The sequence below is a fragment of the Saccharopolyspora elongata genome (assembly GCF_004348985.1).
Lineage (GTDB): Bacteria > Actinomycetota > Actinomycetes > Mycobacteriales > Pseudonocardiaceae > Saccharopolyspora > Saccharopolyspora elongata.
Genome location: NZ_SMKW01000013.1, coordinates 56,531 through 113,925 on the forward strand (window position 1 = coordinate 56,531; position 57,395 = coordinate 113,925).

50 protein-coding genes and 1 pseudogene (2 of these 51 running past the window's edge) are annotated in these 57,395 nt (G+C 71.0%); 35 read left to right on the forward strand and 16 right to left on the reverse strand.

Features of this window, described 5'->3' with window-relative positions:
- Window positions 1-271: the 3' end of a 2-isopropylmalate synthase gene (locus E1288_RS12460; RefSeq protein ID WP_132484472.1), read on the forward strand. 1,445 nt of this gene lie to the left of the window's left edge; the window shows 271 of its 1,716 coding nt (coding positions 1,446-1,716); the start codon falls outside the window, past its left edge; it ends in the stop codon at window positions 269-271.
- A 308-nt stretch (window positions 272-579) separates the two neighbouring features.
- Here the strand turns inward: E1288_RS12460 and E1288_RS12465 are convergent, their stop codons facing one another.
- Window positions 580-1,506 (reverse strand): zinc-binding dehydrogenase, encoded by a 927-nt coding sequence (locus tag E1288_RS12465; RefSeq protein WP_132484474.1) that lies wholly within the window; start codon window positions 1,504-1,506, stop codon window positions 580-582.
- A gap of 89 nt (window positions 1,507-1,595) precedes the next feature.
- On the opposite strand from E1288_RS12465, the gene E1288_RS12470 reads away from it, so the two are divergent.
- Window positions 1,596-2,240 carry a TetR family transcriptional regulator gene (locus tag E1288_RS12470; RefSeq protein WP_132484476.1) on the forward strand — a complete coding sequence of 215 codons (645 nt, stop codon included), beginning with the start codon at window positions 1,596-1,598 and terminating at the stop codon, window positions 2,238-2,240.
- Window positions 2,241-2,249: 9 nt separating this feature from the next.
- Here the strand turns inward: E1288_RS12470 and E1288_RS12475 are convergent, their stop codons facing one another.
- Window positions 2,250-3,104, reverse strand: a complete 855-nt coding sequence (locus E1288_RS12475; protein WP_132484478.1) for a helix-turn-helix transcriptional regulator — start codon at window positions 3,102-3,104, stop codon at window positions 2,250-2,252.
- Between the two features lie 100 nt (window positions 3,105-3,204).
- Between E1288_RS12475 and E1288_RS12480 the strand changes: the two genes are divergently transcribed.
- From E1288_RS12480 to E1288_RS47935, 4 genes are all read left to right on the forward strand, one after another.
- The gene (locus E1288_RS12480; RefSeq protein ID WP_132484480.1) at window positions 3,205-3,747 is read left to right on the forward strand and encodes a YceI family protein; all 543 of its coding nucleotides are present in this window, start codon (window positions 3,205-3,207) and stop codon (window positions 3,745-3,747) included.
- Window positions 3,748-4,225: 478 nt separating this feature from the next.
- Window positions 4,226-4,813 (forward strand): M23 family metallopeptidase, encoded by a 588-nt coding sequence (locus tag E1288_RS12485; RefSeq protein ID WP_132484482.1) that lies wholly within the window; start codon window positions 4,226-4,228, stop codon window positions 4,811-4,813.
- 261 nt (window positions 4,814-5,074) lie between these two features.
- Window positions 5,075-5,887, forward strand: coding sequence for an SLATT domain-containing protein (locus E1288_RS12490; protein WP_132484484.1), 813 nt, complete (start codon window positions 5,075-5,077; stop codon window positions 5,885-5,887).
- A 162-nt stretch (window positions 5,888-6,049) separates the two neighbouring features.
- The gene (locus E1288_RS47935) at window positions 6,050-6,760 is read left to right on the forward strand and encodes a hypothetical protein (RefSeq protein ID WP_207954317.1); all 711 of its coding nucleotides are present in this window, start codon (window positions 6,050-6,052) and stop codon (window positions 6,758-6,760) included.
- A 134-nt stretch (window positions 6,761-6,894) separates the two neighbouring features.
- Here the strand turns inward: E1288_RS47935 and E1288_RS12500 are convergent, their stop codons facing one another.
- On the reverse strand, window positions 6,895-9,510 hold the full coding sequence (locus E1288_RS12500) for a PEP/pyruvate-binding domain-containing protein (RefSeq protein WP_132484486.1): 2,616 nt from the start codon (window positions 9,508-9,510) through the stop codon (window positions 6,895-6,897).
- A 169-nt stretch (window positions 9,511-9,679) separates the two neighbouring features.
- Here E1288_RS12500 and E1288_RS12505 point away from each other — a divergent pair, with 169 nt between their 5' ends.
- Window positions 9,680-9,919 carry a hypothetical protein gene (locus E1288_RS12505; RefSeq protein WP_132484488.1) on the forward strand — a complete coding sequence of 80 codons (240 nt, stop codon included), beginning with the start codon at window positions 9,680-9,682 and terminating at the stop codon, window positions 9,917-9,919.
- Between the two features lie 173 nt (window positions 9,920-10,092).
- Window positions 10,093-11,712, forward strand: coding sequence for an MDR family MFS transporter (locus E1288_RS12510; RefSeq protein WP_132484490.1), 1,620 nt, complete (start codon window positions 10,093-10,095; stop codon window positions 11,710-11,712).
- A gap of 273 nt (window positions 11,713-11,985) precedes the next feature.
- On the opposite strand, the gene E1288_RS12515 is transcribed toward E1288_RS12510, so the two are convergent.
- The gene (locus tag E1288_RS12515) at window positions 11,986-12,474 is read right to left on the reverse strand and encodes an inorganic diphosphatase (RefSeq protein WP_010308085.1); all 489 of its coding nucleotides are present in this window, start codon (window positions 12,472-12,474) and stop codon (window positions 11,986-11,988) included.
- A 146-nt stretch (window positions 12,475-12,620) separates the two neighbouring features.
- Between E1288_RS12515 and dacB the strand changes: the two genes are divergently transcribed.
- The 9 genes from dacB to folK all read left to right on the forward strand — a co-directional run bounded on the left by dacB (window position 12,621) and on the right by folK (window position 24,566).
- A complete protein-coding gene (gene dacB / locus E1288_RS12520; RefSeq protein ID WP_132484492.1) occupies window positions 12,621-16,373 on the forward strand; it encodes a D-alanyl-D-alanine carboxypeptidase/D-alanyl-D-alanine endopeptidase in 3,753 nt (1,250 codons plus the stop codon).
- Between the two features lie 210 nt (window positions 16,374-16,583).
- Window positions 16,584-17,711 carry a zinc-dependent metalloprotease gene (locus E1288_RS12525; protein ID WP_132484494.1) on the forward strand — a complete coding sequence of 376 codons (1,128 nt, stop codon included), beginning with the start codon at window positions 16,584-16,586 and terminating at the stop codon, window positions 17,709-17,711.
- An 81-nt stretch (window positions 17,712-17,792) separates the two neighbouring features.
- On the forward strand, window positions 17,793-18,782 hold the full coding sequence (gene tilS, locus E1288_RS12530) for a tRNA lysidine(34) synthetase TilS (RefSeq protein WP_132484496.1): 990 nt from the start codon (window positions 17,793-17,795) through the stop codon (window positions 18,780-18,782).
- 90 nt (window positions 18,783-18,872) lie between these two features.
- Window positions 18,873-19,427: a hypoxanthine phosphoribosyltransferase gene (gene hpt, locus E1288_RS12535; RefSeq protein ID WP_132484498.1), complete on the forward strand. Its 555-nt coding sequence runs from the start codon at window positions 18,873-18,875 to the stop codon at window positions 19,425-19,427.
- A gap of 230 nt (window positions 19,428-19,657) precedes the next feature.
- Window positions 19,658-22,021: an ATP-dependent zinc metalloprotease FtsH gene (gene ftsH, locus E1288_RS12540; protein WP_132484500.1), complete on the forward strand. Its 2,364-nt coding sequence runs from the start codon at window positions 19,658-19,660 to the stop codon at window positions 22,019-22,021.
- 78 nt (window positions 22,022-22,099) lie between these two features.
- Window positions 22,100-22,714, forward strand: coding sequence for a GTP cyclohydrolase I FolE (folE, locus tag E1288_RS12545; RefSeq protein ID WP_235883523.1), 615 nt, complete (start codon window positions 22,100-22,102; stop codon window positions 22,712-22,714).
- The gene (gene folP / locus E1288_RS12550) at window positions 22,714-23,562 is read left to right on the forward strand and encodes a dihydropteroate synthase (RefSeq protein WP_132484504.1); all 849 of its coding nucleotides are present in this window, start codon (window positions 22,714-22,716) and stop codon (window positions 23,560-23,562) included. The genes folE and folP overlap by 1 nt, the downstream gene beginning before the upstream one ends.
- Window positions 23,555-23,944 (forward strand): dihydroneopterin aldolase, encoded by a 390-nt coding sequence (gene folB / locus E1288_RS12555; protein ID WP_132484506.1) that lies wholly within the window; start codon window positions 23,555-23,557, stop codon window positions 23,942-23,944. The genes folP and folB overlap by 8 nt, the downstream gene beginning before the upstream one ends.
- Window positions 23,945-24,071: 127 nt before the next feature.
- Window positions 24,072-24,566 (forward strand): 2-amino-4-hydroxy-6-hydroxymethyldihydropteridine diphosphokinase, encoded by a 495-nt coding sequence (gene folK, locus E1288_RS12560; protein WP_132484508.1) that lies wholly within the window; start codon window positions 24,072-24,074, stop codon window positions 24,564-24,566.
- Between the two features lie 136 nt (window positions 24,567-24,702).
- Here the strand turns inward: folK and E1288_RS12565 are convergent, their stop codons facing one another.
- Window positions 24,703-25,650 (reverse strand): MerR family transcriptional regulator, encoded by a 948-nt coding sequence (locus tag E1288_RS12565; RefSeq protein WP_132484510.1) that lies wholly within the window; start codon window positions 25,648-25,650, stop codon window positions 24,703-24,705.
- A 115-nt stretch (window positions 25,651-25,765) separates the two neighbouring features.
- On the opposite strand from E1288_RS12565, the gene E1288_RS12570 reads away from it, so the two are divergent.
- From E1288_RS12570 to E1288_RS12640, 15 genes are all read left to right on the forward strand, one after another.
- Window positions 25,766-26,227 (forward strand): DUF3180 domain-containing protein, encoded by a 462-nt coding sequence (locus tag E1288_RS12570; protein WP_132484648.1) that lies wholly within the window; start codon window positions 25,766-25,768, stop codon window positions 26,225-26,227.
- Window positions 26,228-26,336: 109 nt separating this feature from the next.
- Window positions 26,337-27,206, forward strand: coding sequence for a DUF6779 domain-containing protein (locus E1288_RS12575; protein ID WP_235883516.1), 870 nt, complete (start codon window positions 26,337-26,339; stop codon window positions 27,204-27,206).
- A 50-nt stretch (window positions 27,207-27,256) separates the two neighbouring features.
- Window positions 27,257-28,540 carry a PrsW family intramembrane metalloprotease gene (locus tag E1288_RS12580; protein ID WP_132484514.1) on the forward strand — a complete coding sequence of 428 codons (1,284 nt, stop codon included), beginning with the start codon at window positions 27,257-27,259 and terminating at the stop codon, window positions 28,538-28,540.
- A 394-nt stretch (window positions 28,541-28,934) separates the two neighbouring features.
- Complete coding sequence (locus E1288_RS12585; RefSeq protein WP_132484650.1) at window positions 28,935-29,834, forward strand: Rossmann-like and DUF2520 domain-containing protein; 900 nt, start codon at window positions 28,935-28,937, stop codon at window positions 29,832-29,834.
- Window positions 29,831-30,742, forward strand: a complete 912-nt coding sequence (gene panC / locus E1288_RS12590) for a pantoate--beta-alanine ligase (RefSeq protein WP_235883517.1) — start codon at window positions 29,831-29,833, stop codon at window positions 30,740-30,742. Before E1288_RS12585 ends, panC begins: the two co-directional genes overlap by 4 nt.
- An 84-nt stretch (window positions 30,743-30,826) precedes the next feature.
- Window positions 30,827-31,303 (forward strand): aspartate 1-decarboxylase, encoded by a 477-nt coding sequence (gene panD, locus E1288_RS12595; protein ID WP_093267982.1) that lies wholly within the window; start codon window positions 30,827-30,829, stop codon window positions 31,301-31,303.
- Window positions 31,304-31,349: 46 nt separating this feature from the next.
- Window positions 31,350-32,144: a type III pantothenate kinase gene (locus E1288_RS12600; RefSeq protein ID WP_132484516.1), complete on the forward strand. Its 795-nt coding sequence runs from the start codon at window positions 31,350-31,352 to the stop codon at window positions 32,142-32,144.
- A 318-nt stretch (window positions 32,145-32,462) separates the two neighbouring features.
- Window positions 32,463-33,917 (forward strand): lysine--tRNA ligase, encoded by a 1,455-nt coding sequence (lysS, locus tag E1288_RS12605; RefSeq protein WP_207954326.1) that lies wholly within the window; start codon window positions 32,463-32,465, stop codon window positions 33,915-33,917.
- A 184-nt stretch (window positions 33,918-34,101) separates the two neighbouring features.
- Complete coding sequence (locus tag E1288_RS12610) at window positions 34,102-34,455, forward strand: histone-like nucleoid-structuring protein Lsr2 (RefSeq protein ID WP_132484520.1); 354 nt, start codon at window positions 34,102-34,104, stop codon at window positions 34,453-34,455.
- Between the two features lie 288 nt (window positions 34,456-34,743).
- A complete protein-coding gene (locus E1288_RS12615) occupies window positions 34,744-35,826 on the forward strand; it encodes a FecCD family ABC transporter permease (RefSeq protein ID WP_132484522.1) in 1,083 nt (360 codons plus the stop codon).
- Window positions 35,823-36,914: a FecCD family ABC transporter permease gene (locus tag E1288_RS12620; protein WP_132484524.1), complete on the forward strand. Its 1,092-nt coding sequence runs from the start codon at window positions 35,823-35,825 to the stop codon at window positions 36,912-36,914. Before E1288_RS12615 ends, E1288_RS12620 begins: the two co-directional genes overlap by 4 nt.
- Complete coding sequence (locus tag E1288_RS12625) at window positions 36,911-37,783, forward strand: ABC transporter ATP-binding protein (protein ID WP_132484526.1); 873 nt, start codon at window positions 36,911-36,913, stop codon at window positions 37,781-37,783. The genes E1288_RS12620 and E1288_RS12625 overlap by 4 nt, the downstream gene beginning before the upstream one ends.
- A 243-nt stretch (window positions 37,784-38,026) precedes the next feature.
- Complete coding sequence (locus tag E1288_RS12630) at window positions 38,027-40,579, forward strand: ATP-dependent Clp protease ATP-binding subunit (RefSeq protein ID WP_132484528.1); 2,553 nt, start codon at window positions 38,027-38,029, stop codon at window positions 40,577-40,579.
- 127 nt (window positions 40,580-40,706) lie between these two features.
- Window positions 40,707-41,381, forward strand: coding sequence for a helix-turn-helix domain-containing protein (locus E1288_RS12635; RefSeq protein ID WP_165968083.1), 675 nt, complete (start codon window positions 40,707-40,709; stop codon window positions 41,379-41,381).
- A 155-nt stretch (window positions 41,382-41,536) separates the two neighbouring features.
- Window positions 41,537-41,728: a DUF397 domain-containing protein gene (locus tag E1288_RS12640; RefSeq protein WP_132484654.1), complete on the forward strand. Its 192-nt coding sequence runs from the start codon at window positions 41,537-41,539 to the stop codon at window positions 41,726-41,728.
- Between the two features lie 82 nt (window positions 41,729-41,810).
- Here the strand turns inward: E1288_RS12640 and E1288_RS12645 are convergent, their stop codons facing one another.
- Entirely contained in the window at window positions 41,811-42,536 is a 726-nt protein-coding gene (locus E1288_RS12645; RefSeq protein ID WP_132484532.1) for a DedA family protein, read from the reverse strand.
- A 364-nt stretch (window positions 42,537-42,900) separates the two neighbouring features.
- On the opposite strand from E1288_RS12645, the gene E1288_RS12650 reads away from it, so the two are divergent.
- Window positions 42,901-46,086 carry a BTAD domain-containing putative transcriptional regulator gene (locus E1288_RS12650; protein ID WP_132484534.1) on the forward strand — a complete coding sequence of 1,062 codons (3,186 nt, stop codon included), beginning with the start codon at window positions 42,901-42,903 and terminating at the stop codon, window positions 46,084-46,086.
- Window positions 46,087-46,387: 301 nt separating this feature from the next.
- Here the strand turns inward: E1288_RS12650 and E1288_RS12655 are convergent, their stop codons facing one another.
- Together E1288_RS12655 and E1288_RS12660 are read right to left on the reverse strand one after the other, a co-directional pair.
- Window positions 46,388-47,209, reverse strand: coding sequence for an ABC transporter permease (locus E1288_RS12655; RefSeq protein ID WP_132484536.1), 822 nt, complete (start codon window positions 47,207-47,209; stop codon window positions 46,388-46,390).
- Window positions 47,206-48,159 (reverse strand): annotated as a pseudogene (locus E1288_RS12660) (ATP-binding cassette domain-containing protein). The gene E1288_RS12655 and the pseudogene E1288_RS12660 overlap by 4 nt, the downstream one beginning before the upstream one ends.
- A gap of 84 nt (window positions 48,160-48,243) precedes the next feature.
- Between E1288_RS12660 and E1288_RS12665 the strand changes: the two are divergent.
- Window positions 48,244-49,245 (forward strand): endonuclease/exonuclease/phosphatase family protein, encoded by a 1,002-nt coding sequence (locus E1288_RS12665; protein ID WP_132484538.1) that lies wholly within the window; start codon window positions 48,244-48,246, stop codon window positions 49,243-49,245.
- Window positions 49,246-49,343: 98 nt separating this feature from the next.
- On the opposite strand, the gene E1288_RS12670 is transcribed toward E1288_RS12665, so the two are convergent.
- The 6 genes from E1288_RS12670 to E1288_RS12695 form a co-directional block, all read right to left on the reverse strand.
- A complete protein-coding gene (locus E1288_RS12670) occupies window positions 49,344-49,652 on the reverse strand; it encodes an antibiotic biosynthesis monooxygenase family protein (protein ID WP_093267950.1) in 309 nt (102 codons plus the stop codon).
- Window positions 49,653-49,721: 69 nt separating this feature from the next.
- Window positions 49,722-50,675, reverse strand: coding sequence for a hypothetical protein (locus E1288_RS12675; protein ID WP_132484540.1), 954 nt, complete (start codon window positions 50,673-50,675; stop codon window positions 49,722-49,724).
- 299 nt (window positions 50,676-50,974) lie between these two features.
- Complete coding sequence (locus E1288_RS12680; RefSeq protein WP_132484542.1) at window positions 50,975-52,915, reverse strand: YhgE/Pip domain-containing protein; 1,941 nt, start codon at window positions 52,913-52,915, stop codon at window positions 50,975-50,977.
- Window positions 52,912-53,595 (reverse strand): ATP-binding cassette domain-containing protein, encoded by a 684-nt coding sequence (locus E1288_RS12685; RefSeq protein WP_132484544.1) that lies wholly within the window; start codon window positions 53,593-53,595, stop codon window positions 52,912-52,914. Before E1288_RS12685 ends, E1288_RS12680 begins: the two co-directional genes overlap by 4 nt.
- Before the next feature lie 206 nt (window positions 53,596-53,801).
- Window positions 53,802-54,320, reverse strand: coding sequence for a 2'-5' RNA ligase family protein (locus tag E1288_RS12690; protein WP_132484546.1), 519 nt, complete (start codon window positions 54,318-54,320; stop codon window positions 53,802-53,804).
- A complete protein-coding gene (locus E1288_RS12695) occupies window positions 54,320-55,222 on the reverse strand; it encodes an HhH-GPD family protein (protein ID WP_132484548.1) in 903 nt (300 codons plus the stop codon). The genes E1288_RS12690 and E1288_RS12695 overlap by 1 nt, the downstream gene beginning before the upstream one ends.
- A 349-nt stretch (window positions 55,223-55,571) precedes the next feature.
- Here E1288_RS12695 and E1288_RS12700 point away from each other — a divergent pair, with 349 nt between their 5' ends.
- Entirely contained in the window at window positions 55,572-56,165 is a 594-nt protein-coding gene (locus tag E1288_RS12700; protein ID WP_132484550.1) for a hypothetical protein, read from the forward strand.
- A 34-nt stretch (window positions 56,166-56,199) separates the two neighbouring features.
- On the opposite strand, the gene disA is transcribed toward E1288_RS12700, so the two are convergent.
- A complete protein-coding gene (disA, locus tag E1288_RS12705) occupies window positions 56,200-57,381 on the reverse strand; it encodes a DNA integrity scanning diadenylate cyclase DisA (RefSeq protein WP_235883518.1) in 1,182 nt (393 codons plus the stop codon).
- A protein-coding gene (gene radA / locus E1288_RS12710; RefSeq protein WP_132484552.1) for a DNA repair protein RadA crosses the window boundary here: on the reverse strand, window positions 57,378-57,395 show its 3' portion. Its footprint extends 1,359 nt past the window's final position; the window shows 18 of its 1,377 coding nt (coding positions 1,360-1,377); its start codon lies off the right edge, out of view; its stop codon occupies window positions 57,378-57,380. The genes disA and radA overlap by 4 nt, the downstream gene beginning before the upstream one ends.

The following is a 57,395-nucleotide window of genomic DNA, read 5'->3' on the forward strand; positions in this document are numbered from 1 at the left end:
GCTGACCGCGACGCTGGCGGTCGGCGGCGAGGCCACGACGCACGAGGTGACCGCGGAAGGCGCCGTGTCCGCGCTGGTGCAGGTGCTGGAGGAGCACGATCGGACGGTGGACATCGTGAACCTCGTCCAGCAGTCGATCGAGGCGGGACGCTCGGCGCGCGCCGCGACGTACCTGGAGTACCGCACGGCGGAGGGCACTGCGTGGGCGGTCGGGATCGATGTCTCGGTCATCGCGTCGAGCTTGCGCGCCGTGATTGCGGCCGCGGGCTGAAGCCTTGCATCGTGAGCTGGTGCGGGGTCCGTGTGTGTTTTGTGCTGCCATAGCAGCACAAAACACACACGGGTCACAGGCTGGCGTAGATGTCGCGGTACAGCCGCAGGGCCCGGGCTTCGAGGTCCGCCGGGTCCTGACCGGGCGAAGCGGTCCGGACGGAGGCCGTCCAGGCCGGGGAAGCTCGACGGCTTGTCGCACATGAGCTCCACCAGCCCGCGAGCCAGCTGAGCCGCGATCGATGCGCCGACGATGCCCGCACCGATGACCACGATCTTCCTTGCCATGGCGACGAACCTACGTGGTCCTCAAGAGATTTCGAGGACCGCCTTGCCGTGCAGGGCCCGGCCGAGCAGCGCCTCGATCGCTTCCGGGGCGCGGTCCCATGCGCCGCGCCAGGACACCTGCGGATCGAGGTCGCCGGTCGCGATGCGCTCGGCCAGCCAGGTCAGGTCGGGTGCCAGGCCGGTGCAGCGGAGGAGGAAGAACGTGGCGATCGTGCGGTCGTGCCGCTCCGGAGCGCCGAAGAGCGCGCCGAACGGGAAGTCCTCGCCCTTGCCGGTGATGTGCCCGACCGCCACCAGCGTGCCGCCCTCGGCGAGCCGGTCGTGGGCGGCCACCAGCTGCTCGCCGCCGACCAGGTCGACCACACCGTCCACTGTGGCCGATTCGGCCGGGTTGGACACCACCTCGTGCGCGCCGAGCGCGCGCAACCCGTCACCGTGCGCGGCCGGATTCCCGGTGGAGGCGGTGACGTGCGCGCCGCCCATCCGCGCCAGCTGCACGGCATATCGCCCGGTCCCGCCGGTGGCACCGGTGACCAGCACCCGCTTGCCGAGGATCGGCCCGATCCGGTGCAGCGCGCGCAACGCGCTCGCGCCGGCCACCGGAACGGTGCTGATCGCGCCGAGGTCGGCGCCCTGCGGGACGGTGCCGATCAGGTGGGTGTCGACGGCTCGGAGTTCGGCCCACGCGCCGTCCGGGGCCAGGGTGACGACCGGCGTGCCTTCGGCCGGGCCGGAGCCGTCGGCCGCCGCGCGCTCGACGACTCCCGCCGCGTCCCAGCCGAGAACGCTGCCGTCCGGGGATTCCTCCAGGATGTGCCGCACTTCGCCGTAGTTCAGGGAGGTCGCCGTGACCCGCACCAGCGCCTGGTTCGGGGCGGGAACGGGGTCCGGGGCCTGGCCGAGGCGGAGGCCGCCGGGTGCCGAGCGGTCGACGAGCAGTGCGCGCATGGTTCCTCGCATGAGTGTGATCCAGTAACTTATGTAACTGAGTACCATAAGTTACCGAGTGACACTAGGGCTCGGGTAATCTGTCCGCGATGAGCGCCCCGTCCCGCCCCGTCTCGCTGCGCGAGCGCAAGAAGCTGCGCACCCGGCAGGCGATGATCGACACCGCCCTGGCGAAGTTCACCGAGCAGGGCTTCGACGCCACGACGGTCGATGAGCTGTGCGAGGCGGTCGAGGTCTCCAAGACCACGTTCTTCCGCTACTTCGGCTGCAAGGAAGACGTGGCGCTGGCACCGACCGAAGACCTCTGGGCGGAGTTCCTGGCCGACCTCGGAACCCGCGAGCCGGACGACCGCCCGCTGCTGGAGGTCGCGCAGGACGCGTTGCTCGCGGCGCTGCAGCGGATGCCTGCCGAAGGCTGGGCGGAGCGGGTGCTGCTCAGCAGGCGGCTGGCCGCCGCGACGCCGTCGATGGACGCGCACGGCCTGCAGTTCTGCGGCCGGACCACCCGTTCCGCGATGGAGACCCTGCACCGCCGGTTCGGGCTGCCCGATCAGGCCGACGTGCGCGCCCGCCTGGTGATGGACCTGCTGGTCGCCGCGTTCCACTGCGCGATGGAGATGTGGCTGGCGCGGGAGGATTCGCACACCCGCGACGACCTGGTCGACTGCGCCCGGCGCGCCTTCGCCGCGATCCCGGGCGTCCTCACGCTGTCGCCGGGCGAGTGGCGCTCGTGAACGAGCGGGTCAGCCGGAGACCGCCCGGAGGGCGCCGGGCTGGCGGCCGTCGAGGCGGTCGAGCGCCGCGGAGGTCGCTTCGTCGGCCGGCAGGTAGATGATCATCCGCTGGTCGACGTCCGGCAGTTCCACGATCTCGAAGCCCAGCACCAGCTCGCCGACCTCGGGATGCACCCAGCGCTCCGCGCCGGTGCGTTGGAGCACGGCGGCGGGCGTCTCGAACCGGCTGGTGAAGGACGCGCCGGCGGCATCGGTCAGCTCCGCGGCGAGGTCCGCGGAGTGCGGGTCGTCGACGCGGAACCCGAGCTTCAGGACGTTGGCGAGGCCGTCGGCGATGCGCGCCCACTCGGGATGCGCGACGCGGGCGCGGTCGTCGGTGAACACGTAGCGCAGCAGGTTCGGCGCATCGGCGTCCAGGACGCCGAGCGGCCCCGCCAGCCGCCGGTAGCCACCGGTGCACGCGAGCACGTCGCAGACCCGGTTGATCACCAGTGCCGGGCCGGGTTCGAGCCGGTCGAGGATCGCCTGCACGTTCGGGCGCACGGCCTGGCCGGGCGGCTCGGCCACCCGCGGGCACAGCGCGGTCGGCTTGTCGTGGCCGAGGATCAGCCACAGCTGCTCGCGATCATCGGTGGACAGCAGCAGGGCGTCGACGATGGCGCCCAGCACCTCGGGGGACGGGTGGCGGTCCCGGCCCTGCTCCAGCCTGGTGAGGTACTCGACGCTGATCCCGGCGATCGTGGTCAGTTCGGCGCGCCGCAGCCCGGGCGTCCGCCGGCGGGGTCCGGTGGGCAGGCCCACCTCGGCCGGGGTGATGGCCTCCCGCCGGGCGCGCAGGAAGGCCCCGAACTCGTTGTCGCGCACGATCGGAACCTACCTGCCTGCGGCGCGCTGGTGGTGGCCCTGGGAGGGACAGTCTCAGCGCGGTCTCCCTCCGCGACGGTGAGCCGGGCAGGTTCGAGCCATGACGACTGAAACGACCGCACTGCCCCTGAAGACCGGCCGCTGGGCGCTGGACCCGCTGCACTCCTCGGTCGGCTTCGCGATCCGCCACCTCGGGGTTTCGAAGGTGCGGGGCCGCTTCGCCGAGGTCGACGCCGAGCTGGTGGTCGGCGGGACGCTCGACGGCAGCGCGATCAACGCCACTGTCGCCGTCGCGTCCATCGACACCGGCAACGCCGACCGCGACGCGCACGTCCTCGCCCCCGACCTGCTCGACGTCGAGAAGCCCCCGACGCTGGCCTTCCGCTCCACCCGGCTGAGCGGCGAAGGCGAGGACTGGACCCTCGAAGGGGAACTGACCATCGGCGAGGTGACCAGGCCGATCGCCTTCGACGTCGAGTTCGGCGGCGTGCAGGACCTCCCCGACGGCAGCCGGCACGCCGGGTTCGAGGCCAACGGCGAGATCCGCCGCCGCGACTACGGCATCAACTTCGGTCCCGGCGAGGCGCTGCTCGGCGACGTGGTGAAGATCCAGCTCGACGTCCAGTTCGTCGAGCCGAAGTGACCGGGCGCGAGCCTTCCGGGCGGCCCGGGAGGCTCGCGGTCGCGCACCCGGCGGCAGGGTCCGCTACCCGCACCGCCGCGCGGGCCCGTTTCTAACTCGATCGAGCGACTGCCAGTCGGGTGGTGTGCCGACCGGGGAGGTGACCGGGCGGAACGGACGCGCCCGGCACCCTCCGTGGTCGGGTGAAGGGGCTTCGGGTCCGGGCCACGCGCCGTTCACCGGGACTTGCGACCACTGTGGACGCTCGGTGTCGGCGGCGATTCCTTGTGGTGGATTCGCCGACACCTGCGTGCGGGACACCGCGAATAGCCCATCTTTCATGCCATTGAGCCAGTTCCCAATGCATTTCCGTCGCAGTTCGGCTCCAATCTTGCCCGGAACCGCTCGCCTGCCGGATTCGAATGACCGGCGATCAGGTGCGGAATTCGGCCCGGCCGCCGCGTGAATACCGCGGCGGCGGGAGGAGTGGAAAAGCGCAATGGCAATGCGAGAGAAGACCGCGGCCGCCGTGTTGACCGGCCTGCTCCTCGGCGGCGCTTTTTGCACCGCAGGAGCCCTTGCCGCCCCGGTTGTGCACGATGCCCACCGGCAGCCCCCGAAGCCCAGGCCCGACCTGGCCGCGCACTTCGCCGCGCGCTCGCCCGGCAAGACCGCGTCAGCGGACGAGTCGGACGATGCGTGGGTGTCGCCGGCGGACGGCGAGATCAGCAGCGGCTTCGGCGGCCGCTGGGGCACCATGCACAACGGCGTGGACATCGCCAACGACATCGGCACGCCGATCCGCGCCGCAGCTCGGGGCACCGTCATCGATTCCGGCCCGGCCTCCGGATACGGCATGTGGATCAGAATTGCGCACCGCGGCGACGTCGTGTCGATTTACGGCCACATCGACGAGGATTTCGTCGATGTCGGGGAACAGGTGCGCGCCGGGGAGCAGATCGCGACCATGGGCGATCGGGGCGAATCCACCGGACCGCACCTGCACTTCCAGATCGAGGTGGCCGGGCAGCCGGTGGATCCGGAGCAGTTCTACCGCGCCGTGGACGCCGAGCTGACGGACCGGTAGCGCACCCCCCGGCCGGCCGGCGCGCCGCGGCCGCTGTCAGAGTGGCAGGCCCCGGAAACCGCCCACGGCGTCGGACGCGGCAGCATTCGCTGTTATCACTGCGCGTTATCGATCGTGCAGCGCCGCGCTAGCTCAGCGACGATCACCCGGCACATCCGGCAGTGGACCGATCGGCCGAATGGATCATCACCCTCCTGGCCGATTGTCGTGGTGCTCCGGGAGCTACTTCGATCGCACTAACGCGCTGGAAGGATCGATGTGATGGAGCGAGTGGATGCGGCCGGGATCGTCGGCGGTGGAGTGCTCGCCGGGGGCGGCCGGCCGGCGGACTGGGAACGCCGGATCGCCGAGCGGTCCGAAGAGCACTACCGGGCGCGGCTGGTGCAGCGGCTGCTGCTGGTCTGGGCGGTGCCGGGCAACCTGTTGCTGATCGGCGCGGCCGCGGCCGCGCTGTGGTTATGGACGTCCGCACTGCCCGCCGCGATCGTGTTCGCGCTGGCACTGGCCTCGCTGGCGGTGTCGGCGAAATTCCTCTACCAGCAGCACTTTAAGGTTCGCGCGGTGGAATCAGAACTCCGCGCGCTGGAGTACGCGCACCGCGAGCACCTGCTGGACGAACTGGGGCCTGGGGATCTGCTGGGGGCGCACAAGCGCTACCGGGCGCAGCTGCCGGAGCTCATCGAGCGCTACCGGGGTGAGGCCCGGCGGGACCGCTGGAAGGACAACGTCCTGCAGACGGTGGTCATCGGCGGCTCGATCGTCGCCGCGACCGCGACGGCGGCATCGGTGTCCGCTGTGGACTTCCGGTGGGTCGCCGTGGCGTTGTGCCTGCTGGTGGCGGTGGCGGCGGCGTTCGCCGGGCATGCCAAGTACCGCGACCGGTCGGCCGCGTGCCAGCAGACCGGCGACGCGCTGGAGCGCGAGTACGAGTCGGTGGAGCTGCGGGTGGGCCGGTACCGGCGGTTCGACAGCGAGAGCGAGGCCTACGCGGAGTTCGCCGACGCGGTCGAGTCGCTGCGGGCCGAGCAGGCGCGCCGGTTGCCGTCGGCATCGACGGAGGGGATCGGCCAGTAATCACTTCCGCGCCATGTACACGAAAGTGAAGTTATTTAGCGGGAAACGATCACTGGCTGTCCACATTTCCCACTTATGTGATCGCTGAATGGTGGTTGGTGATCCTTCCGTAATCTCCGGCCCGGCGCACAGGAATCGGCCTGTGCAGAGAGGAGCATTGCGATGAAGCGCACCCTTACCGCAGCGGCCGCTGTGTTGGTCAGCGGCGCCGGCGCGGTCGGCTTCGCAGCTACCGCGAACGCGGCCGAGACCCCGCAGCTGCCCGCGGAGCTGCCCACGGACAACAACCTCGCGCAGACGGCGTACCACTTCGGGGGCACGCTGCACTCCGCGCAGCAGACCGTGGGCGACGTCGTCCCGGTCGAGGAGCACCTCGCCGGCCGCAGCGGCGGCGACCTGCTTGGCAGCGCCCCGGCCGGCTCCCTGCTCGGCGGCGTGACCGGCGGCAAGAGCCTCGACCCGAGCAGCGTGCTCGGCGCGACGCCGGTCGGCGACGTCGTCCCGGCCGTGCAGGCCTCGCCCGTGGCCCGCACCGGCGGCCCGACCAACGACCTGCTGCCCACCGCCGCGGACTCGGCGCTGCCGGGCGTGCCGCAGACCCAGCCCGCACAGCTGCCGCCCGCGCAGCAGGACGTCGACATGGTCGGCGAGGCGGTCCACGGCGTGGCGTCCAGCACCCCGCTCGCCGGTAGCCGGCTGCCGCTGTCCCGCAGCGGCGACGCGCTCGGCGGCATTGCCGGCCCGCAGGGCCCGCTGGGCAGCCTGACCGGCAACCTCCCGGTCGGCAAGACCGACCCGACCACGGCGCTGGACAAGGTCAACGACGTGGTCAGCCACGGCCCGCTCGGCGGCGTCAACCAGCTCGGCGCCTGATCGCGCCTGCCACGCCGGAAGTCGACAACCGAAGAACGCGATCGACTGCACCGCTGCACCGGCGGACGCTTCCGCCGACGGCGCCCCCGATGACGACTCGATGGCCCCCGCCGAACCGGTGGGGGCCATCGTCGTCAGGCGAGCTCGACGGTTCCGGCCGAGCCGTGCACGGTGATCCGCTGGCCGTCGGCGATGCGGGTGGTGGCGTCGGGAACGCCCACCACCGCGGGGATTCCGTACTCCCGGGCCACCGTCGCGCCGTGCGAGTTCGGCCCGCCCATCTCCATCACCAGGCCGCCCGCGGTCAGGAACAGCGGCGTCCAGCCCGGATCGGTGGACGGCGCGACCAGGATCTCGCCGGGCGCGAGCTGCGCGCGGACCGGATCGTGCACCACGCGCGCCGTCCCGGTCACGGTGCCCGCCGAAGCCGAAGTCCCGGCCAACTGGCCGTCGACCGTCGCCACCGGCAGCGCCGCCTCGGGCTCGGTGCCGTCCGAGAGCAGGACGCGCGGCGGGTTCCGGCGCCGCTGCTCCCTCTCGTGCGTTTCGCGGCGCCGGGCCACCAGATCCCGGTGGTCGGAGCCGGAGATAGCCGCGTCGATCTCCTCGTATTCCAGGAAGAACACGTCGTCCGCTCGTTCCAGGAGGCCGTTCGAGGCGAGTTCTTCGCCCACGGCCTGCAGGTGGCGGCGGGCGTTCGCGATCGCCAGCACGATGCAGTACTTCGGCAGTTCGCGGAGCCCGGCGAGCTGCCGCACCCGGTCCACCACGAACCCGGCGACCCGTGCGCGCAGCGGGTTCCGGCGCCGCAGCCGGGACACGATCTCGGCGGCCGTCCGCTCCGCCTCGGCCACGCCGCGCCGGTACTGCTCGTCAGCGTCGTGCCCGCTCTCGCCCGTCCGCACGTAGTTCGCGACGAGCCCGAGCACGTGCGTCGGGTCCTCCGACCAGCGCGGCACGCCGACGTCGATCTCTGCCACCGTCCGGTGCCCGTTGCGCGCCAGGAAGTCATCGAGTCCATTTTGGACACTAGTGGGCAGCGTCCGGTCCCGGTAGTGCGCGGCGAGCTCGTCTGGGGAGGATTCGCCGAACAGCCGGGCGGTTCCGGGATCCCGGCGGGCGAGCTGCGCGATGCCCCACAGCTCCAGGTCCATCTCGGTGGTGACGTTGTGCGGGATGCCGCGCAGCACGATCTGCACTTCCTCGGCGGTGGCGGCCCGGCCGACCAGCATGGGCAGCAGCCGGCTGAGGAGGAGGACGGGCAGCATCCGCGGCGGGATCTGTGCGATGCGCGGGACCGCGACCTCCGCAATGCCCCGCCGCGCCGCGGCCAGCCGCTCGCGCGCGGACGACGGCTCATCAGCAGCCAGGGCCGCCCGGATCTCCGGCACCATGCCGAAGAGCTGCTCGCGGGCGCGCGCGGGATCGCGCAGCGTGCGCGCGAGCTGGATGGGCGCCTTGGTGTGCAACAGGATTCCGCCGATCCGGCGCAGCAGCGGCCACGGGATCTTCGGGTCCAGGGGAAGTCGCGGGTCGTCGAGCAGCGACTCGAAGACCTTGCCGGTGCGAGCTTCGGCCACCGCGAACACCCGGGGGCCGATGGCGCGGCCGATCCTGCTGCGGGTCATGCCGGTGATGTCGGCGAACAGCCAGCCGTCGGCCTGCCGCCACAGCTTCGGGCGGTGGCCCTCGGCGGGGATGCCGATGTTGCGCATCAGGTTGGTGAGCATCAGCGCCAGCGTCGCCGCGCCCAGCGGTGTGATCGGCCGGTAGACGCCCTGCACCACGTTGATCGACAGGTAGACGTGCAGGCCGCCGAGCGGCTCGGCGGGCAGCGGGAACAGCGTGGTGACCGGCCGCGACTGGGTCAGCCAGACGGTGCCGTCGCCGTCGATGGCCCACTCGATGTCCTGCGGCGCGCCGTAGTGCCGCGCCACCTCCGCGCCCAGCGCGGCGAGCGCCGCGGCCTGGTCGTCCGTGATCGACGGCAGATCGGCCTGCTGTGCAACGGATTCCGTGCCGCCGCCGGGTCTCGGCCGGATGCTGGCGGGCTTGTCGCCGAGCCGCTTCGCGGTGACCCGGCCGGACTCCACCACGAAGTGGTCCGGGGTGACCGAGCCCGACACCACCGATTCGCCGAGTCCGGTGTTCGCGTCGATCACGGCCTCGGACCGCCGCCCGGTGACCGGGTTCGCGGTGAACAGCACGCCGGCCGCGATCGCGTCCACCATGCGCTGCACGACGACGGCCAGCCGCACCGCGCGGTGGTCGATGCCGTTGGCGGCGCGGTAGGCCACGGCCCGGTCCGTCCACAGCGAACTCCAGCAGCGCCGCACCGCGTCCAGCAGCGCCTCCTCGCCGACGACGTTCAGGTAGGTGTCCTGCTGACCGGCGAAGCTGGCGTGCGGCAGGTCCTCGGCGGTCGCGGAGGAGCGCACCGCCACCGGGGCGTCCGGGCCGAGTTCCGCGTAGGCGGCGGTGATCGCGGCGGCCAGCCCGGCCGGGAGTTCGGCGCCGGCCAGGCGGGAGCGGATCTCGGCGGCCGAGCCGGGCAGCCGGTCCAGCAGGTCTTCGGCCGGTTCCCGGCAGACCTCGTCGTAGGCGCGCGTGCTGATGCAGAAGCCGGGTGGCACCCGGAAGCCGGCCGCCGACAGCTCACCCAGGTTCGCGGCCTTGCCGCCGACGAGCTCGCCGTCGCCGGCGCCGATCTCGCCGAGGTCGAGCAGGGTCCGGGTCTCCAGGGTGCTCATCACATACCTCCCTCGCCGTTGGGAGCAAGGTAGCTCGCCGATGGCGAAAAAATCAACATGCGTTGAATTTTTCGCTGGGCCATTCGGGGGGTATCGATGGCCGTCGCATCACGAGCCGGGCCGCGTGCCATTCCTCCTCCAGAGGAAGGGAGCGGGGATGCATTGGTGGATGGCGGTAGCGACGATGTCCGGCCTGGTGGTGCTCGCCCCGGCGATCTGCAGGCAGCTGCGCCGGCGGCGCGCGGTGGCGCGGGCGCGGACCGAACTCGCCTGGTTCTACCAACCGCGTTCGCCGCGCGAGCGGTTCACGCCGGGCAGCGGCAAGCACGCCGCGACGGCTCCGGTCGTCGTGCTCCGCCGGGCCGACGGCACGACGCTGGGGATGGCTCGGTCGTCGCGACGGCGCTGACGTGGTCCAGGGCACAGGAAACGAAGTTGCTTCGCATTTGATCCGAGGTCATGCTTGACCGCGCCAACTAGTTGAGTGCTGCAAGCAAATTTCTGGGGATGTTCGTGCCGCAGCGCTCCTGCCGGCCTCGCACGCCGGCCCATCCCGAGGAGCAACCCCTGAAAGGGAAAGCCATGTCGGAAACGGCTGTGCCCCCGGCGCAGGCCCCGGCACCCGCACTGACCCACCGCCAGATCCTGACCGTGCTCACCGGTCTGATGCTGGGCATGGGCCTGGGCGCGCTCGACCAGACCATCGTCGGCTCGGCGATCCGGGTCATCGCCGACCAGCTGCACGGGCAGACCGCGCAGGCCTGGGTGACCACGGCCTACCTGGTCACGGCCACGATCACCACGCCGCTGTACGGCAAGCTTTCCGACATCTACGGCCGCAAGCCTCTCTACTTGACGGCGATCTCGCTGTTCTTGGTCGGCTCGCTGCTGTGCGGGATGGCGAACTCGATCTACGAGCTCGCCGCGTTCCGCGCCATCCAGGGCCTCGGCGGCGGTGGGCTGATGTCGCTGGCGCTGACGATCATCGCCGACATGGTCCCCGCCCGGCAGCGCAGCCGCTACCAGGGCTACTTCATGGCAGTGTTCGGCACCGCCAGCGTGATCGGCCCGGTGATCGGCGGCCTGTTCGCCGGCCTGGACAGCTTCCTCGGCATCGACGGCTGGCGCTGGGTGTTCCTGGTGAACCTGCCGGTCGGGCTGGCGGCGCTGGCCGTCGTCGCCAAGGTGCTCAACGTGGCCACCGAGCGGGTCCGGCACCGCATCGACTACCTGGGCGCGGTGGCGCTGGTCGTGCTGCTGGTGCCGCTGCTGACCGTCGCCGAGCAGGGCCGCGAGTGGGGCTGGCTGTCGTCGACCTCGCTGACCATGTACGGCATCGGCGCGGTCGGGCTGCTGCTGTTCGTGTTCGCCGAGAACCGGATGGGCGCCGAGGCCCTGCTGCCGCTGCGGATGTTCCGGCAGCCGTCGTTCCGGATGGGCAACCTGCTGAACTTCCTGGTCGGCATCGGCATGTTCGGCGGGCTGAGCTCCGTGCCGCTGTACCTGCAGATCGTCAAGGGCCTGAACCCGACCGAGGCCGGGATGATGCTGCTGCCGATGACCGCCGGGATCATGGTGTCGACCGGCGTCGTCGGCAAGCTGATCTCCAAGACCGGCCGGCTGAAGGTGTTCCCGATCGTCGGCGCCGCGTTCATGGCCACCGCGCTGTTCCTGTTCAGCCTGATCGGCGTGGACACCTCGCTGGTCCAGGTGGGGCTGACGGCGGTGACCATGGGCGGCGGACTGGGCATGCTGATGCAGACCCTGACGCTCGTCGTGCAGACCGGCGCCACCTCGCGCGACATGGGCGTGGCGACCGCGTCGGTGAACCTGTTCCGGCAGACCGGCGGCACCGTGGGCGCGGCGGCGTTCCTGTCGGTGCTGTTCAGCACGGTCGGTGGGCGGATCGCGGACTCGACGCGCGCGGCGTTCGCCACGCCGGAGTTCACCGCCGCGCTGCGCGACCCGGAGGTGCTGGCGAACCCGGTGAACCGCACGTTCGCCGAGGCGCTGCAGTCGGGTGGCGCGGCCGGGATCGACATCAACGACACGTCGTTCCTGTACGGCCTGGACCCGCGCCTGGCGCGGCCGGTCCTGGAGGGCTTCGCCAGCTCGATGGACACGGTGTTCTTCGTCGGCGGCTGCGTGGTGCTGGTGGCCTTCGCGCTCACCTGGTTCCTGCGCGACATCCGCCTGGACTGACCGGCGCCGCAATTTCAATGGAAATCAGACCGTCGATTTCCATTGAAATTGCGCAAGTTATCCACAGGATGGCGACTTATCCACAGAAGACCCTGTTATCCACAAGCCTGTGGATAAGTTTGCCGAGCTGCTGGTCAGGGCCTGTGAGTGAGGTGGGGTGCCGTAGCGACCCAACACGCGCAAGGGCGATCACCTGCGGAAACGTTCACCCCGAAAAAGCGAAGGGCCCTCACCGCATCCAGCGCGGTGGGGGCCCTCCTGCGGGGCGGTGGTTCAGTGCCCCTGTTCCTTGGCCCGCTCGTACGAGCGCTTGATCTCCGCTTCGGCCTCGGTGCGGCCGACCCACGTCGCGCCCTCCACGCTCTTGCCCGGCTCCAGGTCCTTGTACACCTCGAAGAAGTGCTGGATCTCCAGCCTGTAGAACTCGGCGAGGTGGTGGATGTCGCGCAGGTGCTCCTGCCGCGGGTCATCCGAGGGCACGCAGATGACCTTGTCGTCGCCGCCCTTCTCGTCGCGCATCCGGAACATGCCGATGGCGCGGGACTTGATCAGGCAGCCGGGGAACGTGGGCTCCTGCACCAGGACCAGCGCGTCCAACGGGTCGCCGTCCTCACCCAGGGTGTCCTCGACGAACCCGTAGTCCGCCGGGTACTGGGTGGCGGTGAACAGCGTCCGGTCGAGACGGATGCGTCCGGTCTCGTGGTCCACCTCGTACTTGTTCCGGTTCCCCTTGGGGATCTCGATCGTGACGTCGAAGTCCACGCGGTTCCTCACTCGTCTTGCGTCGGATGCGGCCGCCCGCTCGCGCGCGCGACCACGTCTAGTGTGGACCACGGTGGCGCACCAGGCCCCACCGCAGTGTGGGAGCTCGCAATCTGGCAGGCTGGCGATCCGTCGAGGAGGAGCACGTGCCCGAACCCCAGAACACCGGGGGTGAGGTGGCCGAAACCGACGTCCGCGCGTCAACACCGGATAGCGAGAGCCCGACCCGAACCGCTGCGTCGTCCCAGGACGGCACGCCGCCGGACCGGCCCGCCGACGACGCGGAGCCGTCGAAGAGCACCCCGCCCCGGAACGACCCGAACCCGGCGACCGAGGCCGTGACCTCGTCGGACGCCGCGGATTCCGAGCATTCCGGCGAATCCGCCGGTGATGAGATCAACGACACATCGGCCGAGCAGTCGGCGACCGCGTCGAAGCGGGTCGCGGGCAGCCTCGAAGAGCCTGACGAGGACGACGCCGGGGCGGAGACCGCGCAGCTGTCGACCGTCGCCGACGAGCAGCCTTCGGAAGAGCCGGAGACCGCGCGGCTGAAGACCGCCGCCGGGAGCGAGGAGCAGCCTCCTCAGGAGGCGGAGACGGCGCGGCTGAAGACCGTCGGTCGCGAAGACCCGAGCAGCGACTCGCAGGCCCAGGCTTCGGACGACGACGAGGCCGCTGTGCAGCAGACCGCGCGGCTGAAGACCGCCGCCGCCGCTGCGTCTTCGCAGGCCGCCGAGGATGGCGCGGTCCAGGAGACCATGCCGATCACCGCTGGCGGGGCGGCGAAAGAGGCTGCGAGCTCGACCAAGCGCGTCGCCGGAAGCCTCGGCGAAGAACCCGCGTCGGATGCGGCAGCGCAGACCGACGATGCGGAAGCCGACGAGGATCCGGCCTCCGAGCCCGAAGCGAAGCCCGAGTCTGCGGCCGAGGAAGATGCCGCTGGTGCGGAATCCGGTGCTGCCGAGTCCGGCGACGAAGCCGAACCGGTCTTCCCCAGCACCGACGCCGAAGCAGAAGCCGACTCCGCACCTGACGAATCTGCGGCTGAAGCCGAACCCGTTGCCGAATCGGAGAAGTCCGCGGGCGATGAACCCGCTGCCGAATCCGACGAGGCCGCGGATGCGGGCGAGGCAGCCGAATCCGGCGCTGAATCCGCTGGTCAGGACGAAGCCGAGGCCGAGGCTGATTCCGGCGAGGCTGATTCCGGCGAGGCTGATTCCGGCGACGCTGATTCCGGCGAGGCTGATTCCGAACCCGCTGCGGAATCGGAAGCCGAGGGCGGGACGACCGGTACCGAAGCCGCGGCGGAAGCCGAGGGCGGGACGACCGGTGCCGAAGAGGAGTCGGGAACCGCTGCCGAATCCGGCTCGCCCGCCGAATCCGGTGCTCCGGACCAGGGAGAAGCGGAAGCCGAGCCGAGCGACTCCGAGCCCGATGCGGAACCTGCGGACACCGAGGCCGCTACCGCGACGACTGCGGACTCCGCCCCGGAGCAGGCCGGCACCAAGACCGAGTCGTCCTCGGCGGCCGAGTCCGAAGAGGCTGCCCAGGACACCGAGGCAGCAGACGCGGCCGAGGCCGAAGCCGCCGCTGACACGGCAACCGATGCAGCCGAAGCCGGAACGGACGACGCGGAGACCACGGCGACCGCCGAGGCCGAACCGGATGCCGGAACCGCGACGACGCCCGAGGCGGAGACCGGTGCCGCCGCCGAGCCGGCTTCGCCCGGCGAAGACGCCGCCGAGCCGGAACCCGAGCGCGCGCCTGGCGCCGAAGAAGAAGCTCAGGTCGCCGAGCCGCCGGTCGCGCCGGTCGAGCAGACCCAGCAGTTCTCGCCGATCACCGACGCGACACCGCCGCCGAGCGGCATCCCGGCGGCACCGCCGCCCAGCGGTGTCGAGCAGACGCAGCAGATCAGCCGGGTCGAGGCCGCCGGTCTCGCCGGGCAGCCGCAGGTCCACGAGACGCAGCAGATCCCGCGGATCGACGCGCCCAAGCAGTCCGCGCCCATCGATTCGACGCAGCAGATCGCGAGGATCCCGGCCGAGACCGAGTCCGAGAAGACCACCCGGATCGATCTCAAGGACCTCGCAGCGCTGCGCGCCGCCGACCCTGGGCCCGCGACGCAGCAGTTCAAGGCCGTGCCGCCGGTCGCTCCCGCCGAGCAGACGCAGCAGTTCGCCCGGCCCGACTTCGACGGCCCGCCGCCGCGCGCCGCGTCGGCGGCGGACTTCGCGGGCCTGACCGCGCCGCACGCCAAGCCCTCCGGCCGGTCGCTCCCGCCGCCCGGGCCGACCGCGTCGCCCGATGACTTCGCGGGCCTGGCCCCGCCCCGGGCGCAGCCGCAGCGCATCGAGCCGCAGCCCGCAACGCCTGCGGACTTCGCCGGTCTCGCCGCGCCGCAACCGGCAGCCCCCGATGACTTCGCGGGCCTGACCGGCTCGCGGGCGCAGCCGCAGCGGATCCCGCCGCCAGTGCCGCCCACGCCGCCGGTGAGGGCGGAGCCGCCGAAGGCCGAGCCGCCGCGGCGGCGCAAGACGCTGATCGCGGTCGCCGTGGCCGTCGTCGTGCTGCTCGGGGCGGGCATCGCCTTCGGCCCGCAGCTGGTCGACGCCCTGATGAAGACGCAGATCGCGGAGCCGCCCGCGCCGGTGCGGCTCGACCCGTCGATCAAGCCGCTCGACCGGAACGCGCCGCAGCCGCAGCAGTCCGGCATCCGCTCGGCGCTGGCGGGCCCGCTCTCCGACACCCAGTCCCTGGGCACGCTCGGCGGCGTCGTGCTCGACGCCCAGACCGGCTCGGTGCTGTGGCAGCAGAACCAGGGCCAGGCGCTCATGCCCGCGTCCACCGGCAAGCTGCTGACCACCAGCGCGGCGCTGCTCGCGCTCGACCACCAGCACCGCTTCACCACCAAGGTCGTTCGCGGCAGCGCGCCGGGCAGCGTGGTGCTGGTCGGCGGAGGCGACCCGACGCTGTCGAAGCTCCCGGCGGGCGAGGAGTCGGTGTACGACGGCGCGCCGCGGCTCGACGACCTGGCGGCGCAGGTCATGGCCGCGACCGGCGGGAACGTGACGTCCGTGCAGGTCGACACCCGTCGGTACACCGGACCGGAGGTCGCCCAGGGCTGGCTGCCGCAGGACGTGGCGGCCGGCTTCTACTCGCCGATGCAGTCGGCGATGCTCGACGGCGGCCGGGCCGACCCGACGCGGGACACCAGCCCGCGCTCGCAGAACCCGGCGATGCAGACCGCGCAGGAGCTGGCGACCCGGCTGGGCCTCGGGTTGGCGTACGTGTCGGAGGGCACGGCGCCGCCGAACGCGCAGGTGCTCGGGCAGGTGCAGTCGGCGACCGTGCAGGACATGGTCGAAACCACGCTGCAGCGCTCGGACAACATGCTTGCCGAGGCGCTGACCCGCGAGGTCGCCATCGCCACCGGGAACGAGCCGTCGTTCGCGGGCGGCACCAAGGCGGTGCTCGACGTGCTCCGGCAGAACGGCTTCGACGTGGGCGGATCGACGATGGCCGACGGCAGCGGGCTGTCGCTGGAGGACCGGGTCACGCCGAAACTGCTCGCCGAGCTCTTGGCGTCGGCGACCGCCCCGGCGAGCCCGGAGGGCGGGCTGCCGCCGCAGGCCGCGAAGCTGCGGGCGCTACTGCCCGGCCTGCCGATCGCGGGCGGCAGCGGCAGCCTGGCCAACCGCTACCAGGACGGTACGGGCCAAGGCTGGGTGCGGGCGAAGACCGGCACCCTGGACGGCGCGAACAGCCTGGCCGGGACGGTGGTGACGAAGGACGGCCGCCTGCTGGTGTTCGCGCTGGTCTCGAACGGAACGAGTTCGGCGGCGGCCCGCCCGGCCCTGGACAAGCTGGCCGGAACCCTGCGCACCTGCGGCTGCTAGCGAGGCCGGTCAGGGCTTCCCGATTTCCGCCAAGACCGGGAAGCTCCGGCCAAGCTGAAGTTCCCAATTTTAGGCAAAATCGGGCGTGGCGGTACCGGAGTTCCGCATCGCGGAGCTTCGGATGCGGCGCCGGGGACGGCCTGGAGCGCGGGCGGTGGGCGCTCGAAAGTGAGGTACCTGCCGGGGTGACGAGCGGGTACGGTCGGTCGTGTGAACGCCCGACCTTCCACCCTGCCCACGCCGCAGGACCGGGGCGCCGCCGGGGAGCATCGGGCGCTGGACTGGAACGTCGCCGTCGCCACCGCGGTCCGGTTGATGAAGCCGGGACCCGAGGTGCCGCGGTCCGAGGCAGAGCAGGCGGTGCGCTCGCTGCGGCGGTTCAGCGTCGAAGCCGAATCGCACGTCCGCGAGCAGACCGGCCTCGGCCTGGACCTGCCGATCGCCGAGGGCGACGTCGTCGACCGCCCGGCCTGGGTGCGCGGCGCGGCGGACGGCCTCGCCGAGCTCACCGACGCCGCACTGTCCACAGCGGACTCGCAGGTCCTGCGGGGCAACGACCTCCTCGGAGGCATCAGCTCGCGCAGCGCGGGGGTGCAGGCCGGAGTCGTGCTCGCCTACCTCGGCGGCAAGGTGCTCGGCCAGTTCGACCCGTACGGCGAATCCCGCGTGGCCGGGCAGCGCGGCCGGTTGCTGCTGGTGGCGCCGAACATCGTCGCGGCGCAGAAGTCGCTGGGCGTGCCGGGCGACGACTTCCGGATGTGGGTGTGCCTGCACGAGTCGACGCACCGGCTGCAGTTCAACGCGGTGCCGTGGCTGCGCGAGCACTTCGCGGAGAGCCTGGGCACGCTGCTGGCCGAGATGGAGGGCACCACCGGCGAGCTGCTGGGCCGGCTGCCCGCGGTGCTGCGGGAAGCCCGTTCGGCGCGCTCCAGCAGCGGTGACTCCAGCCCGGGCATGCTCGGGGTGATCGAGCTGCTGCAGACGCCGAGCCAGCGGGCCGCGCTGGACCGGATCATCGCGATCTCCACGCTGTTGGAGGGCCACGCCGACCACGTGATGGACGCGGTGGGTCCGCGGGTGGTGCCGAGCGTGGCGACGATCCGCCAGCGCTTCACCGAGCGGCGCAAGGGCGGCGGCCTGCTGGACCGCGTGCTGCGCAGCCTGCTCGGGGTGGACGCGAAGATCCGCCAGTACGCGCAGGGCGCGGCGTTCACCCGGCGCGTCGTGGACGCGATCGGGATGGCCGACTTCAACGCGATCTGGACGTCCCCGGACACCCTGCCGACCCGCGCCGAGATCGTCGACCCGGAGGCCTGGATCCGCCGCGTCCACGGCTGACCCGCCGCCGACCCTCGTGAGCGCGTACGCCGGTTCTTACCGGCACGACCGCTCACGAGCGCGGAACGGGAGAATGACGCCGTGCCGCCGCCCGATCCCGCCGTCAGCGCCGTCCGCTCCGCCGTCCGGCGCCTCCTCGGCTCCGCCGAGGCGGCCCCGTTCCGGGGCGCTCCGCTGGCGGTCGCGTGCTCCGGCGGCGCGGACTCGCTGGCGCTCGCCGCTGCCGCGTCGCACGCCGCTCGCCGCGAGGGCGTCGCGGTGCACGGCCTGGTGGTGGATCACGGGCTCCAGGCCGGCTCCGCCGGCGTCGCCGCCCGGGCCGCCGATCAGCTCCGCGAGCTGGGGTGTTCGGCCAGGGTGATCGCGGTGGAGGTCGGCCGCGGTGGTGGTTTGGAGGCCGCTGCCCGGCGCGCGCGCTACGCGGCGCTGCGCGCGGAGCGCCCGCCGGGTTCGCTCGTGCTGCTCGGGCACACCCTCGACGATCAGGCCGAAACCGTGCTGCTCGGGCTGGGGCGGGGTTCGGGGTCCCGGTCGATCGCCGGGATGCGGCCGCTGGATCCGCCGTGGGCGCGCCCGTTCCTGGGTGTTCGCCGGGCGACGACGGAGGCCGCTTGCGCGGCGCTCGGGCTGGTTCCGTGGCAGGACCCGCACAACTCGGATGCGCGTTTCACACGTGTGCGGTTGCGCACAGAAGTCCTTCCGCTGCTGGAAGATGTGCTGCAGGGCGGGGTGCGCGAGGCGCTCGCGCGCACCGCGCGGCAGCTGCGCGAGGACGCCGACGCGTTGGACGAGTTGGCCGCCGGGGTGCGCGGGCGCGTCGAGTCGGGCGGGGCGCTGGATGCCTTGGCGTTGCGGGAAGTTCCGGGTTCGCTGCGGCGCCGGGTGTTGCGCGCGTGGCTGCTGGCGCGCGGGGTTCCGGAGATCACCGACGAGCACCTGCGCGCCGCGGACGCGTTGGTGGCCGATTGGCGGGGTCAGGGCGGACCGGCCTTGCCGGGTGACTTTGTGCTGCGCCGGGCGCATGGCACGCTTCTGGTGGAAGCGGCGGGCCGCAAGCCGCCGGATGGTTGACGGGATGCCGAGGCGTTCGGCTCGGGCGGTGGGATACCGGCGCCGTAGGACCGGTGTTCGCGTCGATTCGACAAGAGGGGAAGCCGGGCCGTGTACGACGGCGACATTGCTTCTGTGCTCATCTCCGAGCAGCAGATCAACGACAAGGTCACCGAGCTCGCCAAGCAGGTGGACGACGACTACCAGCACGTCGGTGGTGATCTGCTGCTGGTCGGCGTGCTCAAGGGCGCGGTGATGTTCATGACCGACTTCGCGAGAGCGCTGCCCCAGCCCGCTCAGCTGGAGTTCATGGCGGTCAGCTCGTACGGCTCGTCCACCTCGTCGTCCGGCGTGGTGCGCATCCTCAAGGACCTCGACCGGGACATCGCGGGCCGGCACGTGCTGATCGTCGAGGACATCATCGACTCCGGGCTGACGCTGTCCTGGCTGCTGAAGAACCTGAGCTCGCGCAACCCGGCGTCGCTGGAGGTCTGCACCCTGCTGCGCAAGCCCGACGCGGTGCAGGTGGACGTCCCGGTGAAGTACGTGGGCTTCGACATCCCGAACGAGTTCGTGGTCGGGTACGGGCTGGACTACGCCGAGCGGTACCGTGATCTGCCTTACATCGGCACGCTGGATCCGAAGGTCTACACGTCCGGGGTGTGAGCCTGGGGAGTGGCCGGGCAGGCGTGTCCGGTTCGGCCCTCCCGCCCCATTGCGGTCGGGTGGCCGAGTACGCTGGGCATCCTGCGTCGAGCTCGACATGGTCGTGTCCTCGCATCGGCCGGTACGCTGGTCTGAAGGGGTTGACGGCGATGGCGAATTGTGTCTGTCGACAGCCGTTTGCCCGAAGTGACAGTCAGGGAGGGTCGAGGCCGCCCGCCGGCCGCAAGTGAATGGACCGAAAGCGCCTGCTCCGCAACCCGCTGCTGTGGATCCTGACAGCGTTTCTGCTGATCTGGGCCTTCAGCGTGCTCTTCGACGAGACTCGCTCCTACCGCGAAGTCTCCACCTCGCAGGCCCTGGAGCAGATCGCCCAGGGCAAGGTCAAGGAAGCGACCATCGAGGACAAGGAGCAGCGGGTCCGGCTGACCCTTAACGACGGCCAGAACTTCCAGGGCAGCAACCAGCTGATCGCGCAGTACCCGGCCGGTGCCACCGACACGATGGTCACCGAGATCCGCAACGCGCACGTGCCGGTCTGGAACACCAAGGTCACCCAGGACTCGCTCTGGGTGCAGATGCTGTTCTACCTGGTTCCGATCGGCCTGCTCGTGCTGCTGCTGATGTGGATGATGAACAACGTCCAGGGCGGCGGTAACCGTGTCCTGAACTTCGGCAAGTCCAAGGCCAAGCAGCTCACCAAGGACATGCCCAAGACGATGTTCAACGACGTCGCGGGTGCCGACGAAGCCGTCGAGGAACTGCACGAGATCAAGGACTTCCTGCAGAACCCCGGCCGCTACCAGGCCCTCGGCGCCAAGATCCCGAAGGGCGTCCTGCTCTACGGCCCGCCCGGCACCGGTAAGACGCTGCTCGCGCGAGCCGTCGCCGGTGAGGCCGGCGTGCCGTTCTACTCGATCTCCGGTTCCGACTTCGTCGAGATGTTCGTCGGTGTCGGTGCCTCCCGCGTCCGCGACCTGTTCGAGCAGGCCAAGCAGAACGCGCCGTGCATCATCTTCGTCGACGAGATCGACGCGGTCGGCCGCCAGCGCGGCGCCGGCCTCGGCGGTGGGCACGACGAGCGCGAGCAGACCCTCAACCAGCTGCTGGTCGAGATGGACGGCTTCGACTCGCGCGGTGGCATCATCCTGATCGCCGCGACCAACCGGCCGGACATCCTGGACCCGGCGCTGCTGCGCCCGGGCCGGTTCGACCGGCAGATCCCGGTGTCCGCGCCGGACATGCGCGGCCGCCGCGCGATCCTGGGCGTGCACTCCAAGGGCAAGCCGCTGGCGCAGGACGCCGACCTGGACAGCCTCGCCAAGCGCACCGTCGGGTTCTCCGGCGCGGACCTGGAGAACGTGGTCAACGAGGCCGCGCTGCTCACCGCCCGCGAGAACGGCCAGCTGATCACCGCCGCCGCGCTGGAAGAAGCGGTGGACCGCGTGATCGGTGGCCCGCGCCGGAAGAGCAAGATCATCTCGGAGCGCGACAAGAAGATCACCGCCTACCACGAGGGCGGGCACGCGCTGGCCGCCTGGGCGATGCCCGACCTGGAGCCGGTGTACAAGCTGACGATCCTGCCGCGCGGTCGCACCGGTGGGCACGCCCTAGTCGTCCCCGAGGACGACAAGGACATGATGACCCGCTCGGAGATGATCGCCCGCCTGGTGTTCGCGCTCGGCGGCCGCTCCGCCGAGGAGCTCGTTTTCCACGAGCCGACCACCGGCGCGTCCAGCGACATCGAGCAGGCGACCAAGATCGCCCGCGCGATGGTCACCGAGTACGGCATGACGGCCCGGCTGGGCGCGGTCAAGTACGGCAAGGAAGAGGGCGACCCCTTCCTCGGCCGCACCGCCGGTCAGCAGCCGAACTACTCGCTGGAGGTCGCGCACGAGATCGACGAGGAGGTGCGCCGGCTGATCGAGGCCGCGCACACCGAGGCGTGGGAGATCCTGAACACCTACCGCGACGTCCTCGACGACCTGGTGCTGGAGCTGATCGACAAGGAGACGCTGGTCCGCAAGGACCTGGAGCGGATCTTCGCCCGGGTGGAGAAGCGGCCCCGCATCACCGCGTTCAACGACTTCGGTGGTCGGACGCCGTCGGACAAGCCGCCGATCAAGACCCGGGGCGAGCTGGCCAAGGAGCGCGGCGAGCCGTGGCCCCCGGTCAAGGAGGAGCCGGAGCCGGCTCCGGCGCCCTCGCCGGCCGGTCAGAACGGCACCCCGCCGCACCACGAGCAGCCGACCCCGGCCGGTGCGGGTGCCGGTGCGCACCAGGGCACGGTGCAGTTCCAGAACCCGAACCAGGGCCAGCCGCAGCAGCAGGGTCAGCACGGGCAGGTGCCGCAGGCGGTGCCGCCGAACTACGGCGCGCCGCCCGGGTGGACCCCGGCGACCACGCCGTCCGGTTCGAGCTACCCGGGTGGTGGCGGCCAGTACAACTGGACGCCGTCCTGGGAGCGCGGGCAGCAGACCCCGGCCGAGCACCCGGCGCCGCAGTCGGGCGAGCCGAAGGCGGACGACCAGCGGTCCAACCCCGAGCCGAGCCAGGACCAGGCTCAGGACAACGGCAGCGGCAACACCAGCCGCTGAACACTCCGGTGCACTCGGCGCCTCCGGGCGCCTCAGCCGGTGGAGGAAAGACAATTGACCAGCACGGTCGACGAGCCGATCGGGGCGGAAGGCGACTTCCGTCCCGACGGCTCTTTCCACATCCCCCAGTTCGACCAGGCCCGCGCTGAAGCGGCCGTCCGGGAACTGCTGATCGCGGCGGGCGAAGACCCGGACCGGGAGGGCCTGCGGGACACCCCGGCCCGCGTCGCCCGCGCCTATCGCGAGCTGTTCGCGGGCCTGTACACGAATCCCGACGAGGTCCTGGACCGGACCTTCGACGAGGCGCACGAGGAACTGGTCCTCGTCCGCGACATCCCGGTCTACTCGCAGTGCGAGCACCACCTGCTGCCGTTCCACGGCAACGCGCACGTCGGCTACATCCCGAACGAGCAGGGCCGGGTCACCGGGCTGTCCAAGCTGGCCAGGCTGGTCGACCTCTACGCCAAGCGCCCGCAGGTGCAGGAGCGGCTCACCTCGCAGGTCGCGGACGCCCTGGTGCGCCGACTGGACCCGCGCGGGGTGATCGTGGTGATCGACGCCGAGCACCTGTGCATGGGCATGCGCGGCGTCCGCAAGGCGGGTTCGACGACCACCACGTCCGCCGTGCGCGGCATCTTCCGCAGCTCGGCGTCCTCGCGTTCCGAGGCGCTGTCGCTGATCAGGGGACGCTGATGCATTCGCTGCTGCCCCACCCGCAGCGCTGCGCGGTGATGGGCGTGCTCAACGTGACGCCGGATTCGTTCTCCGATGGCGGGCGCTACCTGGACCGCGCGGCGGCCGTCGCGCACGGCATCGAGATGCACCGGCTGGGCGCGGACATCATCGACGTCGGCGGCGAGTCGACGCGGCCGGGTTCGCAGCGCGTCGATGCCGCCACCGAGATCGAGCGCGTGCTGCCGGTGGTGCGGGAGCTGGTCGCGGCCGGGGTTCCGGTGAGCGTGGACACGACCCGCGCCAAGGTCGCGGCGGTGACGGCGGAGGCCGGCGCGGCGATGATCAACGACGTGTCGGGCGGGCTGGCGGACCCGGAAATGGCGCACGTCGCCGCGGACACCGGGCTCCCGTGGGTGCTGATGCACTGGCGCGGCCACAGCAAGGACATGAACAGCCTCGCGGTCTACGAGGACGTCGTCGCGGAGGTGCGCGGCGAGCTGCTGCGGCAGGTCGACGTGGCGTTGGCCGCAGGCGTGGCCGAGGGCGCGATCGTGCTGGACCCGGGGCTCGGGTTCGCCAAGACCGGCGCGCACGACTGGCAGTTGCTGCAGCGGCTCGACGTCTTCGTCGGCCTCGGTTTCCCGGTGCTGGTCGGGGCCTCGCGCAAGCGGTTCCTCGGCCGGCTGCTCGCCGACGCGGACGGCAAGCCGCGACCGCCCGCCGGGCGGGAGACGGCGACGGCCGTGGTGTCGGCGCTGGCGGCGGATCGCGGCGCCTGGGGTGTGCGGGTGCACGACGTCTTGCAGTCGTTGGACGCGGTCGCAGTGACCGCGGCGTGGCGCAGCGGAGGGGAACTCGGTGGCTGACCGGATCACGTTGACGGGTCTGAAGGTTCGCGGCAACCACGGCGTCTTCGACCACGAGAAGCGCGACGGCCAGGACTTCTTCGTAGACATCACGGTGTGGATCGATCTGGGCGAGGCCGCCGCCAGCGACGACCTGCAGAAGACGCTGCACTACGGCGAGCTGGCCGAGCGGGCGGCGGCGATCGTCGCCGGGCCATCGCGGGACCTGATCGAGAGCGTGGCGGGCGAGATCGCGGACGACGTCATGACCGACGAGCGGGTGCACGCCGCCGAGGTCACGATCCACAAGCCGAGCGCGCCGATCCCGCTGACCTTCGGGGACGTGGCGGTGACGATCCGCCGTTCCCGCCGAGGCGGCCGCGGCAGCGTCGTCCCGGCGTGAGACGCCCAATTTTAGGCAAAATCGGGAGCGCCTACCGCCGGGATGCCGCGCGGTTGCGATCGGAAGTTTCCAATTTTAGGCAAAATCGGACGTCCCTCGCGGGGCCGTGCGAGTTCGGGAGGGTGCGATGAGCAGGGCGGTGCTTTCGCTGGGGTCCAACCTCGGCGACCGGTTGGCGTACCTCCGGCTCGCCGTCGACGGCCTGTCGGACGTGCTGGTCGCGGCGTCCCCGGTGTACGAGACGGCGCCGTGGGGCGTCACCGACCAGCCGGACTTCCTCAACGCGGTGCTCATCGTGGAGTCCTCCGAGCTCGACGAGTGGGGCTGGTTGCGCCGGGGCCAGGCGCTGGAGCAGGAGGCGGAGCGCCGCCGCGAACAGCGGTGGGGCCCGCGGACCCTGGACGTCGATGTGGTCACAGTGGACGGTGTCCGCAGCGACGACCCGGAGCTGCTGCTGCCGCACCCCGGCACGCCGAGCCGGGCCACGGTGCTGATCCCGTGGCTGGCGATCGATCCGGGCGCCGAGCTGCCCGGGCACGGCCGCGTCGCCGATCTGCTGGATGCCTTGCCCGCCAACGAGATCGCCGACGTCCACCTCCGCGCCGATCTGAAACTCCACTGAGGACGATCAGTCCCCACGGTCGAGTTCTGCCCGGTGGCTGCGCCGGTTTCGCGCGAAAACGTCGCAGCCAGGCGTGGAGAACGCCGGTTTCGCGCGAAACCGGCGTCCCGAACGCCTCTGGCGCAACGGGAGGCGGCTACTTGATCGACGCGCGGATGGCCGCGGCCAGCCAGCGGGTGCTGGCCGCCGTCACCGGGTGCGCCGGCCAGCCGTTGATGATCGCCAGCAGTTCCCAGTAGCGCGACATCCGCTCGTCCGTGTCGTTGTCGTAGTGCTCCGCCAGCTCGTGGCGGAACTCGGCGGAGTCGGGCCGGTCCCACTCCACGGCGGCCATCGCCACCATCCGCTCGACCAGCGCCTGCGCTTCGGCGCTCTCCGGCGGCGTGCCCGCCTCGACCGACACCCGCGCCTCGTCGGTGATCGCCCACCACTTCCGCGCGTCCTCGGGGTTCGCCACCGCCATCGACTCGCCCGCGTCGCGGCGGTCCGAGTGCTCCTGGGAGAGCGCCCGCACCGCGCGCCGGAAGTCGGTGTCCCGCACCAGCTCCGCCAGCTCGATCCAGGCCTCCAGCTGCTCCGCGGTCGGGTCCTCCGGCAGGTTCGGCTTGGCGGAGCGCATCCACTCGGTGAACCCCGGCGTCATGTTGAGGTCGGCGCTGACCTCGTCCCAGAACTCGTCGATCAGCCGGTGGCGCTCCTCGTCGGACATCTGCGCCAGCTTGTGCATGAGTCTTACCTCCTCGGTCGAACGGTCCAGCTTCACGACCGCCCGCAGCACCGCACGCCGGGTCTGCAGCAGGCGCATCTGCTCCTCCAGCAGCTCCAGGTGCGTCCGGGCCAGGTGCGAGAGCGTGGTCTCGCGGGCGAGCACCCGCTGCACCTCGTCCAAGCCGGCACCCAGTTCGCGCAGGGTGCGCACCAGTTCCAGCCGGCTGATGGCCGTCACGTCGTAAAGCCGGTAGCCCGCCGCGGTTCGGTCGGTGGGCGGCACCACGCCGCTGTCGGAGTAGAACCGGATCGTCTTCACGCTCAGCCCGGTGCGCCGGGCCAGCTCGCCGATCGTGTAGAGCGCGGTGTCGTCCACGCGATTCACCTTGGACCCTCCAGTCAGGGGAGACGCAAGATGATTTTCGCCCGCGAATGGTGCCGGTGCCGTGAGGTGCCATGCTGGAACCGTGGCACCGCGACAGGCAGAGCACTTGACCTTCACCAAGCCCCGGCACCTCATCGCGGGCGGGCTGGCAGCGGCAGTCGTGGTCTACCTGCTCACCCGGCTGCTGTACGGCGAGCTGCCGCAGCTGCCGGTGCTGGCCGGGGCGACGCTGCTGCTGATCGCGCTCATCGACGTGCTGCTGGCGCTGAACATGCGGCCTCGGGTGCAGCGCAAGCCCGGCACCGAACCGGTCGAAGGGCTGACCGCCGCGCGCGCCGTCGCGCTGGCCAAGGCGTCGTCGCTGGCCGGCGCGATCATGGCCGGCGTGTGGATCGGGCTGATCGCCTACCTGCTGCCGCTGTACGGCAGGGTCGAGGCCGCCCGGGCCGACACGGCCTCCGCGGTGGTCGGGTTGATCAGCGCCGGCGCGCTGATCGCCGCCGGGCTCTGGTTGGAGAACTGCTTGCGCAATCCCGATGAGCCGGAAGAACCCTACGAAGACGAGTGACGTCGCTCGGCCGTTCGGCGGGCGGTGGGCTGCGCCACACCGCCCAAAGTGGAGCCGGGTCGCTCGCCTTGAGATCTCGAACTGATAACCGCCCGGTACCGTGGTGGGCATGTCCGAACGCGGCGGCACCGAGACCGAATCCAGCAAGGGGCGATCGACGGCCCTGTGGGTCGGAGCGCTGGTGCTCGCCGCGGCCGCCACGGCGGTGCTGGTGGTCAGCAACGACGTCCGCTACCTGCGGCTCGGGTTGGTCGCCGCGCTGTGGTCGGCGCTGATCGGCGCGTTCGCGGTCGCCAAATTGCGGCACCGGGTGGTGCAGGGCGAGGAGCTCGTCGCGGACCGGCAGCGGATTTACGAACTCGAACTGGAGCGGGAGATCGCGGCCCGGCACGAGTTCGAGCTGGAGGCGGAGGCCGAAGCGCGTCGGCAGGCGGCCGAGGAGTCCGAGGGCGAGATCAGGGAGCTGCAGGCCGAGCTGCGCCGGCTGCGCGAGAGCCTGGAGCAGGTGCTCGGCGGCGACGTGCTGTTCGAGCGGGTCGCCCTGCGCGCCGAGTCCACCCGGGTTCGCTCGCTGCCCGAACGCGGCAACGTCGAGGGCCAGCTCGTGCAGCCTCCGGCCGGGCGCGAACTGCCCGCCGCGCCGCCGCCGCAGCCGCAGAACGTCGTCCAGCCCAACACCGAGCTGATCACGAAGCTGGCCGGGGAGCAGCCAGAGCGGCGGCCCAAGCCGCGCCAGCGGCCGAAGCAGCAGCCGACGCAGGCCCATCCGGCCCGCCAGGCCGCTGCCCGGCGGCCCGACCGGGCGCAGTACGAGCGGCCGGAGCCGCCACCCAAGCCCAAGCCAGAACCGGCCGCCGCCGCACCGCCGCCGGAGCCGGACCCGGCGGGCGCCCACGCCGAGGGGACCTCGGTGAACGACCTGCTCGCCGCGTACGGCGGGCCCTCCGACACGCAGCGCCGGCGCCGCCGACGCGCCTGAGAAGGTGACTATCCGGGCATGCCCTGAGGCCGTTCTCTAGGGTTTTGTCCGTGTCGAGTCCTGACCTTCGGAGGCAGCCCGCCGATCTTTCCGGCGCGCGCAGGCTGCAGACCCGCAAGAACCACGCCGTCGGATGGCCCGTCGCCGGCCTGATCGTGCTCGGAATCTGCGGGCTGGTGATGGTCGGCGTCACCACCTCAAAGGTCGGCGTGGCGGCGGCGCTCGTCGGAGCGGTGGCCGCGCTGCTCCCGGTGGGCGTGGTGTTCGCCGCGATCATCTGGATCGACCGCTGGGAGCCGGAGCCGCCGATGCTGCTGCTCGGCGCGTTCCTGTGGGGTGCGGGTGGGGCGACCGCGTGCTCGCTGCTGCTCAACGACGCGATGATGGGGCTCGGCAACGTCCTGTTCGGCGCGGGCGGCGACCGGTTCTTCGCCACGGCCGTGATGGGTCCGCTGGTCGAGGAGGCGGCGAAGGCGCTGTTCGTGGTGGCGCTGTGGTTCCGCCGCCGGTCGGAGTTCAACGGGCTGGTCGACGGCATCGTGTACGCGGCACTGACCGCGGCGGGCTTCGCCTTCACCGAGAACATCCTGTACTTCGGCAAGGCGTTCGTGGCCGGTGGGCTCGGCGGCGTCAGCGGCGGTGTCGTGGCGCTGTTCATCGTGCGCGGCGTGCTCGCACCGTTCTCGCACCCGCTGTTCAGCTCGATGTTCGGCATCGGCATCGGGTTGGCCTCGCGCACCGACCGGAAGCGGATCCGGGTGCTGTACCTGGTGCTCGGCTTCGCCGGCGCGGTGCTGCTGCACGCGGTGTGGAACGCGTCCACGCTGTTCGGCGGCGCGGAGTTCCTGAACGTCTACTTCCTGATCATGGTGCCGATCTTCCTGGGCACCTTCTGGCTGGTGGTGTGGCAGCGCAAGCGGGAGCAGCGGATCGTCATCCAGCAGCTGCCGGTGCTGGAGCGGGCCGGGCTGATCGTGCGCAGCGAGATGGAGATGCTCGCGACGCTCGCGGGTCGTCGCGGCTGGCTGCGCAAGGTGCGGCGCAGCGCCGGGCACGAGGCGGCGAAGGCGGTGCGGGACTACCAGATCGCGGTGACCGAGCTGGCGTTCCTGCAGCACCGGGCGGAGCAGGGCCGGACCACCAGCGCGGCGCGCCGGGCGCGGCGGGAGAAGCTGATCGCGGACCTGAAGCAGGCCCGGCGGTCGGCGGCGGGCACCCAGCAGGCGATCCAGACGGCGCGCATCAAGCTCAACGAGCTCACCCAGCACAACCTCAAGCGCCCGCCGTACCCCGGCAACCGCCCCAAGCCCCCGATCCAGCGCTCCCGCGACTGACCGCGGCTCGGGTGACGGACCGCAATTTCAATGGAAATCAGACCTTCGATTTCCATTGAAATTGCGGATCTCCGGTGTGTCGGGGCACGACACACCGGAGGGGTGTGGATGGTCCCGGCCTGGTTCCAACGGAAACCGGGGTCCGGTTTCAATTGAAACTGGGCCCGGATTCCGTGGAAGCCGGGCCTCGAGTTCCCTGGACGCCGAGACCTGGGCCCCGGGTGCTCGTCGGGGTTGCGGGCCTGGAGACTGCCGGGCTGGGGCGGGTGGCGGGACCGGATTGCGTGGTCCTCGCCACCTGACGGGCACGGCGGCGGGATTCGCGGGCTACTCTCGCGCTGCTGTCCGGTACCCGGTGGTTGGGACTGGAACGGTATTGGAGGACGACGTGGCGATTGCTGCTGGTCGCACGGGCCCTCGGCTGCGGGTCGGAATCATCTCCGCCGGTCGGGTGGGCGCCGTGCTGGGTGCGGCGCTGCGGCGCGCGGGTCATCAGGTCTCCGCGGTTTCCGCGGTGTCCGAGGCTTCGCTGCGCCGGGCGGAGGAGCTGCTTCCCGGGGTCGCCGTGCTGCCGCCCGACGAGGTCGCCAGGCAGGCCGACCTGGTGCTGCTGGCCGTGCCGGACGACGCGATAGCCGGGCTGGTCCGCGGCCTGGTCGCCACCGATTCGCTGCGCGGCGGGCAGATCCTCGTGCACACCTCCGGCGCGCACGGCGTGGACGTCCTCGCCGCGGCCACCGACATCGGCTTGCTGCCCCTGGCGCTGCACCCGGCGATGACCTTCACCGGCCGCGCGGAAGACGTCGAACGCCTCGCCACCGCGTGCATGGCCGTCACCGCGTCCACTGCGGACGATGCCGGCTGGCACGTCGCGGAGGCGCTGGCGCTGGAGCTCGGGATGGAGCCGGTGCGGGTCCCGGAGGAGTCCCGCGGCCTCTACCACGCCGCGCTCTCGCACGGCGCCAACCACCTGATCACGCTGGTCAACGAGTGCGCTGAGCTGCTGCGCGGCGCGGGCATCGAGGTCCCGGAGCGGGTCATGGCGCCGATCCTGTCCGCTTCGCTGGACAACGCGCTGCGCCTCGGCGACCGCGCCATCACCGGCCCGGTGATGCGCGGCGATGCCGGCACGGTCCGGGCCCACCTCGCGGCGCTGTCCGGCGCGAACCCCGAGGTCGTGCCCAGCTACCGCGAGCTGGCGAAGCGGACCGCGGAGCGCGCCGAGGACGCCGGAATCCTGCGCGCCGACGGGGCCGAAGCGGTCCGCGAGGCGTTGGGCGAGGAGCCGTCATGAGCACTGGAGTCGTCATGAGTGAAAGCCCGGGTTTCGCGCGGGGCGAGCTGACCGTGCACCGCGATCCCGCCGAGCTGGCCGGGGTCACCCGCGCCCTGCGGGCCACCGGCCGCAAGATCCACCTGGTGCCGACCATGGGCGCGCTGCACCGCGGCCACCTGGAGCTGATCCGCCGGGCCCGGCAGGACATCAACGCCGTGACCGTGGTGTCGATCTTCGTGAACCCGCTGCAGTTCGGGCCGAACGAGGACTTCGACCGCTACCCGCGCAGCTTCGAGACCGACCTGGCGGCGTGCCGGGAGGCCGGGGCGGAGCTGGTCTTCGCGCCGTCGGTCGAGGCGATGTACGGCACCGACCCGCAGATCACCGTCCACTCCGGACCGCTGGGCGAGCAGCTGGAGGGCGCCTCCCGCCAGGGGCACTTCGACGGGATGCTCACCGTGGTGCTGAAGCTGCTCAACATCGTGCGCCCGGACCTGGCCTTCTTCGGCGAGAAGGACTACCAGCAGCTCGTGCTGATCCGGCGGATGGCGCGGGAGCTGAACCTGGACGCCCGGATCCAGGGCATCCCCACCGTGCGGGAAGCCGACGGCCTGGCGCTGTCCTCCCGCAACGCCTACCTCACCGCCGAGCAGCGCGAAGCGGCGCTGGTGCTCTCGGCGGCGCTGACGGCCGGGGCGCACGCGGGTGCGGCCGGCGCGGACGCGGTGCTCGAAGCCGCCGGTGCGGTGCTGGCCACCGAGCCGTCGGTGGCGGTCGACTACCTGGAGCTGCGCGACACCGAGCTGGGCCCGGTCCCGGCCGAGGGCGAGGCGCGGCTGCTGGTGGCGGCCAAGGTCGGCTCGACCAGGCTGCTCGACAACGCGCTGGTGCTGCTGGGCAGCCCCGGGGTGCCGGAGCGGTCGTGAGTCGGGGAAGGCGCCCGTCGGACCCGATCGGGTGTCGCGCAAGATGCGTCGGCAAGCCGCGGTATCGGCAGTAGGAGGTCTGCGATGTTCCGCACCATGCTGAAGTCCAAGATCCACCGTGCGACGGTGACCCAGGCCGACCTGCACTACGTCGGGTCGGTGACGGTGGACGCGGACCTGATGGACGCCGCGGACCTGCTGGAAGGCGAGCAGGTCGCGATCGTCGACGTCACCAACGGCGCCCGGCTGGAGACCTACGTGATCACCGGCGAGCGGGGCTCCGGGGTGATCGGCATCAACGGCGCGGCCGCGCACCTGATCGAGCCCGGCGATCTCGTCATCCTGATCTCCTACGGGGTGATGGACGAGATGGAGGCGCGTTCGGTGCGGCCCAAGGTGATCTTCGTCGACGCGGACAACCGCATCGTGGAGCGCGGCGAGGACCCGGCCCGCGCCCCGGAGGGCTCCGGGCTCACCAGCGGCGCCGTGCTGGCCGATCCCACGGCCGAGACCGACGACGCCGCGAAGCTCGACGCCCTCCTGCAGCAGCCGGAGCACTGAGCAGCTGTCGTGACCTGGCACGAATCTCCCGAAGGGACGAACGACGGTGCTGCTCGCCATCGACGTCGGAAACACCAACATCGTGCTCGGCCTCTACGCCGACCGCCCGGATGTCGACGTCGCGAAGACGCTGGTGCGGGACTGGCGGATGCGCACCGAGCCGCGGATGACCGCCGACGAGATGGCGCTGACCATGCGAGGGCTGCTCGGCGACTACGCGGAGGAGATCACCGGCATCGCGGCGCTGTCCACAGTGCCCGCACTGCTGCGCGAGCTCCGCGTGATGCTCGGCCGGTACTGGAGCGACGTGCCGCGCGTGGTCGTGGAGCCGGGCGTGCGCACCGGGGTGCCGCTGCTGGTGGACAACCCGAAGGAGGTCGGCGCCGACCGGGTGATCAACACGCTGGCGGCGCACCACCTGCACGCGACGAACTGCGTGGTGGTCGACTTCGGCACGTCCACGAACATCGACGTGATCTCGTCCAAGGGCGAGTTCCTGGGCGGCGCGTTCGCCCCGGGCATCGAGATCTCGCTGGACGCGCTGGCCTCCCGGGCCGCGCAGCTGCGCAAGGTCGAGCTGGTCCGCCCGCGCTCGGTGATCGGCAAGAACACCGTGGAGTGCCTGCAGTCCGGCATCCTCTTCGGATTCGCGGGCCAGGTGGACGGGCTGGTGCGCCGCATCGTCGCCGAGCTGGAGTCCACCCACGGCGGCCCCACCACGGTCCTCGCCACGGGCGGCCTGGCGCCGCTGGTGGTCACCGAGTCGACGACGATCACCCACCACGTCCCGGACCTGACGCTGCTGGGCCTCCGCCTCGTCTTCGACCGCAACTTCCGCTGACCCCCAGGGTGCGGCTCGTCTTTCGGTGGGTGGTGTGAACGGCCTGTTGGCCTCTCCTATCGGGACGAACGGTCCGTTCACCTCATTCCAGCGGATCGGGGAGATGAAGTGAACGGTCCGTTCACCTCGCCCATCGAGGCGAACAGGCCGTTCGCTCCACACCGCCCGCGAAACGGGCCGGGTGGTGTCAACCGCTGAAAGGACGCCTGGTGGCGGCGTCGCGGAGGGCGAAACGTACCCTTGGAGGCCGTGACTGACCAGGACCTTCCCAACCCTCCGGCAACCAGCGCTGACGGCGTCGACGATCTGCCGGAACAGATGCGGATCCGGCGGGAGAAGCGGGAGCGCCTGCTCGCCGCCGGTGTCGACCCCTACCCGGTGAACCTGCCGATCACGCACGGCCTCGCCGAGGTGCGCGCCGCGTACCCGGACCTGGAGCCCGATACCGCCACCGGCGACCAGGTCGGCGTCGCGGGCCGCGTGATGTTCTTGCGCAACACCGGAAAGCTCTGCTTCGCCACACTGCGCGCGGGCGACGGGACCGAGCTGCAGGCCATGCTCAGCCTCAAGCAGGTCGGTGAGGACTCGCTGGCGGCCTGGAAGGCCGATGTCGACCTCGGCGACCACGTCTTCGTGCACGGCGAGGTGATCACCTCCCGGCGCGGCGAGCTGTCCGTGATGGCCGACGAATGGCGGATGGCGGCCAAGACGCTGCGCCCGCTGCCCGTGATGCACAAGGACCTCGGCGAGGAAACCCGCGTCCGGCAGCGCTACGTCGATCTGATCGTGCGGAAGCAGGCCGCCGACACGGTGCGCACCCGCGCCGCGGTTCAGCGATCGCTGCGGGATTCGTTCGACCGGCGCGGTTTCGTCGAGGTGGAAACCCCGATGTTGCAGACGCTGCAAGGCGGTGCCGCGGCTCGCCCGTTCACGACGCATTCCAACGCCTTCGACATCGACCTGTTCCTGCGGATCGCGCCGGAGTTGTATCTGAAGCGATGCGTGGTCGGCGGGATCGAGAAGGTTTTCGAGATCAACCGGAACTTCCGCAACGAGGGCAGTGATTCTTCCCACTCGCCGGAGTTCGCGATGTTGGAGTTCTACCAGGCGTATGCCGATTACAACGACATGGCCGAGCTCACCAGGTCGCTGATCCAGGAAGCGGCCGAGGCGGTCGCGGGTTCGCAGGTGGTCACCTGGTTCGACGGGACCGAGTACGACTTGTCCGGCGAGTGGGCGTCGCTGCGGATGTACGACTCCTTGTCGGAAGCGCTGGATTCGGAGATCACCCCGGAAACTCCGGTGGAGGCGCTGCGCAAGCACGCGGACTCCTACGGATTGCAGACCGATCCCAAGCACGGCCACGGAAAGCTCGTCGAGGAGCTGTGGGAGCACCTGGTCGGCGATCATTTGACCGCACCGACGTTCGTTCGCGACTTCCCGTTGGAGACCTCCCCGCTGACCCGGCAGCACCGCACCGAGCCGGGCGTGGCGGAGAAATGGGATCTGTACGTTCGCGGGTTCGAGCTCGGGACCGGATACTCCGAACTCGTCGACCCGGTCGTGGAACGCGCTCGCCTCGAGGAACAGGCCGCACTCGCGGCCGCCGGAGACGACGAGGCCATGCCGATCGACGAGGACTTTCTCCGCGCCCTGGAGTACGGAATGCCGCCCAGCGGCGGGGTCGGAATCGGTATCGACCGGTTGTTGATGGCGTTGACCGGTCTCGGTATCCGGGAGACGATCCTGTTCCCGCTGGTCCGGCCGGAATGACCCGATCAGGGCGGGAGGCGGTGAATTTTCCGGCCCGGGTGAGTGCATTGTCGCAGTTACTGCGCTAACCTGTGCTCAGAATGTTCCGGTGACGGCTTATTGACGTACTCGCAAGGGAGTTGCGCTCCTGGCGAGGTCGCTGTCCCGCTATTGCACATTTTTTGCTCCGGGGAGGACTTCGAAGATGGCGCAGAAGGTCACAGTCACCCTTGTCGACGATCTCGACGGCGGGCAGGCGGATGAAACCGTCGAGTTCGGATTGGACGGCGTCGCCTACCAGATCGACCTTTCCGCCGACAATGCCGGTGAGTTGCGGGATGCGCTCGCGAACTACGTCTCGAACGCGCGCCGGGCGGGCGGCCGGAAGAAGCCGGGCCCGCGCCCGGGCGCCGCGGCGCGTTCCACCGGCGGTTCCACGAGTGCCGATCGCGAGCAGAACCAGGCCATTCGGGAATGGGCTCGCAAGCGCGGTCTGAAGGTGTCGGACCGGGGCCGTATCCCCGCCGACATCGTCGAGCAGTACCACCAGGCGAACTGAAGTAACCGACGCCGAGGGGCGTTTGCGGGCCGATGGGCCCCGCAAACGCCCCTCGTTGCGTTCGGATAACTCTAATCGCCGCTTAACGGGCCGAAATGTGGCGATTGATCAACGCGAGATCTTGTCCGATTGTGGCCCGTGTTGCCCTTTTTCCCGGTTGCCCCGGCGCCGGTAACCGCCGCCCCCCGCCGACGTGTGACATCGGACATTCCGGCCCACCCTGTCGGTTCAGCCTTAGGTGGGCCTAACCTAAGTGCGGTCCGGACGGGTGAACAGAGGGAGTGGGACGTGAGTCGCAGCGTGGCCGTCGACGGCCCTCCCGGGTCCGAGCAGGTCGCGGCGTCCACAGCTGCCGGCGGCGAACGCCTGCGACAACGCCGGCGCCGCCGGGTCACGGGCATCGTCGTGCTGCTGGTCGTGCTCGCGGTCAGCTGCGTGCTCAGCGTGATGATCGGCGCCAAGACGATCCCGCTGGCGGACGTGTGGGCCGGGCTGTTCGCGCCGACCGGCACGGAGAACGACCTGATCATCCGTGAGCTCCGGGTGCCGCGCACCGTGGTCGGCGTCCTCGCGGGCGCGGCGCTGGGCCTGGCCGGCGCGCTGATGCAGGGCCACACCCGCAACCCGATCGCCGACCCGGGCATCCTCGGCATCACGCAGGGCGCGGCGCTGGCCGTCGTGCTCGCGGTCTACACCTTCGGCGTCACGACGCTGCTCGGCTTCATCTGGTTCGGCTTCGCTGGCGCGATGCTGGGCGCGCTCGCGGTGTTCGCGATCGGCTCCCTCGGCCGCGGCGGCCCGACCCCGGTGACGCTGGCGCTGGCCGGCACGGCGATCAGCCACCTGCTGCAGGCCATCACCTCGGCGCTGGTGATCTCCGACCAGCAGACCATGGACACCTACCGGTTCTGGAAGGTCGGGTCCATCGCGATCACCGACACCGCGGTGATCCCCCAGGTGCTGCCGTTCCTGGTGGTGGGCGTGGTGCTGGCGCTGGCCAACGCGTCGAGCCTCAACGCCCTCTCGCTCGGCGACGACGTGGCCCGCTCGCTCGGCCACCGCGTCGAGTGGGCCCGCCGGACGGGCATCGCCGCGATCGCGATCCTGGTCGGCGGCGCGGTCGCGATCTGCGGGCCGATCGGGTTCGTCGGGCTGATCGTGCCGCACGTGGCCCGCTACTTCACCGGCGCCGACTACCGCTGGCTGCTGCCGTTCGCCGGGCTGCTGGGCGCGTCGCTGGTGCTGCTCGCCGACGTGCTCGGCCGGGTCGTGGCGCGGCCGTCCGAAGTGCAGGTCGGGGTGATGCTGGCGATGGTCGGCGCACCGTTCTTCATCGCGCTCGTGCGCCGCCGGAAGTTGGTGCGGTTGTGACCCAGGTCCTCGAAGACGAGCAGTCGGGCGTCTCCGGTCGCCGGCCGGTCCGGGTGGGCCCGTTCTCCGGCGTGCTGCGCATGCGGCCGCTGGTGGCGCTGCTGGGCGGCCTGGTCGTGCTGCTGGCCGTGTTCGTGCTCAACGTCGGCCTCGGCGAGTACCAGATCAGCCCGCTGGAGGTGCTCAACACGCTGTTCGGAGGCGGCGACCGGGCGCAGCAGATCATCATCTGGGAGCTGCGGCTGCCGAGGTCGCTGACCGGCCTGCTGGTCGGCGCCGCGCTCGGCCTCGCCGGCGCGATCATGCAGGCCCTCGCCCGCAACCCGCTGGCCAGCCCGGACATGCTCGGCATCACCTGGGGCGCGGGCACCGCCGCGACGCTGGTGATCGTGCTCGGCGGCACCGCGGGCAGCCTCGCGGGCGCGCTGGCCGACTACGGCCTGCCGCTGGTGGCGCTGGCGGGCGGGCTGGTCACCGGCATCGCCGTCTACGGGCTGGCCTACCGCCGCGGCGTGGACTCCTTCCGGTTGGTGCTCGTCGGCGTCGGCGTCAGCGCGCTGGCGGGCAACGCGACCTACTGGCTGCTCACCGTCGGCGACGTCACCGAGGCGAGCCGGGCCATGGTGTGGCTGACCGGCAGCCTCAACGCGCGCGGCTGGGAGCACGTCATCCCGGTGGGGATCGCCCTGGTCGTGCTGATCCCGCTGGCCCTGATCGGCGCGCACGTGCTCGGCGCGCTGCAGTTCGACGACGACACGGTGCGCGGCCTGGGCGTCCGGATGGACTTCTCGCGCGGCGTGCTGCTGCTGGCCTCGGTCGCGCTGGCGTCGATCGCCACTGCCGCGGCCGGGCCGATCCAGTTCGTCGCGCTGGCCACCCCGCAGATCGCGCTGCGCGTGGCGCGCACCTCGCGGCCGCCGCTGCTCACCTCAGCGGTGCTCGGCGCCGCGCTCGTCGTCGGTTCGGACGTGATCTCCCGGACCGCCTTCGGCGGCACCGAGCTGCCGGTCGGCATCATCACCGCCATCCTCGGCGCCCCGTACCTCATCTACCTGCTCGTTCGTCGGTACCGGGAGGCCCGCGCATGACCGCATCCGCCACGTCCAAGACGACCGACGACGGACGCGCGGTGCCCTCTGGCGACCGGCAGCGGCTGCACGCCACCGACCTGCAGCTGGCCTACGGCGACCGCGTCATCGTCGACGGCCTGGACTTCGACGTCGTGGACGGCACCATCACCGCGGTGATCGGCCCGAACGGCTGCGGCAAGTCGACGCTGCTGCGCGCGCTGGGCCGGCTGCTGAACCCGCGGCGCGGCAGCGTGCTGCTGGACGGCAAGCAGATCCACAAGATGTCCACCAAGGAAGTCGCCAGGGTCCTCGGGGTGCTCCCGCAGTCGCCGGTGGCGCCGGAGGGCCTGACCGTCGCCGACCTGGTCGCCCGCGGCCGCCACCCGCACCAGTCCTGGTACCGGCAGTGGTCCTCCGACGACGAGTCGGCGGTGGCCGAGGCGCTGGGCATGACCGGCATCGCCGACCTCGCCGACCGCACCCTGGACGAGCTCTCCGGCGGCCAGCGGCAGCGCGCCTGGCTGTCCATGGCGCTGGCGCAGGGCACCGACCTGCTGCTGCTCGACGAGCCGACCACCTACCTGGACCTCTCGCACCAGGTGGACGTGCTGGAGCTGGTCGGGCAGCTGCACGACGAGAGCGGTCGTACCGTCGTGATGGTGCTGCACGACCTGAACCTGGCCGCCCGCTACGCCGACCGGCTGGTGGCGATGAAGGCCGGCGCGATCGTCGCCGAGGGCGCGCCGGGCGAGGTGCTCACCGAGGAGTTGCTGGCCGAGGTGTTCGGGCTGAAGGCGCGGGTGATTGCTGATCCCGTCGCGGGTACCCCGATGGTGGTGCCGATCGGCGGGAGGCGCGGCGCGTCCGCCGATCAGTCCAAGCAGTAAGACCTGTTCGCGCTGAGCGGACAGGGCCATCCGATCGGTCCAAATCCGGAATCTCGCAGGCCAGCGTGCCGTTGGTCAGGGTGCCGGACAAGAATGTGGGCAGTAGGCCGTAGCGGGCACGGACCGCGACCGGGTGGGGCTACTACAGTGGTCCTCAAGAGTGCTGAACCCGTCGTGGGCATCGGCGATGCAGGAGCCGTGCCCAGCCAACGAGACCGCCGGCGCAGCAGTCAGGGAGTGCGAATGTTCGAGAGGTTCACCGACCGCGCGAGGCGGGTGGTCGTCCTGGCCCAAGAAGAGGCCCGGATGCTCAACCACAACTACATCGGCACCGAGCACATTCTCCTGGGCTTGATCCACGAGGGTGAGGGTGTCGCCGCCAAGGCGTTGGAGTCGCTGGGTATCGCGCTTGAGGGCGTGCGCCAACAGGTCGAGGAGATCATCGGCCAGGGGCAGCAGGCCCCCAGCGGACACATCCCGTTCACCCCACGGGCCAAGAAGGTGCTGGAGCTGTCGTTGCGCGAGGCGCTGCAGCTCGGCCACAACTACATCGGCACCGAGCACATCCTGCTCGGGCTGATCCGCGAGGGCGAGGGCGTCGCCGCACAGGTGCTCGTCAAGCTCGGTGCGGACCTCAACCGGGTGCGCCAGCAGGTGCTGCAGCTGCTCTCGGGCTACCAGGGCAAGGAGCCCGCGGAGGCCGGCGGCCGCGGCGAGGGCACCCCGTCGTCGTCGCTGGTGCTGGACCAGTTCGGCCGCAACCTCACGCAGAGCGCCCGCGAGGGCAAGCTCGACCCGGTGATCGGCCGGGAGAAGGAAATCGAGCGGATCATGCAGGTCCTCTCGCGGCGCACCAAGAACAACCCGGTGCTCATCGGCGAGGCCGGCGTCGGCAAGACGGCGGTCGTGGAGGGGCTGGCCCAGAAGGTCGTCAAGGGCGAGGTGCCCGAGACGCTGAAGGACAAGCAGCTCTACACCCTGGACCTGGGTTCGCTGGTCGCCGGTTCCCGGTACCGCGGTGACTTCGAAGAGCGCCTGAAGAAGGTGCTCAAGGAGATCAAGACCCGCGGCGACATCATCCTGTTCATCGACGAGATCCACACCCTGGTCGGCGCGGGCGCCGCCGAGGGTGCGATCGACGCGGCGAGCATCCTCAAGCCGATGCTGGCCCGCGGTGAGCTGCAGACCATCGGTGCCACCACGCTCGAGGAGTACCGGAAGTACGTCGAGAAGGACCCGGCCCTGGAGCGCCGCTTCCAGCCGATCCAGGTCGGCGAGCCGTCGCTGCAGCACACCGTCGAGATCCTCAAGGGCCTGCGGGATCGCTACGAGGCGCACCACCGGGTGTCGATCACCGACTCCGCGCTGGTCGCCGCGGCGAGCCTGGCCGACCGCTACATCAACGACCGCTTCCTGCCGGACAAGGCGATCGACCTGATCGACGAGGCCGGCGCCCGGATGCGCATCCGCCGCATGACCGCGCCGCCGGACCTGCGCGAGTTCGACGAGAAGATCGCCGACGTGCGCCGGGAGAAGGAGTCCGCGATCGACGCGCAGGACTTCGAGCGGGCCGCCCGCCTGCGGGACGAGGAGAAGCAGCTCCTCGGCCAGAAGGAGGAGCGGGAGAAGCAGTGGAAGGCCGGTGACCTCGACGTGGTCGCCGAGGTCGACGACGAGCAGATCGCCGAGGTGCTGGCGAACTGGACGGGCATCCCGGTGTTCAAGCTCACCGAGGAGGAGACGACCCGCCTGCTGCGCATGGAGGACGAGCTCCACAAGCGGATCATCGGCCAGAACGACGCGGTCAAGGCCGTGTCGCAGGCGATCCGCCGTACCCGCGCGGGACTGAAGGACCCGAAGCGGCCGTCGGGGTCGTTCATCTTCGCCGGGCCGTCGGGCGTCGGCAAGACCGAGCTGTCGAAGGCGCTGGCGGAGTTCCTGTTCGGGGACGACGACGCGCTGGTGCAGATCGACATGGGCGAGTTCCACGACCGCTACACCGCCTCGCGGCTGTTCGGTGCCCCTCCGGGCTACGTCGGCTACGAGGAGGGCGGCCAGCTCACCGAGAAGGTCCGGCGCAAGCCGTTCTCGGTGGTGCTCTTCGACGAGATCGAGAAGGCGCACCAGGAGATCTACAACACGCTGCTGCAGGTGTTGGAGGACGGCCGCCTGACCGACGGTCAGGGCCGTACGGTCGACTTCAAGAACACGGTGCTGATCTTCACCTCGAACCTCGGCACGCAGGACATCTCCAAGGCCGTCGGCCTGGGCTTCTCCAGTGGTCAGGGCGCTGAGTCCAACTACGAGCGGATGAAGTCCAAGGTCAACGAGGAGATGAAGAAGCACTTCCGGCCGGAGTTCCTCAACCGCATCGACGACGTGATCGTCTTCCACCAGCTCACCGAGCAGGAGATCATCCAGATGGTCGACCTGCTCTCGGGTCGGGTGGAAAAGGCGCTCAAGGCCAAGGACATGGCCCTGGAGCTGACCGACAAGGCGAAGAAGATGCTGGCCAAGCGCGGGTTCGACCCGGTGCTGGGCGCGCGGCCGCTGCGCCGGACGATCCAGCGGGAGATCGAGGACAAGCTGTCCGAGAAGATCCTGTTCGGCGAGATCCAGCCGGGTCAGATCGTGATCGTGGACGTCGAGGGCTGGGACGGCGAAGGCGCCGACGACAAGGCGCACTTCACCTTCCGCGGCGAGCAGAAGCCGTCGCTGGTCCCGGACGCCCCGCCGGTCGCGGTCTCGGCCGCCTCCGAGGAGAAGTCCGAGGGCACGGACCCCGAGTCCGCCTGACGCAAGACCCAGAAGGCCCCGCGCTCCACGACGCGGGGCCTTCTGCGTTGGGGCTCAAACCGATCGGGCGATCATGTCCTGGTCTGCCTCGGCGACGGCGTCGCGAAGCCTTGAGAAGCCGCGACGGGTGCAGCTGAGCACGAGCTCGTCGTTGCCGCGGAAGATCAGGCTGACCTCGTCGGAGCAGAACGACGCGGCGCGCGAGATCGGCAGGAAGCAGACCCGCATCAGCAGGGCCGAGAACGGCGTCGGTTCCCTCGCGCCGGAAGAACTCGCCCAGCTGCTCGACTTTTACGGCGTAAAAGGAGACATGCGCGCGACGGCGCTAGCCCTTGGAGCCCAAGCCCGCAAACGCCAGCGCGGCCGGACTTACACCGACCAGCTGCCGCGCTCCTTCGAGCGCCTTGCGGACCTCCAAGCCAATGCCATGGCGATCGGCTTCTACGAGACCGGGATCGTGCCCGGCTTGGCGCAGACGCGTGATTATGCGAAGGCCGTGATCGCGGCGTTCTGGTGGAAGTCGCCGGAGGTGGACGTCGAGAACCTCCTCTCGTTCCGGATTGATCAGCAGCGTCGGGTCCTGCAAGCCGATCCGCCGAAAGAGCTGACGTTCGTGCTGACTGAAACTGCTCTTGACCAGGTAGTGGGTAGTGCAGAGGTGCTGAGAAGTCAGCTGCTTCACCTCCTGCAGCTTGGCGAACGCCACAACGCGACTGTGCAGATCATGTGCCGCGATGTTCCGGACAACCCGCTGCTCGGTGGCGGTCTCATCACGCTCGATTTCGGCGACGCAGCACCGTGAACCGCGTTTGCCGCATCACACGGACCCGCGACGTACCACGATCAAGAAGAGGACACTGGTCCCATGTTCTGTGCCTTCGAACGGGCACAAGAGTTGGCGCTCACGCCGAAGGAGTCAGCCAACCTCCTGCTGACCAAACTGAAGGACATGTCGTGATGAGCTATGACACCGGCTGGTACAAGAGCACACGAAGCTCGGGATCCAGCAACGCCTGCGTCGAGGTTCGATTAACCGACCGGGCTGTGGCGGTGCGGGATTCGAAGGCGCCTGGGGATGGGCAGATCGTGGTCAGCCATGCCGCGTGGCGTGGGTTCTTGAGCAGGGTGGAGCAGGGCTTCTGCTGGTGAGGGGCCGTGAGCGGTTTTTGTTGCCATAGCGACTAAAAGTGCTCACGGGGCTTGAGCGGCCGGAACGGCCCCTGTGGGTCGGTCAGCGGATGCGGCGGATTTCTTCGGTCGGGGCCTCGGCGGGCACCCGGGCGAGGCGGACCGTGGGGGCTTCCGAGAGCTGGCGTTCGCGGCGGTTGTTGCGGATGCGGATCGCGATGAACGCCGCGACCGTCAGGATCGCCGTGATCAGGACCGCGCGAGAAAACAGCCCCGCGTACTCCTCGACGAGGTACCAGCTCTGGCCCAGCAGGTAGCCCGCCAGCACGAAGACGGTGTTCCAGATCAGGCTGCCGAGCGTGGTGAACAGCGTGAACGTGGCCAGGCGCATGCGTTCGACGCCGGCCGGGAGCGAGATGAAGCTGCGGAACAGCGGGATCATCCGGCCGAAGAAGACCGCCTTGATGCCGTGCTTGGCGAACCACGCCTCGGTCCGGTCGATGTCGGAGATCTTCACCAGCGGGATCTTGGCGGCGATGGCGCGGGTGCGGTCGCGGCCCAGAGTCGCGCCGATGCCGTAGAGCGCCAGCGCGCCGATCAGCGAGCCGAGCGTCGTCCACAGGATCGCGCCGATCACGGACATGTTGCCCTGGCTGGCGGTGAATCCGGCCAGCGGCAGGATCACCTCGGACGGGATGGGCGGGAAGAGGTTCTCCAGGGCGACGATCATTCCCGCTCCCGGGCCGCCGAGGGCCTCCATCACGGAGATCACCCAGGCGGCGAAGCCGGTCGGTTCGGCGGAGGTGGCGGCCAAGGTCGTCAGATCCATTCGAGCGGCTCCGGGTAGCGCCCCGCCCGGACGGTGTGGAGCACGTCGGCGTGCGAGCCGTGCCGGCGGAACATGATCGGCGGTATGTCCGTTTCTTCCATGATTCCAGCCCGCGGCGGTACTCCGGCCCGACGGGAGGTGATCTACCCCATAATTCGCGGGCCGAGCCCGCCCGGGAGGTTTCCTGGTTTCGCCTGAAATCGGAACGCGACGAACCAGGCAAAACGGGCTTCGATCTTTCCCCGGTGCCGGCAGGAGGCGCCCTGCTGGGCGGCCGGTGATCTCCGGGTTTTCGCCGTGCGACCGCGTGCGCAACGCCTGAAATGGCAGGCATCGGGTCGGTCCCTTCTGCGAAGCTGGTGCGGTGCGCGTGGCGTTGCTGGGGCCCTTTCGGCTGAACGCACCCGACGGTCGGGCGATAGCGGTCGGCGGCCTCCGGGTGCGGATGCTCCTCGCGCGACTCGCGCTCGACGCCGGCCGCACCGTCTCCACCGAGCTCCTCATCGCCGACCTCTGGGGCTCCGCCCAGCCGGCCGGCGCGCTGAACGCGCTCCAGTCGCTGGTGTCTCGCGCGCGCCGCGCGCTCGCGGGCGAGCTGTCCTTGCGCTCCGACCAGTCGGGCTACGCCCTCCTGGTGGATCCCGACGACGTCGACGCCATCCGCTTCGCCGCGCTCGCGGCAGAGGGGCGCCGCCTGCTCCGCAGCGGCCGGCACGATGCTGCCGCTGCCACGCTCCGCGAGGCGCTGGAGCTCTGGCAAGGGGATGCGCTCGTCGACTTCGTCGACGCGCCGTTCGCCGAGGCGCAGGCGGCGCGGTTGGGGGAGCTGCGCATCGCCGCGGTCGAGGATCGGGCGGAGGCCGATCTCGGTGCCGGTCGGCATGCCGATCTGGTGCCCGAGCTGGAGGGGCTTTGCGCGCGTTTTCCGCTGCGCGAGCGGCTCACGGCGCTGCGCGTTCGCGCGCTCTACGCGAGCGGCAGGCAGGCCGATGCGCTTGCCGCTTATGAGGCATTGCGGCGCCGCTTGGACCAGGAGCTCGGGGTGTCGCCGTCGCAGGAGCTCCGGGATCTGCAGGTCGCGCTGCTGCGCGGCGAGCCCGGCCTGGCGCCGCGTCCGGCACCGCGGCCGGAGCCGGATCCGCGCGACGAGCTGCGGTGGGAGCCGGTCCGGCCGGTGCTGCCGACCCGGTTGAGCAGTTTCGTCGGCCGGGAGCGGGAGATCGAGCGGGTTCGCGGGGAGCTGGCGGATTCCCGGCTGGTCACCCTGTTCGGTCCCGGCGGCGCGGGGAAGACGCGGCTGGCGGTCGAGACCGCCGCCGGGATGTCGGATCGGCGGGTGTGGTTCGTCGAGCTCGCGCCGGTGCGGGACGGGCAGGACGTGACGGCGGCGGCGCTCGCCGCGCTCGGGGTACGCGAGACCCGGCTGCTGGAATCGCCGATGAAGCACGCGTTGAACCGGGCGGCGGACCTGTTCTCGGCGGAGCCGGCGCTGCTGGTGCTGGACAACTGCGAGCAGGTGATCGAGGTCGCCGCCGAGTTCGTGCAGGAGGTGCTGAGCCGGGCCCCGCAGCTGCGGGTCGTGGCGACCAGCCGGGAGCCGTTGGCGCTCACCGGCGAGCGGCTGCTGCCGGTCGGGCCGTTGGAGCTGCCGGAAGCCGAGGACGCTGCGCCGGAGGCCGCGGCGGTGCGGCTGTTCGTGGATCGGGCGACGGCCGCCCGGCCCGGTTTCGCGCTCGGCGACGGCAACACCCGCGACGTGGTGGAGATCTGCCGTCGGCTGGACGGCATGCCGCTGGCGATCGAGCTGGCGGCGGCCCGGCTGCGGGCGATGAGCGTCCGGCAGGTCGCCGAGCGGCTCGACGACCGATTCCGGTTGCTCACCAGCGGAAATCGCACCGCCATGCCGCGGCACCGGACGCTGCGCGCGGTGGTGGAGTGGAGCTGGGACCTGCTGACCGAGCGGGAGCAGGTGCTGGCCGGGCGGATGTCGGTGTTCGCCGGGTACGCCTCGGCCGATGCGATCTCCGCGGTGTGCGCCGACGTCGGGATGCCTGCCGCGGACGTGTTCTACGTGCTCGTCTCGCTGGTGGAGAAGTCCCTGGTGGAGGCGGTCGATTCGGAACTCGGCATGCGGTACCGGATGCTGGAGACGGTGCGCGCGTTCTGCGCCGAGAAGCTCGCCGCGGCCGGGGAGAAGGACACCCTGCGCAGCTCGCACGCGACGTACTTCGTCGAGTTCGCCGAATCCGCCGCGCCCCGGCTGCACGAAGCGGAGCAGATCGACTGGCTGAACCGGCTGGACGCCGACCACGACAACATCATCGCGGCACTGCACTGGGCGACGGAGTCCGGCGACGCGGACCGGGGCTTCCGGTTGGGCGCGGCGCTGAGCTGGTACTGGTCGATGTCCGCGCAGCACGACGAGCTGAAGGGCCGGCTTGAAGAGGTGGCCGCCCTGCCGGGCGCGGCGCCGCCGGAGAGCCGGGCGATCGTCGACCTGATGCTGGTGATGGCCGTCGACTCCACCCCGGACTGGGCCGAGGGCCTGCGCACCGCGGTAACCGCTGCCCGCGACACCGGCGCGCTCTTCCGCTACCTGTACGCGACGGTGATGGAACCGATCGGGTGGATGCTGATCCACGAACAGTCCGAATTGGACAGATGCGTCGAGCGGGCGCTGCAGCACCCGCACCCGTGGGCGCGGGCCGCCGGCCTGTTCTGCCGGGGATTCGGCGCGGAGCACAACGGAAATCCCATCGCCGGGGAGAAGGACATGCTCGCCGCGCGCACCGAGTTCCGCGCCGTCGGCGACCGGTGGGGCAGCGCGCAGACCACCACGAGCATCGCCGAGTTCCGGTCGCGGCGCGGCGACCACGAGGGCGCGATCGAGGCGTTCCAGGAATCCGTCGAGACGTTCCGCGAACTGCGCGCCACCGAGGACCTGGTGCCCGCGCTGGCGCGGATCGGCATGGAGCGGCTGCGCGGCGGCGACCTCGACGGGGCGCGTGCCGACCTGCTGCGCGCCGAACGCATCGGCCGGAACAGGTTCCTCTACCACCAGATCGCGGCGCTGACCGGACTCGCCGAGGTCGCCCGGCACGCCGGCGACCGGGACCAGGCCCGCGACTACCTGGCCGCGGCGCGCGCGGCGCTGGCGGAGGCGGCGACGGAGCCGGAGCCGCTGCGGCAGATGGAACTGCTCGGCGAAGCGCGGCTGCGCCTCGACGAAGGCGAGCCCGGCGAGGCGCTGGCGCTGCTCGCCGAAGCCTTCGCCGTGGGACTGGAGCTCCGCGACATGCCGCTGAACGCGACCATCGCGGAGCAAGCGGCACGCGTGGAGTTCGCCGCCGGCCGGCCGCAGCGGGCGGCACGCCTGATCGGCATCGCCACCGTGCTGCGCGGCCTGGTCGACGAAGGAGACCCCGAAGTGCGAGCGCTGCTGCGCGAGCTGGCCGGGGAGCACCGCGAAGAGCGCGACGGCGCAGCCGCGCTCTCGCGGGACGACGCCTTCGCGGAGCTCCGCGACGCGTTGGGGGTTGAGGGGCGTTAGCCCCGAATCGGGCGGAGGCTTTGCCGGACCTGCGGTCGGTCCCTCCCGCCCCCGACGCGGGAGGGCTCGACCGCAGGTGGTCATGAGGATTATTCCGCTTCGGCCGGGGACACCTCCCGGCGACCACCGATAACGCCGTCATCACCGCTGGTCAGGGACCATCCGCGCGTTCCGGGGCAGGGCGTTCGAGGTCCGGTTTCCGCTGGTCACCGGTCGTGAGTGTTTTGGGCTGCTATGGCGACCCAAACCACTCACGACCACCTGCCTGCGGAAACGCCGCTTCGGAGTGCGCCGCCGACGGTCACATCCGGCGGCGGTACGCCCACATCGCCAGCGGGAAGAACACCGCCACGATCGCGACCATCCAGATCAGCGTCGCCGTCAGCGGCCCGGCGACCGGCCCGCCGATCATCAGGCCGCGAGCGGTGTCCGCGAGCTTGGTGACCGGGTTGATGCTCACCCACACCTGCAGCCAGCCCGGCATCGTCTCGGTCGGCACGAACACGTTGCTGCCCATGGTCAACGGGAACATGAACGCCATGGCCACGCCGGGCAGCGCCTGCTGGTTCTTGATCAGCATTCCGAGGAACACCGAGATCCAGCACATCGCCAGCGCGAAGGCGATCACCACGACGATCGCGACCAGCGCGGACAGCGGATCGGTCTGGATGCGGAAGCCCATGATGGTGGCGAAGACCAGCAGCACCGCCAGCGCCACCAGGTACCGCACGATGTCGCCGAGCACCGCGCCGATCAGCGGCGCCGACCGCGCCACCGGCAGACTGCGGAACCGGTCGAACACTCCCTTGGAGATGTCGGTGTTGAGCGCCCAGCCGGTGCCGAGGCTGGCGAAGACCATGTTCATCGCCATCACACCGGGCAGTGTGAGCTGCAGGTATCCCGAGGTGTCCCCATCGTTGATCGCCCCGCCGAAGAGGTAGACGAACATGACCAGGAACAGGATCGGCTGGATGGTGACGTCGATCAGGCCCTCGGGCGACTTGCGGATCTTGAGGATGCTGCGCCCGGCCAGGGTCAGGCCGTGCCGCAGCGCGCGGATCGGGCCGATGCGCTCCGAGGCGGTCGTCGGCGCGGCCGGCGGGCGTTCGATCGTGGCGGTCATGCGGCGGTCTCCTCCTCGGCGGCCTTGCCGGTGATGGCCAGGAACACCTCGTCCAGGCTGGGCAGGCGCAGCGCGAGCTCGTCGGCGGTGATCCCGGCGTCGTCGAGCCGGCGGACCAGGGTGGACAGCAGCACCGGGTCGTCGACCGGCGTGGTCAGCAGCCCGCTGTCGTCGTTCGTGGCCGGTTCGGCGCCGGTCAGCTCGGCGAGGATCCGGCGCACCGCGGGCACGTTCGCCAGATCGGTCGGCCGCACCTGCAGGGTCTGGCCGCCGACACGGCGCTTGAGCTCGTCGGCGCGGCCGTCGGCGACCACCCGGCCGTGGTCGATCACGCTGATCCGGTCGGCCAGCTGATCGGCCTCCTCCAGGTACTGCGTGGTCAACAGCACCGTCACGCCCTCGGCGGAGAGCGTGCGCACCATGTCCCAGACCTGGTTGCGGCTGCGCGGGTCGAGCCCGGTGGTGGGCTCGTCGAGGTAGAGGACCTCGGGGCGGCCGATCAGGCTCGCCGCGAGGTCCAGGCGGCGCCGCATGCCGCCGGAGTAGGTCTTGATCGCGCGGCCGCCGGCGTCGGTGAGGTCGAACCGCTCCAGCAGTTCGGCCGCCCGCGCCTTGGCGTCGCGCTTCGGCATTTCCAGCAACCGGCCGATGAGCACCAGGTTCTCGATGCCGGTGAGCTCCTCGTCGACCGAGGCGTACTAGCCGGTGAGCCCGATGCGGCTGCGCACCGCGACCGGCTGGCGGAGCACGTCGTAGCCCGCGACGGTCGCGGTGCCCGCATCCGGCCGCAGCAACGTGGCCAGGATCCGGACCGCCGTGGTCTTGCCCGCACCGTTGGGGCCGAGCACGCCGAGGATCGTTCCCGCCGGCACGGCGAGATCCACCCCGGCCAGCGCGGTGGTGGAGCCGAATCGTTTGACCAGGCCCTCGGCCCGGATCGCGAATGACATGCTTTCACTTTCCGGGGGGACGCTGACAGCCCGCGCACAGCTCGCTGACAGGCTGGGTGACGCGGACGACATTGGGGAGCCAGGATGGATCGGACGTTGGTCGTCGAGCCGGAGCGGGACGACCCGCCGCGGCGCAAGCCCGGTGGCCGCGTGGTCACGGTGCTGCTGGTGCTGGCCGCGATCGGCCTGCTGGCCTGGGCGACGCTGCCGCTGTCGGGCTGGGACAGCGGCCGGTACCTGGTGGCGCTGGCGGCGTTGACCCAGTACGCGGCGCTGACCGGCATCGTGCTGGCGCTGCTCGCCGTGATCCTGCGGCGCTGGTTGACCGCGCTCGTCGTCGGCCTGGCGACCGCGATCCTGGTGCTCTCCGTCGCGCCGCGCGCCATTCCGGACGCGACTCCGGCGCAGGGCGTTGCGCTGCGGGTGATGTCGCTGAACGGCTTCTTCGGCGGGGCGGATGCCGCGCAGGTCGTGGACATCGTGCGGCAGAACCAGGTCGACGTCCTGAGCCTGCAGGAACTCACGCCCGAGCTGGTGGCCGCGCTGGACGACGCCGGGCTCGCCGAGACGCTGCCGCACCGGGTGTTCCAGCCGGGGCCCAAGGCGGACGGCTCCGGGATCGCGTCGCGCTACCCGCTGCAGGAACTGTCGCTGGTGCCGGATTCGACGCTGGCCCAGCCATCGGCGCGGGTGCAGCGGCCGGGCTCGCCGGCTTTCGAGATCGTCGCGGTGCACCCGCTGTACCCGGTGGGCCGGAACACGGCCGAGGTCTGGGACCGCGAGATGCGCGAGCTGCCGGCGCCGGCCACCGACGGCACGCCCCGGATGCTGGTCGGCGACTTCAACGCCACCCTCGACCACACCCGGCTCAAGTACTTGATCGGCCAGGGCTACACCGACGCCGCCGAGGCCACCGGCGACGGCCTGCACCCGACCTGGCCGGGCCCGGGCACCTGGTTCCCGCCGCCGGTCACGATCGACCACGTGCTCACCAGCGGCGGTATCGCGCCCCAGTCGTTCCGCACCATCGACGTGGCCGGCGCCGACCACCGCGCGATCCTCGCCACGGTCGTCCTGACCGGCTGATCGCGCCGCCGCAGGTCAGTGCCCGTGAGTGTTTTGGGGTGGTGTAGCGCCCCAAAACACTCACGGGTCCTGAACAGCCGGAACGGCTGCCCGGCCGGTCACTTGCCGGGGTGGGACTCCTGGACGAGCTCGAACTCCAGCAGGCTGGACCCGCTGGCCACCGGGTTCTTGGCCTCGCCCGCGTGCGCCTCCTTCGCCGGGCCGCTGGCCCACGCCTGGAACGCCTCCTCGGACTCCCACTTCGTGTACACGAAGTAGCGGTTCTCGCCCTTCACCGGGCGCAGCAGCTCGAACCCGAGGAAGCCGGGAGCGCTGTCCACCGAGCCGTGCCGCGAAGCGAACCGCTTCTCCAGCTCCGGGCCGGCACCTTCAGGGATCTCGATCGCATTGATCTTCACAACAGCCATGCAGCCAGCCTACGAGCCCGCCGCGACCACCGGCGACCGCACGGCCCGAGGCATCCGCCGGCCCGTCCCCTACCCGACCGGTTCTGCCTCGTCGTCCGACTCGGACTCCTCGAACCTGCTGAACTCGCCGTTCTGGTACCAGTAGGTGCTGTCGCCGATGTCGTAGCCGATTTCGGCCGCATCGACGTGATCGCGCGCCACCGCGGAGACCGCGGTGACGACCAGGTCCAGCATGTCGGGCTCGGGCACCTCCGCCACGAGCACGGCGTCCTGCGCGGGAACGGCCAGCACCACTCCGTGCTCCGCCAACTCCGGCTCGATCTCGTCGAGCAGCAGCGCCCACGGGGCGTTCTCGGCGGTCAGCACCGTGATCGTCGCGACCGGCTCGCCGTCCTCATCGGACAGCTCGACGGACACCTCGCCCCACGCCGGGGCCTCCTCCTCCCGGCGCAGGTTCGCGAGAGCCGCCTCGACCAGCTGCTCGGGCTCCACGCCCCAGGCCTGCACCGCCGCGTTGTGCACCTGGGTGTCGATCTCGGGCTCGTCCTCGTCCGTCGATGGCGCGTCCGCTACGACCAGCCCGATCCAGAGCCCGTCGGCCAGCGGCAGCCGGAACCACTCCTCGGACTCGTCGGGCTCCTCCGTCTCATCCGCCTCGCAGCGCGGGCTTCCGTCGAACAGGTGGATCCGCAGGAGATCCCGCACCTGCTCGAAGGATGCCTGCTCGAGCCATTCCGACTGGGCCTCGGCCATGCTCCACGCGTCGATCTGGCCGAAGCAAATGCCCTCCCAGTCCTCCCGCGGTGCTTCCGCACACCGCTTGGCGAGCTGTTCGAGCCGGAACTCGTAGCCGTCGGAGTAGGCCCCAGCGACCAACTCGACGAAGCCCGATTCGAGGTACTGCCCGCCGGCGCCGAAGCAGTCGCAAGCGTCGTCGACCTCTTTGCGGAACGCCTCGAACTGCTCGGCGTCGAAGAAGCCGCACCACTCCGGGATTTCCACCGCAGCAAAAGTTTGTGCCATGTGGCCGAACGCTAGCGAAGCCCGATGACAATTCGACCCGGTACCGCGAGATCGGCTCTACAGGGGCTGTTTTGGATGTCGTGGTGTTGAGGTGTGGTGACGCGGGGTTTTGTCTTTGAAGCGGCGCAGCCGCTTAGCCCGCCCTCGCAGCTTGCACCGCCGCGGGTTCTCAGGTGGTTTCTCGCGATGACAGCCCCGACGTGGTGAATTGGCATTCATGAGTCGGGGATCCCACAGCGAGAAGGCGCCTGAGGTTCCGCTACCGGCACCGCAACGCAGAACGAGTTTGGAAACAGGCACTACAGCTCGATCTGCGGGTGCAGGCGGCCGATGTTCCAGACCCGTTGGCGCTGGACGACCAGTGTTGTCAGCGCCAGGAACACGACCAGGAAGCCTGCCAGCACTGCCACGTCGCGCAGCAGGTGCTCGGTGACGCCGCCGGAGATCGTCACGCGCAGCCCGTCCACCAGGTAGGTCATCGGCAGGAACGGGTGCACGGCCTGGAACGGCGCCGGGGCGGTCTCCATCGGGTACAGCCCGCCGGAGGCGGTGAGCTGGATGATCAGCAGCACCAGTGACAGCAGGTCGCCGACCGCGCCGAGCGCGGTGCGCAGGAAGTGGTCGATGGCCACGAACGCGACCGCGGCGAGGGAGACCAGCCCGATCGTCCACCAGACGTGCACCGGGTCGAGCCCGAGCCCGAAGTCGACCACCGCGTACAGCACCAGCCCGCCGACGATGCCCAGCACCGCCGCGGGCAGGAAACCGGCGAACGCGATGGTGAACGCCCCGACGCGATCCGCGAGCGCGCGCAGGTTCACCGGCTTGAGCAGCAGGTACGCGAACAGCCCGAAGACCCAGAGGGCGATCGCGAAGAAGAACGGCGCCAGCCCGCGCCCGTAGACGTGCGCCGGGTTGAGGTTGTCGGTCTGGATCTCGGTCGGCGACCCGAGGACGTCGGCGGCCTGCGCGACCTCGGTGGGGTTCGTCGGCGGGATCTTGCCCAGCGTGTCGTCGACCAGGCCCTGCAGGTTCTTCGCGCCGTCGTTGAGCTGCCCGGCGCCGGTCTCCAGCACCCCGCTGCTCGCCGCCAGCGTGTTCAGGCCGTTGGTGATGCCGTTGGCGCCGCCGGAGAGTTCCGCGACACCCGCGCGCAGCGTGTCCGCCGGGGCGGTGAACGCGCGGATCTGGTTCTGCAGCGGGCCCATGTTGTTCTGCAGCGTCAGCGCCTGCGAGTTGGCGTCCTGCGCCGTGGCCAGGGCCTGCTGGGCGTCCTTGTCCGCGGTGCTCGCGGAATCGGCCAGCTTCTGGGCGTTGTCCAGGGCGCGCTGGTAGGCGGCGTCCTGGGCGATCTCGGGGTGCTGCTTGCCGAGTTCCTCGATCGCCGAGCGGCCCTCGGCGGCGCGCTGGCTGAGGAACCCGGTGGTGGTCTTGATCGTGCTCAGGCTGTTGACCGCGATGTTGCTCGCGTTGACCAGGGCGTTGACCGCGCCGGGCAGCCGCTCGGCGGTGAAGTTGCTGACCGCGGACAGCTGCTTGCTCAGCTGCGCGGTGGCGTCCGAGATGTCCTGCACGCCGCGCGAGACCTGGCCGGTGCCGTCGCGAACTCCGTTCAGGCCCTTGGAGAGCGCTGCGGTGCCCTGCTTGCTCAGGTCGGTGCCCTCGACGAGCTGCTTCGACGCTTCCGAAGCCAGCTGCAGCTTCTCCCGCGCCTGGTCCAGCTCGCCGTAGAGCGCGCGGGCGTAGGTGGCGTGCGCGGCGGCGTTGATCTGGTTCTGCAGCTCGGTCTGCACCGTGTCGGCCATGATCCCGGCGATGTAGCCGTTGGCGTCGTTCTTGACGATCTGCAGCGCGGCGCGCTCCGGGTTGCGGTCGGCCGCGGTCGCGAGCTTCGCGCTGAAGTCCGAGGGGACCTCGATCGTGAAGTAGTACCGGCCTTCCACGAGGCCGTGCCGGGCCTCGGCGGAATCCACGAAGTTCCAGTCGAAGATGTCGGTCGCCTTGAGCTGCTGGACGAACTGCTCGCCGGCGTTGATGTGCTCGCCTCGCGCGTCGACCGGCAGGTCGGAGTTGACCACCGCGACCGGCACCCGGTTCAACTGGCCGTAGGGATCCCAGTTCGACCACAGGTACAGCGACCCGTACAGCAGCGGGACCAGGATCAGCACGAGCGGCACGAAGCGGCGCAGCGGCCCGCGGAAGCGCCGCATCTCCAGCCAGGCCAGCTTGAACGCTTTCACCGGGCGACCTCTTCTTCCTGCCGGTCGAGCACCTTCGTGGGTCGTTCCGGCTCGCGGACGGGCAGCGGGATCACCTCGACGTCGCCCGACGGCGGATCGGTCGCGCTGGCCAGCACCGTCATCCCGGTACGGGTGACCTCGCGCAGCCCGGCCCACACCTGCGCGCGGGCCGCCCGGGGGAGGCCCGCGTCGACGTCGTCGACGAGGATCCCGGCGGGGGAGCCGGCGATCGTCAGCGCCACCGCCAACAGCAGCCGCTCGGCGGGGTGCAGCTCGTCGACCAGCGCGGTGCGGTCCGGGGCGATCCGGACCCGGTCGAGCGCGGCTTCGACGGCGCGCTCGGAGACGCCGCTGATCAGGCGGCGTTCCGCGATCGCCTCGCGGACCCGGTGCTTGTCCTCCAGCTCGTAGCCGGGGCGCAGCCGCGCGGGACGGATCAGCTGCCGCACCGCCTTGGCCTGCGCGGGCAGCACGTGCCCGGAGACGTCCAGGTGCCCGGTGACGAGCGGGAGCCTGCCGGACAGCGCGAGCAGCAGCGAGGTGCGGCCCGTGCCGGAAGGCCCGGAGATCACGGCCAGCGCGCCCGGTTCGACGCGCAGGTCGAGGTTGGCGAACACGATGCCCTCCGGGCCCCTGGCGGCGATTCCGCGGGCGAGGATGGCCACGCCGTCGACGTCCATTCACCCTCCTGAGTGCGCGATTTGCTGCTCCAAAGTGGCGGCTCGCGCGGAGGTCGGCAACTCGTGATCGACGGTAGTCCACTGTGGATCGAATGTCGCGGACCCGGGGCGTGTCGAGCGCGTTCGGGTCGCGCGGCCGGAATCGGCGGTGGGGTCGTGAGTGGTAGTGGTCGCCCTGGCGGCCAATCCCACTCACGATCGGAGGGTCAGCGGGTGGTGACGGTTTCGGCCTCGCCGGTCTTGGTGTCGACGATGGCGATCTCGCCGATCCCGGCGCGCACCGGCTCCGGCGGTTGCAGTGCCCGGAAACCCGCCGCCAGCTGGTCGTCGGTGATGCCCTGGGCGAGCGTGCAGTGCGGGATCCACGCGCCCGGGAAGTAGTAGGCGGAGGGGTGCTGCACCCGCCCGGCCAGCGCGTCGTGCACCGCCGAGTGCACCGCCAGCAGTTCGGTGTCCACGACCGCGCCCAGCAGCAGCACCCGTTCCTCACCGGGGAACGTTCCCAGCGTGTGCAGCCAGAGGTCCGGAATGGACAGCAGCTCCAGCTCGGAGCGCAGCGCCTTGCGCGCCGCGGTCGGCATGGCGCGGGCCGCGGCGAAGATGACGTGCGGGCGGTGCTTGCGCGCGGCGACTCTCGGCACCCTGGCCGCGTCCAGGCGCCGCCACAGCGCCCGGATCGCGGAATCCGCGGCGTCGTCGAAGAACGCCACCACCGCCTGCGCCATCAGTGCTCGCCGGGGAGTGCGAAGCGGCCGTCGTCGGTCTGCTCGATCAGGCCGTCCACCAGCAGGGAATCCAGGCAGCGGTCGCGCTGCCCGGCGTCCGACCAGACCGCGTCCAGCTGCTCCCGCCGCACCGGACCGGTCGAGCCGCGCAGGACGTCCAGCAGCTTGCCGCGCACCTGACGATCGGTGCCGGCGAACTTCTGCACCTTCTTCGGCGGTCCGGCGTAGGCCGGGCGGCCGGCGTGCTGCCAGGCGCAGTCGTGCGCGATCGGGCAGGCCTCGCACAGCGGCGACCGCACGGTGCACACCATCTGGCCGAGCTCCATCAGCGCCGCCGAGAGCTTCGCGGCGCTCGCGTCGTCGGCCGGGAGCAGGGCGTCGACGTCGTTGAGGTCGCGCTTGGTCGACGGCGGACCGGCGTCGCCCGCGCCGTGCACGGCGCGCGCCACCACCCGCCGGACGTTCGTGTCGACGACCGGAGCCCGCTTGCCGTAGGCGAAGGCCGCCACCGCTCGGGCGGTGTAGGCGCCGATGCCCGGCAGGGCCAGCAGCGTGTCGACATCGGACGGCACGACGTCGCCGTGCTCGGCGGCGATCGTCGCGGCGGCCTCGTGCAGCCGCAGGGCTCGGCGCGGGTAGCCGAGCTTCCCCCAGGCCCGCACCACCTCGCCCTGCGGCTCGGCGGCCAGGTCGGAGGGGCGCGGCCAGCGGCGCATCCACTCCTCCCAGATCGGCTGCACCCGGTTGACCGGCGTCTGCTGCAGCATCGTCTCGCTGACCAGCACGCCCCAGCCCGTGGTGCCGGGCGCGCGCCACGGCAGCGGCCGGGCGGTGGCGGCGAACCAGTCGATGAGCTCGACCGGATCCAGGGGCGGGGCGGGATGCGCGGCGGTGGTCTTCATGGCACCACCGATCCTGCCAGGCCCTCGGTGCGGGGGAGAACACGCCCGAAAGGACCACGCGGAGTCACCCCGGCCGTCGTGCGAACCTTACCTAACTAGATCCGGAACAGCCTCATTTACCTGCGAATATGGCCTCGGATCCTGGCGTGATGCGCAATTCCCGAGAAATCGACCGGTCACCCGGGCGAACGTCGACTTCGCGAGGTATTGCCCCGCGCCACGCGGGAGTCAGGAGCGCGTTCGGCGGGCGCACGTTCCCGGGCGCCGGGGCCTGATCGGCCGTGATGCGCCCGATTGGGTGATCGTTGGTAACGCTCTTCGGAGTAGTCGCCGGGTTACTGTCGTTGCCGTGCTTGATCCGACCGGACCGCTCCCGCCCACGGTGTACTGGCGTCGCCGCGCGGTGGCGATCGGTGCGGTCGTGCTGGTGGTGGCCCTCCTCGGCTGGGGCGCGATCGCCCTGCTGGGCGGGGCCTCGGGGCCGCGAGCCGTCCCGGCGCCGCCGCCGGGGCCGCCGGTCGCGGTGGCGGCCGACGCGCCGCCGCAGCCGTGCGCGGACGAGTCGATGCGCGTCGTGGCCGAGGTGGCCCGCCCGGAGTTCAAGGTGGGCGAGCGGGTCGGCATGAGCGTCGTGGTGACCAACGCGAGCGACCGCGCCTGCGTGCGCGACATCAACCGCCTGCTGCGCGAGCTGACGGTGTCGACCCCGGGCGGGAAGCACGTGTGGTCGAGCAACGACTGCTACTCGGAGTCGACGAACGAGCAGCCGCTGCTGCAGCCGGGCCAGTCGGTGCGCAACGACGTCCAGTGGTCGGGCCAGACGTCCACATCGGACTGCGAAGACGGCCAGGCGAAGGCCCAGGCGGGCGACTACCAGGTGGTGGCCAGGCTGGCGGCGCTCAACAGTTCCCCGACCCCGTTCCGCCTGACCGCGGCCAACTGACCGGGGCCCGAAAACCTCCCAATTTTAGGCAAAATCAGAGCCCTGCCAAGGTGCCGAGGTGCGATGGGGTTCCCAATTTTAGGCAAAATTGGGAGTCCCCGTGCCGGGCGTTCGTCAGGCGAAGCGGTCCACTATGGAGGATTCCGCCAGGCGGGAGAGGCCCTCCCGGATCGCGCTCGCCCTCGCCTCGCCGATCGAATCCACCTCGCGCAGCTCGGCCACCGTCGCCGCGAGCAGCCGCTGCAGCGAGCCGAAGTGCTCCACCAGCTGCCGCCGCACCGCCGTCGGCAGGCGCGGCACCCTCGCGAGCAGCCGGTAGCCGCGGGCTCAGGTGCTCGTCCAGCGCCTCCGGCTTGTCCGGGTAGCCGAACGCCCCGGCGATCGCCGTCAGGTCCAGCAGCTCCGTGCCGTCGAGCTCGTGCAGCGCCGCCTCGACCTGCTCCGAGGTCGGCATCGCGCCGCTGGTCGGCAGGTACTCCTGCACGATCAGCTCGCGGTCCAGGTCGATGCCGTCCCGGGCGCGACCGCCGCTCGCCTCCCGCGAGGAACCGACCAGCTCGTCCAGCTGCAGCTCGATCAGCCGGCCGTCCTTGCCGAGCTCCACGACGTCGCCCTCGATCTCGTCGGCGATCCGCCGCACCATCTCCATCCGCTGCACGACGGTCATCGCGTCGCGCAACGTCACGTAGTCCTCGATCTCCAGCGCCGACAAGGCTTGCGCGACCTCGGCCAGCCGCGCGGTGTAGCGCTCCAGGGTCGCCAGCGCCTGGTTGGCGCGGGAGAGGATCTCCGGCGAGCCGATCAGCACGTGCCGGTGGCCCTGCGTGTAGACGCTGATGATGCTCATCGACTGGCTCACCGACACGACCGGGTAACCGGTCTGGATCGCGGTGCGCTCCGCCGTGCGGTGCCGGGTGCCGGACTCCTCGGTGGGCGTGCTCGCGTCGGGCACCAGGTGCACGTTCGCCCGCATGATCCGCGTCGCGTCCGTGGACAGCACCACCGCGCCGTCCATCTTGGACAGCTCGCGCAGCCGGGTCGCGCTGAACTCGATGTCCAGGTGGAACCCGCCGTCGCAGAGCGCCTCCACCGCCGGGTCGTAGCCGAGCACGATCAAGCCGCCGGTGCGGCCGCGCAGGATGCGCTCCAGCCCGTCCCGCAGCGCGGTTCCGGGAGCCAGCCGGGCGAGCGTGCCGCGCAGCTGCTCGTGGCTCATTTGACACCCACGAT

What these genes read in the sequence shown, in the direction of transcription:
- E1288_RS12465 (WP_132484474.1), bottom strand. Translation starts at nt 1,506, where the DNA reads ATGCGCGCACTGCTCGTCGACCGCTCGGCACCCGGCGGCCTCCGCCTC.
- E1288_RS12470 (WP_132484476.1), top strand. Translation starts at nt 1,596, where the DNA reads ATGAGCGCCCCGTCCCGCCCCGTCTCGCTGCGCGAGCGCAAGAAGCTG.
- E1288_RS12480 (WP_132484480.1), top strand. Translation starts at nt 3,205, where the DNA reads ATGACGACTGAAACGACCGCACTGCCCCTGAAGACCGGCCGCTGGGCG.
- E1288_RS12485 (WP_132484482.1), top strand. Translation starts at nt 4,226, where the DNA reads ATGGCAATGCGAGAGAAGACCGCGGCCGCCGTGTTGACCGGCCTGCTC.
- E1288_RS12490 (WP_132484484.1), top strand. Translation starts at nt 5,075, where the DNA reads ATGGAGCGAGTGGATGCGGCCGGGATCGTCGGCGGTGGAGTGCTCGCC.
- E1288_RS47935 (WP_207954317.1), top strand. Translation starts at nt 6,050, where the DNA reads ATGAAGCGCACCCTTACCGCAGCGGCCGCTGTGTTGGTCAGCGGCGCC.
- E1288_RS12500 (WP_132484486.1), bottom strand. Translation starts at nt 9,510, where the DNA reads ATGAGCACCCTGGAGACCCGGACCCTGCTCGACCTCGGCGAGATCGGC.
- E1288_RS12505 (WP_132484488.1), top strand. Translation starts at nt 9,680, where the DNA reads ATGGCGGTAGCGACGATGTCCGGCCTGGTGGTGCTCGCCCCGGCGATC.
- E1288_RS12510 (WP_132484490.1), top strand. Translation starts at nt 10,093, where the DNA reads ATGTCGGAAACGGCTGTGCCCCCGGCGCAGGCCCCGGCACCCGCACTG.
- ftsH (WP_132484500.1), top strand. Translation starts at nt 19,658, where the DNA reads ATGGACCGAAAGCGCCTGCTCCGCAACCCGCTGCTGTGGATCCTGACA.
- folP (WP_132484504.1), top strand. Translation starts at nt 22,714, where the DNA reads ATGCATTCGCTGCTGCCCCACCCGCAGCGCTGCGCGGTGATGGGCGTG.
- folK (WP_132484508.1), top strand. Translation starts at nt 24,072, where the DNA reads ATGAGCAGGGCGGTGCTTTCGCTGGGGTCCAACCTCGGCGACCGGTTG.
- E1288_RS12575 (WP_235883516.1), top strand. Translation starts at nt 26,337, where the DNA reads ATGTCCGAACGCGGCGGCACCGAGACCGAATCCAGCAAGGGGCGATCG.
- panC (WP_235883517.1), top strand. Translation starts at nt 29,831, where the DNA reads ATGAGCACTGGAGTCGTCATGAGTGAAAGCCCGGGTTTCGCGCGGGGC.
- panD (WP_093267982.1), top strand. Translation starts at nt 30,827, where the DNA reads ATGTTCCGCACCATGCTGAAGTCCAAGATCCACCGTGCGACGGTGACC.
- lysS (WP_207954326.1), top strand. Translation starts at nt 32,463, where the DNA reads ATGCGGATCCGGCGGGAGAAGCGGGAGCGCCTGCTCGCCGCCGGTGTC.
- E1288_RS12610 (WP_132484520.1), top strand. Translation starts at nt 34,102, where the DNA reads ATGGCGCAGAAGGTCACAGTCACCCTTGTCGACGATCTCGACGGCGGG.
- E1288_RS12625 (WP_132484526.1), top strand. Translation starts at nt 36,911, where the DNA reads ATGACCGCATCCGCCACGTCCAAGACGACCGACGACGGACGCGCGGTG.
- E1288_RS12630 (WP_132484528.1), top strand. Translation starts at nt 38,027, where the DNA reads ATGTTCGAGAGGTTCACCGACCGCGCGAGGCGGGTGGTCGTCCTGGCC.
- E1288_RS12640 (WP_132484654.1), top strand. Translation starts at nt 41,537, where the DNA reads ATGAGCTATGACACCGGCTGGTACAAGAGCACACGAAGCTCGGGATCC.
- E1288_RS12645 (WP_132484532.1), bottom strand. Translation starts at nt 42,536, where the DNA reads ATGGATCTGACGACCTTGGCCGCCACCTCCGCCGAACCGACCGGCTTC.
- E1288_RS12655 (WP_132484536.1), bottom strand. Translation starts at nt 47,209, where the DNA reads ATGACCGCCACGATCGAACGCCCGCCGGCCGCGCCGACGACCGCCTCG.
- E1288_RS12665 (WP_132484538.1), top strand. Translation starts at nt 48,244, where the DNA reads ATGGATCGGACGTTGGTCGTCGAGCCGGAGCGGGACGACCCGCCGCGG.
- E1288_RS12670 (WP_093267950.1), bottom strand. Translation starts at nt 49,652, where the DNA reads ATGGCTGTTGTGAAGATCAATGCGATCGAGATCCCTGAAGGTGCCGGC.
- E1288_RS12675 (WP_132484540.1), bottom strand. Translation starts at nt 50,675, where the DNA reads ATGGCACAAACTTTTGCTGCGGTGGAAATCCCGGAGTGGTGCGGCTTC.
- E1288_RS12685 (WP_132484544.1), bottom strand. Translation starts at nt 53,595, where the DNA reads ATGGACGTCGACGGCGTGGCCATCCTCGCCCGCGGAATCGCCGCCAGG.
- E1288_RS12690 (WP_132484546.1), bottom strand. Translation starts at nt 54,320, where the DNA reads ATGGCGCAGGCGGTGGTGGCGTTCTTCGACGACGCCGCGGATTCCGCG.
- E1288_RS12695 (WP_132484548.1), bottom strand. Translation starts at nt 55,222, where the DNA reads ATGAAGACCACCGCCGCGCATCCCGCCCCGCCCCTGGATCCGGTCGAG.
- disA (WP_235883518.1), bottom strand. Translation starts at nt 57,381, where the DNA reads ATGAGCCACGAGCAGCTGCGCGGCACGCTCGCCCGGCTGGCTCCCGGA.